Genomic DNA, 57,671 nt, shown 5'->3' with positions numbered 1-57,671 from the left:
TTCATCAGCATTCGCGACGTGCTCATGGACGTATTTGAGCGGGTCGAATTTCTCTTTAATCACAAGGGCGGCACCACCGGCATCCCGAGCGGCTTCATCGATCTCGACAAGATGACGTCCGGGTTCCAGCGCAACGACCTTATCATCGTTGCCGCCCGTCCTTCGGTCGGCAAGACCGCCTTCGCGCTCAACATCGCCCAGAACGTGGCGGTGCGCGCGCAGGAGACGGTCGCGATCTTCAGTCTTGAAATGTCGGCCGCGCAGCTCGTCCAGCGGATGATCTGCGCGGAATCGAACGTAGACGCAGGACGGATGCGGACCGGCTTCCTCGAGGGCGACGACTGGGAAAAGCTGTCGATGGCCATCGGTTCGTTGTCCGAGGCGCAAGTATATATCGACGATACGCCGGGCATTACTGTAGCGGAGCTGCGGGCCAAGTGCCGCCGACTCAAGAAAGAGAAGGGGCTTGGCATGATCCTGATCGACTATCTGCAGCTGATCCAGGGCCGCGGCAAAGCCGGGGAGAACCGGCAGCAGGAGGTCTCCGAGATCTCGCGTACGCTCAAGCAGATCGCGCGGGAGCTCGAGGTGCCGGTCATCGCGCTGTCGCAGCTGTCGCGGGGCGTCGAGCAGCGGCAGGACAAGCGTCCGATGATGTCCGACCTTCGGGAATCGGGATCGATCGAGCAGGATGCCGACATCGTCGCGTTCCTGTACCGGGATGACTACTACAATCACGATACCGAGAAAAAGAACATTATCGAGATCATCATCGCCAAGCAGCGTAACGGTCCCGTCGGCACCGTAGAGCTCGTCTTCCTGAAGAACTTCAACAAGTTCGTCAGTCTGGACCGGGCTCATGGGGAAGCGATGGTCGGCAGCGCTTCCTGATGGCGAAAATCCGAACATTTCCGAACGATCACGGATACCCTATCCGAATCGTTCGGTTTTTTTATTTGACTTGAACGCTTTAGCTTGCTAAACTAGACAATGCCGCGATAGCGGCCATTTGCCGTCCATCGGGGGAGAGCACTCTTCCCGGTGCGTTGTCGCGTGCGCTTGAAGTCGGAGCCCTCGGCATCCTCGCATCCGTGCGGGCGGCACTAATCATGCCGGCTGGCCAAGTGCCAAGAGGCCGGATGGAGGGATTGCATTGTCTACAGTAGTTGTTGTAGGAACGCAGTGGGGAGACGAAGGCAAAGGCAAGATTACGGACTTCCTGGCGGAAAAGGCAGACGTCGTCGCCCGCTATCAGGGGGGCAACAATGCCGGGCATACGATCCTCATTCAAAACAAAAAGTATAAGCTGACCATGATTCCTTCCGGCATTTTTAACGAAAACAAAGTATGCGTCATCGGCAACGGCATGGTTATCAACCCGGCTGCGCTGGTGGAAGAACTCCAATATATCCGCGATAACGGGTTCAGCACGGATAATCTGCGCATCAGCGATCGTGCGCATGTCATCATGCCGTACCATCTCGTGCTTGACGGACTCGAGGAAGACCGCAAGGCCGACAACAAGATCGGCACGACGCGCAAGGGCATCGGCCCTTGCTACATGGACAAAGCCGCGCGCAACGGCATTCGCATCGCCGACCTGATGGATGCCGAAGAGTTTACGCTCAAGACGCGCCGTCTCGTGGAAGAGAAGAACCAGGTCATCGAGCAAATGTACGGCGGCGAGAAGCTGGACGCCGAGCAGATCATCGCCGAGTACCTCAAGCTGGCCGAAGAGCTGCGCCCGCTCGTTACCGACACGTCCGTCGTCCTGAACGACGCGATCGACGCCGGTCAGAAGGTGCTGTTTGAAGGTGCCCAGGGCGTCATGCTCGACATCGACCAAGGCACGTATCCGTTCGTGACGAGCTCCAATCCGTCCGCTGGCGGCGTGTGCATCGGTTCCGGCGTCGGTCCGTCCAAGATTCAGCAAGTTATCGGCGTGGCCAAGGCTTATACGACGCGCGTCGGCGACGGTCCGTTCCCGACCGAGCTGCATAACGATCTAGGCAACTGGATCCGCGACAAAGGCCACGAATACGGCACCGTCACGGGCCGTCCGCGCCGCGTCGGCTGGTTCGACAGCGTCGTCGTCCGTCATGCCCGCCGCGTGAGCGGCATCACGGGCCTGTCGCTCAACTCGCTCGACGTGCTGAGCGGCCTTGAGACGGTTAAGATCTGCACCGCCTATAACTACCGCGGCCAGCTCATCGAGCATTATCCGGCCAACCTCAAGATGCTCGCCGAGTGCGAAGCCATCTACGAGGAGCTCCCGGGCTGGAGCGAAGACATCACCGGCGCCAAGACGCTGGCGGATCTGCCGGAGAACACCCGCCGCTACGTGGAGCGCGTCTCCGAGCTGACCGGCATCCCGATCGCGATCTTCTCCGTCGGCCGCAACCGCGAGCAGACGAACCAGGTTGCGGAGATTTACGCTTAATCGGAAGCTGCGCATCCCATAGATCCTCATATTCTCAAGCTCTCTCGCCATCCCTCGGGGATCGGCGGGGGAGCTTTTTTATGGCTAAAAAAGAGGTTTGCAAGTACCATTCCACAAATGTATAATGTGTACTAGTTAAAGTGGTACACATTAAAATCATACACGTAACAAGATGCATGTAACAATGATACACGTAAAGGAGCTGACTCGGTTGCCCTATGATACGCATCGATGAGAGAAGTCCGACGCCGATCTACGAGCAGATCGTGCAGAACTTCAAAGCGCTGATCGCGAAGGGTGCGTTAGCGGAAGGCGACCGGATCCCCTCGGTACGGGAGCTGTCGGCGACGCTGCTCGTCAACCACAACACGGTGGCCAAGTCTTATCAAGAGCTCGAACGGCAAGGTGTCATCGTATCGCTGAGAGGCAAAGGCGCATTCGTGGCGAAGGCTGCGGAGGAGCCGGGCATGGAGCGGGAACGGCTGCTGCGATTGCGCGCAGAGCTGCGGCGCATCGCGGTCGAGGCGCATCATCTGGGCGTCGGAAGCGATCGCCTGCAGGCATGGCTGCAGGAAGAAATCAAGGAATACGGCAAGGGGAGGGAATCCGATGCTGACGGTGCGTCATCTGAGCAAAAGGATTGACGGCAAGCCCGTGTTGACGGAGGTTGACTTTGAGCTGGAAGCGGGTAAGGTGGCCGGGTTGATCGGACGGAACGGCGCCGGCAAGACGACGCTCCTTAAGATCATGTCGGGCATCCTCGACCCGGACGGCGGCGAAGTGCTGTTCGACGGCCGCTCCATCCACCGCGAGCCTGAGACCAAGCGGGAGCTGGTGTTCCTACCGGACACGCCGGAGGCTTGGTACGGCTATACGGGCTGGGGAGCCGCCTATATGTTCGGTCAGATCTATCCGCGCTTCGACCCCGCCTATTTCAAAGATACGATGCACCGGTTTGGCCTGCCGCTCGACCGCAACATACGTCATTTCTCCAAAGGCATGCGGATGATGTTCAGCACGGCGCTAGGCTTGGCTACGCGCGCTAGGCTCGTGCTTCTGGACGAACCGACCAACGGAATCGATCCGATCGCCAAAAAGCAGGTGCTGACTTTACTCATGGAAGCCGCTGCGGACGGCATGTCGCTTGTCGTTTCCTCGCACCTGCTGGAGGAGCTGGAGCGGATGACCGACGCGATATGGATCCTGCGCTCGGGCACCGTCGAGACGCATGCCTCGGAGGGCGCTGCCGAAGGCATCGTATCGAAGCTGCAGGTCGTATTCCAAGGCGAAGCGCCCGAAGCTTGGCTGCGCTCTCCCGACGTCCGGGTGCTGGATCATATCGGCCGCGTGTACACGCTGCTGCTGAACGTGGCTTCCGGAAGCGCGGCCGCCGCCGAGCTGGAGGCGATGAGTCCGTTGCTGGTCGAGCCGCTGCCCGTGCGGCTTGAGGATCTGTACGTTTGGAAGCTTGGAGGCGAGACGTATGCGAACTAAATCATGGTGGAGCGGCATGCGGCCGCTGCTCGGCAGAGAGTATGCGCAAGCGCGTCTTTTCATTTTCGCAGTGCCGATCGTGCACTTTCTGGCGCTGGGGCTGCCGCGCATGAATCAGTGGCTCTGGAGCGGTCAAAACATGGATCACTTCGATCGCTTTCAGATGAATTTTGTGCACGGCGATTTGTACCGATACGTGTACGATAACGGCACGCATGAGGTAGCAGGTCGATTCTGGCTGCTGTTGGCGGCATTCGTGCTCGCGCTCGTACAGCTCGGCGTCGAGCGGCGCAACGGCTCGCAGGAGCTGCTATTTTCGCTACCCTACGCGCGCAACCGGATTTTTTTCGCCAAGTGGCTGCTCGGCGCCGCATTGTTCGCGGGCTCGCTTTTTCTAAATACGCTCATTGACGCTGCTGTATTGGCGCTATCGCCAGCTTCGGAATTTTTGCGGGCAGACTATTATGCCGTCCAATTCGGTTACTCGCTGCTTGTCGTGCTGGCTGGCTATTCCTGCGCGCTCCTCATAGGAACGGTGACCGGCAGCGTCGCGTCCCAGACGATCCTCACCTGGGTGCTGGCCGCGTTACCGATCGTGTTCGTCGAGCTGCTGGATTCCTCGCTGCAGGCGCATGGCATCCAAATGTCGCGTCGCGGGGGATACGATTCCTACTCGCCGATCATGTGGGGAGACCGCGTCCGTTCGTGGTTCAACTTTTTTAATTATTCCTCCATGCAGTATCTGGACATCAAGTGGGGAAAAGCGTTATTCCTGCTCGTGCTGTCGCTCGCTAGCTTAGCCCTGGGCCAGTTCGCGTACAGCCGCAATCCGACGGAGAACAACGGCAAGCTGATGATATTCAAAAGTGCGGAGACTGTGCTGCGTTACGGCTTCGTTCTCTGCGCGTCCATGGTGGCGGGCATGCTGGGTACGGAGCTATTCAGGCTCAACGCAGGCGATCAACTGGGCTACGATATCGGCTTTGTGCTCGGATGCGCGCTTAGCGCATGGGGCATACGCAAGCTGCTGCGCATGAGATTCAAATATTAGGCTGGTGCATGTGGTGGCTATATAGCCTGTTTACGCCGTTTTAAGGATATCCCCTTCGGTCAGGGAACGGATCTCCGTTACTGATGGAGGGGCTATTTTCGTATCTGGCTTTTGGCGACCATTTTGTATTTACAGAGAGGAGTTGCATGGGTTCCTGTTCGAAGGGGATATCGTTAAAACGTGCAGCAGAGTCATGTTCCTGAACGAGGGGGATATGGTTAAAACGCTGCGCTAAAGCTCGTTCCTGATTGAGAGGGATACCGTTCAAACGCAGCGAATCGCCATCATTATTTGTCCCGGACGGAATGCCGCTCCTGCTGGTTGCCCATACTGATGCTATGAAACTTCATAGATTCGGAGGGCACGCATCATGTGGAAATGGATCCGCTGGGCGGGACAATTAATCGGAGCGACGCTGCTTGTCAGCTTCTTGAGTATCTGGACGACGGGTTATATCGTGACGAGCTACGTGCAGACAGCGTTGGCGGATTACGGCATTGCGCTCGATGAGCAGCCATTCGCGATGAGCGGCGTGTGGGGCAAGCTGTGGGGAGCGGATGGCGAAAAGAAAGCGGCGCAAGGGGAAGCGGAATCTCTGGAAGGAGACGACGGGAACCGCGAGGCAGCAGGTACTTCCGAGCCGAATGCGACTGCGACGCCCGATGCCGGTGCGGAATCGAGCCAAGGGGAACCGGATGCATCCAGCATGGGCACGCCTGATACGGATGCGGCTTCCGGGGACGACGCAGCTACGCCGGACGCCAACGCGGGTAGCGTGCCATCGCCGGAGCCGGGACCGGAACCAAGCGGTTCGGTGACGAATGGGGAAGCCGCAGCTTCGCCGGACACTACGGACGATGATGGCTTGCAAGGCGACGGAGCGGTACCTGTGTGGAACGGAGAAAACGGCTCGTCGGCGGTCTCCGGACTCACGGACGAGGAGAAGCAGCAGATCTACTCGGTCGTCGTCAGCAAGCTGACAAGCGATCAGTTGTCTCAGCTGACAGGGCTGATTCGCAACGGCTTGAGCGCAGAGGAGGTACCCCAGTTGGAGGCATTGCTGAAGCCCATATTGAGCGACAAAGAATACGCCACGATGCTGGAGGCGCTGAAGGTTCCAGAGGCGCAGTAGACTTTTAGATGAGAGAATTCTAAGCCCCGTTTCATTGATAGCCCGATAGACGCTATGCTACAGTGTTGAAGATGTCGCTTTTTGCGGCGGCAATCTATCTTACATAGCGATCGAGGAGTTATCCATGAATAACGGCAGCAGAAGCAAGCGAATTGCGGGAGCCGTCAAGGGGGCGGCCGTCTGGATCAAACGCCGGGCGGGACGCAAGACGGCGATCGCCTTATGCGCGGCAGTCGTCGCGGCAGGCGGAGGCACGGTACTCGTCAAGCAACATATAGAGGCTCATACGTTGTCTTATTCGGAAGTGTGGATCGGCGGCGAGCATGTCGGAGACGTCGGCGACCGAAGCGTCATCGATCGGAGCGTCGCCGTGAAGGCAGCCCAGTTGGCTCAAGCGGGCGGCGAGGTCTTGTATGAGCTGGATGATGGGCAGGTCACTTACAAGGATGCCGCAGCCTATGGCAAAAAGCTGGACGACGCGGCTGTTGCGGCCCTGGTTGGCGGCGTGCTTAAGACGCATCCGACCGGCGTCAAGCTGATGGTCGACGGCAAAGCCATTGCGGTCGTACGGGACAAAGAGACCGCGGAGCGAGTGTTGGAGCAGATCAAGGCGCATTACGCGCCGGCACCTGCAGAGGCGGCCGCAAAGAATGCGAAGAAGCCGGCCGCCAAGGAAGTACAGTCGCTGTCCTTCAGCGCGCAAGCTTCGAAGACCGGCGACGAGCTACCGGCTGCCGGCGACGGACAAGCCGCGGCGTCGGGCAAGGAAGCGGCACAGGCGCCTGAGGCCGACGACAGCGCGACCTTCGAGGAGACGGTGGCGATCGCGGAGCCGACCGAGGTAGATGCCAGCAAGATCGAGGACGACGCGGCGCTCGTCAAGCGGCTGATCGCGGGACATACCGTGCAGCGCGCCTATACGGTGAAGGCCGGCGATTGCATCGGCTGCATCGCGGACGAGCAACGAGTGTCAGAGGACCTCATTTATCAGAACAATCCTTGGATCGAAGAAGACAAGATCAAGATCGGCGACCAGTTGAACCTGACCGTTCAGGAGCCCCTGCTTAACGTCCGGTCCGAGGAGACGGTGACGCAAACGGAGACGATCGAATCGCAGCTCGAGATTCGCAAGACGGATGAGCTCAAAGCGGGCATATCCAAGATCGTCAGGCCTGGTTCGGACGGCAAGCGCATCGTTACCTACAAGCTGCTAAGGCGCAACGGACTCGTCATCGAAGAAGAGCAGGTATCGACACAAGTCGTAACGCCGGCGCTCTCCACCGTCATGCTGAAGGGCACGAAGGTGACGCCGAGCGAAGGCTCGGGCAACTTCATTTGGCCTGTATCCGGGCACAAGATTACCAGCTATTACGGCAAGCGGTGGGGCCGACTCCACAAGGGTCTCGACCTGGTCGGCAGCAGCAGCGTCACGGCCGCCGACAACGGCGTCGTCGAGCTCGCGGACGACAGCATGAGCGGCTACGGCAACGCCATTATTATCAATCATAACAACGGATACAAAACCCTGTACGGTCACCTGAGCAAGATAAACGTCAAGGTCGGCCAAGTCGTGGAGCAAGGCGAAGCCATCGGCGTGATGGGCAACACGGGCCACTCCTTCGGCACGCATCTGCACTTCGAAATCTACTTGAACGGCAAGCTTAAGAACCCCGCGGATTATTTGTAAACATTTACCCATACAAACGCCCTTCGAAACGCGCTTTCGGAGGGCGTTCTCTGTTGGGCAGAAACCTAGGGTATGTTAAAATAAGGCTAATCATAGCCGCCGGACGATTGAGATCCGAGGAAGCGGGACAGGGATACGGAGGCCAGCGCATGCCGGGCAAAATTCTGGTCGTGGACGACGAGCGGCCGATCGCCGATATATTGAAGTTTAACCTGGAAAAAGAGGGCTACGAGGTCATCTGCGCCTTTGACGGCGGAGAGGCCGTGCAGCTCGCGTTCGAGCACGATCCGGACTTGATCCTCCTTGACTTGATGCTGCCGGTCAAGGACGGCATGGATGTCTGCCGCGAGGTTCGCAGCCGGCTGTCGACGCCGATCATTATGCTGACGGCCAAGGATACGGAGCTGGACAAGGTGCTGGGTCTCGAGCTCGGCGCGGACGACTATGTCACCAAGCCGTTCGGCACGCGGGAGCTGCTAGCTCGCGTCAAGGCGCATCTCCGCCGCCAGCGCAAGCTGGACGAGCCCCGCGAGGGAGCCGAGCAGGAGGCTGAGCCGGAGCGGCAGGGCCTCAAGCTGTTTAATCTTTTTATCGATACGGATATGTACGTCGTCTACAAGAATGGCCAGCCGCTGGATCTGACGCATCGCGAATTCGAGCTCGTACACTACCTCGCGCGCAACAGCGGCAAGGTCATGACGCGCGAGCATCTGCTGCAGGCCGTGTGGGGCTTCGAGTACTTCGGCGACGTACGGACGGTGGACGTGACGATCCGGCGGCTCAGAGAGAAGCTGGAGGACGATCCGAGCAAGCCTGAGCTGATTATGACCCGCAGAGGCCTCGGCTATCTGATGCGGAGTCCGAAGATGGCGGGCGGGTACGGGGGATGAAGCTGTTCGCGCCGCTGCGCACGATTCAGGCGAAGCTGATCATGATGGTGCTCCTGCTCATCCTCATCGCGGTGCAGCTGATCGGCGTCTACTTTATCAGCACGATGAAGAAGTCGCTTATCGACAACTTCACTTCGAATATCAATACGCAAGCGCAACTGCTCGCCGTCCTGCTTGGCTCGGGGGAATTCGCCAAGCAGGACGGCGAGGGCAACCGCTCCGACGAAGCCATCGAGTCGCTCAAGCAACTCGTCGGCAGCCTCTTTAGCCAGAACGGCACGGAGACCCAGGTGCTCGACGCCAGCGGGCGCGTGCTCTCCACCTCGCTCGAGTCTCATCAGAGCTACATCGGCCGCAAAAATACGTCGCTTCTCGTCAGCCGCGCGCTCCAGGGCATCAGCGACAATACGGGCGAGCTGATTGACGAGGACCGCAGCCGCAAGAAGGTCATTGCCAAGCCGATCCTAAGCGGCGACAGAGTGATCGGCGCGGTCTATGTCGTCGCCTCCATGTCCGAGCTCTACAATACGGTGGAACGAATCAATCGCATCTTCGTCTCCGGCATGCTGCTCGCGCTAGGATTAACGGCAGTGCTCGGCATCCTTTTGTCGGGAACGATCACCTCTCCGATCAAGGCGCTCACGCTGCAGGTCACGGCCGTTGCCGAAGGCCGCTTCGACGAGCGGGTGCCGATCCTCGGGAACGACGAGATCGGCCAGCTCAGCGCGGCCTTCAACGAGATGACCGAGCGGCTCAGCGAGGCGCTGTCCATTAACGAGGAGGAGAACGAGAAGCTCTCGTCCATCCTCTCCAACATGAACGACGGCGTGCTCGCCACGGACGAGATCGGGCGCGTCATCGTCGCCAATCGCCGCGCCCGGGCGATGCTCGGGCAGGAGACGATCGAAGGGATGACCCTGTCCGAATGCCTGGCCATCGACAAGGCCGCCATAGCCGGCACGCTCGAAGGCAAGGAATCGACGCGCCTGATCTCCCGCATGCAGCCCGTCAGCGAGGAAGAGCTTGTCTTCCGTGCGTCGCTCACGCCGATCCGCCGCAGAGACAAGGGCGTAGTCGGTGTCATCGCCGTGCTTCACGACGTGACGGAGGCCGAGAAGCTCGACAATTCGCGTCGCGAGTTCGTCGCGAACGTTTCGCACGAGCTGCGTACGCCGCTTACGACGATCAAGAGCTACACCGAGGCGCTCGACGACGGCGCGCTCGCCGAGCCGCCGCTTGCGGAGCGCTTCGTCGGCGTCATCCGCAGCGAGACGGAGCGCATGATCCGGCTCGTCAACGACTTGCTCCATCTGTCGCGCTTCGACTCCAAGCAGGCGCAGCTCCGGCGCCAGATGACCGACGTCGGCGAGATGATGGAGGACGTCGTCGACCGCTTTTCGCTGCAGCTGCGGCAGAAGGCGATCACGGTCAAGGTCGAGGTCGATCCGAACCTGTCCAAGGTATGGATCGATCGCGACGGCATCGATCAGGTGCTCGACAACATCGTGTCCAATGCGATCAAGTACACCCTCGACGGCGGTTCGGTTCGCCTGACCGCGGGACCGACCGAGTCTGGACAGCTCTCGGTGTCCGTGCGCGATACGGGCATCGGGATTCCGAAGAAGGATCTGGCGCATATTTTCGACCGCTTCTATCGCGTGGACAAGGCGCGCTCGCGCAATATGGGCGGCACGGGGCTCGGCCTGTCGATTGCCCGGGAAATCGTCCGCGTCAACGGCGGCAGCATACTCCTCGATTCCGAGCAGGGAGTCGGTACGACCGTGACGGTCATGCTTCCGATGGTGCAGGAAGGAAGTGAGTACGCTTGATCGATAAAGCCAAATCCGTCGCGCTCGCGCTGCTCGTCGTCCTTAGTCTCGTGCAGAGCTATTTCCTGGCCTACAGCATGCCGAACCTGGAGACCCAGGTGAAGACCGAGCAGGATTACGTCAAAACCGAAGAACTGGGGCCGGAAGAGAAGGTTGAAAATCTGCTTTTCCCGGAATCGCTCGTCATTCACATGGGGCAGGACAAGCATACCGTTTTCTACCCGCAAGACACTTTTTACAGAATGGTACTGGATAAGCTGTCGAGCCGGGAGTTCAAAGGCTTCCAGCGAGCCGAAGCGAGAGCGATCGATTGGGAGCAGGTGCGTCGGCAGGACGAGGGCATCGAGATCCGCTTCGGGCGCAATATCCCCTTTTCGATGCTGCAGCGCGCATTCAAAGGCATCGACGGCGAGGCGATCCTCGCCGAGGGATCGGTCGACCGAATCTGGATATTCGCCCGTCCCGACAGCGGAGAAGTGCGCAGCTTCTTCCTGAACGCCGACGGCACCGAGGTGTATGAGGCCGCTCAAGTCGACCTGACCGCGCAGGACGTCGAGCAGAGCGTCGGCTTCGGCCAGTATTGGAAGCCGTTCAGCTATTGGGCCAACGGCGTCTACGTGCCGGATCAATCGCTTGCGCTGAGCCGCGTCGAGGTGGGCTTCACCAAGTATACGGCCGACCAGATGCAGCGCAACCTCTTCAACGACCCGACAACGACAAAAATGATCCAGGATAGTCAGGACGGCGCTCAGATCTATGCGGACACGAAGCGAGGACTCAAGGTGGAGCAAGGCGGTGGCTGGCTGTCCTTCAAAGACCCCGTCGCGCGGGCCGAGGGACGGGACGATCCCGCCGAGAACATCACCTCGGCCGTTCAGTTCGTTAATCTGCACGGCGGCTGGAACGGCAAGTTTCGCCTGGCACAGGCACCGGGCTCTGCCCAGGCAGACGATTCCGACTCGTCGATCCGGTTCCAGCAATACTACGGCGACGTGCCGCTTCTCTCCGCCGGCGAGTTCAGTTTCGGCTACATGCAGCTCACCGTGCAGCAGGGCGTAGTCAGCTCCTATGAGCGGTCGCTGCTCGTACTGGGAGACAAGGTCGGAACTGCGCAACCGTACAACCTGATTTCAGGCAATCAACTGCTGGTGAAAATTCGCCAGACGGCAGGCGGCCAGCAGGTCGCATCGCTTTTCCCGGCCTACCGCACGACATTGGCGCAGGATAAGCTGGTGCTGGAGCCGGTATGGGCGATACGCACGTCAAGCGGCGAAGTTCGCTTCGCCGGATGAGCCGGCCGAAAATAGGCGTTTTCTTCGGAAGGGGGGAGCAAGGTGGACTGGGGAAGAGCGAAGACGGTGCTCATCGTCGCTTTTTTAGCGCTAAATATCGTGCTCGGATATCAGCTATGGCTGGAGTGGCGGGAGCGAATCGACTCGACGGTCGACTGGACCTCCTTGCCCGCCGAGGCTAGGCAGATCATGCAGGAGAAGAATATTCGGATCGAAGCCAAGATCCCGACCGATACGCCAAGCCTGCGCGATATTACGTACAAGCAGCAGGTGCCGGCCGGAGCGGCAGGCAGCAAACGAATTGCAATCGAGCCGTCCCGAGAGACGCGTATCGTATTTAATAATAAAGAGCTGTTGCAGGCGCTGGGCGACGTCATTCCCGAGCTGTCGAGATATCAATTCGATTATTACGGCAGCGCGAGCGAAGGCGAATATGCGTTCAATCGCAAGGTTGAGGGCTTGCCTCTCTTCGACGCCAAACTGATTCTCTATTACAGCGAGCAGAAAATTCAGGAATACAGCCAGGATTTGATCGAGACGCTGCCGTCCGAGGGCGGTCCGGACCAGAAGGTGCTGCCCGCAACCCAGGCGCTTACGAGCCTGATCCTGAAAAAATACTTGCCGACAGGGGCGGCCGTCAAGGAAGTGCAGCTCGGCTACCACGGCCAGGGCATTTTTAACTCCGATACGCAGGTGGCCGCGCCCTCCTGGCGCGTTCTGCTTGAAGACGGAGGCGTGTTCTACGTCAATGCGGCCAGCGGCGAGGTTTCCACGGACAAGGAGACCTCTCTCGAGCCGTTATCGGAACCTTAAGGCTCGCAGCGCGCCCGAAGTAATTAACGCTGAGGGGCTCTAATCTGATAGAATAAAATAGAGTGCGCGACTATAAAGATCCTTAGAGAGACATATAGCCTTGCCGGAGAGAAGAGAGAAGGGAAACAAAGCTTATGGGACTTCGCTTCACGGTGCTGTCCAGCGGATCGACGGGCAATGCGACCGTCGTGTCCTCGAGCGCGGCGACAGTGCTCATCGATGCCGGTCTAAGCGGCAAAAAAATCGAATCGCTGATGCAAGAACGAGAGGTGTCGGGCAGCGAGCTGGACGCCATCTTCGTGACGCACGAGCATTCTGACCATATTAAAGGTTTGGGCGCTTTTGCCCGCAAATACAGCCTCCCCGTCTACGCCAATGAGAAGACGTGGGGCGCCATGAACAAGCATGTCGGCGAGCTGCCGGACGAACAGCGCAAGGTGCTGCCGACCGGTGGCGTCATGGAGCTGTTCGACCTGCGGATCGAGTCGTATGCAATCTCGCACGACGCGGAGGAGCCGGTAGGCTATTGCTTCAGGTCGGACGGCACGAAGCTGACGCTGGCGACCGATCTTGGGTACGTCAGCGACAAAGTCATGAGTCAACTGCTGGAGTCGGACGTACTCGTGCTGGAGGCTAACCACGATATCAACATGCTCCGGATGGGCCGATATCCTTGGAACATCAAGCGCCGCATTCTTGGCGATATGGGCCATCTATCGAACGAAGCGGCTGGCGATACGCTATGCCGGCTCGTATCCGAAGGCCGCACCAAGCGCGTGTACCTCGCCCACTTGAGCCAGGAGCACAATTTGATGGATTTAGCGAAGCTCACGGTGAATACCGTATTAGAAGATAACGGCGTTTTCTATCAAAAGCACGAGTTTGCGCTTTGCGATACGTACGCGGACCGGCCGACGCCTTGGGATCTGGTGAAGGCGTAGTGTGTCAGAACAGATGGCGCTCCAGCTCTTCTTCCATCTCTTCCGACTTTAGCCTTAGCTCTTCTGCGGTGACGATGCCTTTGTCGACCAGCACTTCGATCAGCGTGGTGAGCGCCAGCAGTTGACGATAGCGGTCGTCCTTCAGGTCGGCGAGCTGCGCCGCGAAGTCTACGAACGACCAATGGGGAGACGTGGGTTTCAAGCGCTTGTCCTCCTTGCATTACCATTTTGATTTGTCGTCGGTTTGCTTGCTATGGATCTGTGAATCTATTACTATTTTAGTCAAATCGCTCACCATACATTCCAATTTTCTTTGCTTTTAATCGGTCAGCGAGGGAGGCGTCTCATGGGCTTTTTCAAAGACGATTTTTACTCTACCAAAGTTAAGCGAAGCAGTCGGGAGACATCCGGCTCCTGGAATCGGCCGAGCCGTTGGGGCCGCCAGAATTCCGCTTTGAAAATAGCGCTCGTCTCTTCGCTGGCCAGCTCCGTGCTGGTTGCGTCCCTTTTCTATCTGACCGTCGACCGCCCCAAAAGCGGATCCGCTGCGCCGGCTATATCGTCAAGCGTCTCGGGCGGGTACGATACGAACGAGGCGATCATCTCCGCTGCCGCCAAGGTGGGTCCCGTCGTCGTGAGCGTCATCAATCAGACGCAAGGCGGATCCTCGAACAACGAGGCGGCGATCCAAGAAGGCACCAGTCTGGGCTCCGGCGTAATCTTCCTTAAGCAAAAAGGGAAGGCTTATATGATTACGAACGCTCACGTTATTGCGGATAGCGTAAAGCTCCAGGTCGTCCTGTCGAACGGGACCAAGAAGACCGCGACTGTCGTGGGCAAGGATACGATTACTGACCTGGCCGTTCTTGAGACGGACGACAAGGGGATCAATCAAATCGCCGACATCGGAGACTCGGGCAAGCTGCGCAAAGGCGAGACGGTGATTGCGGTCGGCAATCCGCTTGGATTCAGCGACTCGCTGTCTAACGGCATCGTCTCCAACTTGAAGACGACGGTGCCGATCTCGCTCAACCAAGACGGTGTCTACGATTGGGAGGAAGAGGTCATCCAGATCTCGGCACCGATCAATCCGGGCAACAGCGGCGGCGCGCTCGTCAACCTGAATGGTCAAGTCGTCGGGATTAACAGCATGAAGGTCGCGGATACGAGCGTAGAGGGCATCGGATTTTCGATTCCGATCGACGACGCCATGCCGATTGTGGACCAATTGATGGAGCACGGCAAAATAAAGCGTCCGTATCTGGGCGTCTACTCGATGGATCTGTCCATCTACCTGGACAATAAGGCAGGATCGGAAGACGAAGCGCCGTCCGACGACGGAGACGCCGAGGCTACGCCGGATTCGAACGGCGACGACGACGATGTTCCGGCGGGCGATGAGCTCGTCATACCGGACGGCGTTACCGATGGCGTGGTCGTTCTCGAAGCCGTCGGCCCGGCTAAAGCGGCAGGTCTTGCCTTTAACGACATTATCGTATCGCTCGACGGCCATCCGATCAGCAGCACCCTCGATTTGCGCAAGTATTTGTATACGAAGACCAAAATCGGGGATACGCTAGATATTACCTACTATCGGGACGGCAAGAAGGGCGAGCTCAGCGTGAAGCTCGTCGAAAAGACCGAGAACGACGGCTAACCACATGAGCCGATCTCCGGCAAGAGGAAGGATATCTCATCATGTATTGCGTATGTAAAGAACACGTAGAGCTCGCGATCGACACCTTCGTCGACGAATACGAGGACGCGCCCGATCTCGTCAATTTGAAGGAGACCAAGTTCTCCGCCTGGGATCCGCCGCAGCACTGCGAATATTGCAAGGAGTCGGTTCATTTTCTAATTGTCTGAACCGCCGGGGCTCCACCGTCTAGAGAACGCAAGACGCCCTGTAGAGGGCGTTTCGGCGTTCTCTTTTTTATGTGACAGAGCCGTGCCCGTCGCCGCATTTTAACGATATCCCCTTCAATCAGGGGCAGTCGTATAGCTAGCGCGATACGTTTTAACAATATCCCCTTTGCTCAGGAGAGGGGGGACACGTACGGATTTGCGAAGCTTTTTCCCCCGCCAAAAGCACAAAAAATCAGTAGACACTCAATCCTCATTTTGCTAAAATAAGAACAAATGTTCTCTGTGGAGTGAGCTGCGATGAGCGGAAGCCGATATTCGATCGGAGACGGGATACCGACTTATAGCGAGGAAGATTGCGAGGGCGCCCTCTTTATAGCGAAGTGGCCTGAAGGCTACAGGTGCCCTCGCTGTTCGTATCCACATTATTATCGCGTTTCCTCAAGGGGGCGCGGGCTGTTTGAGTGCGTCTCCTGCAGGCATCAGACCTCGCTGACGGCAGGGACGATACTCGAAGGCACACGCACGCCGTTGTGCAAGTGGTTTCAGGCGATGTATCTGATGCAGATCGGCATCAGCGCCAAGCTGCTGTCCGAGCTCATTCAGGTGACCTATAAGACCGCATGGCTAATGAACCACAAGCTTCGCTACGCTATCGAGCAGCGGGATGCCGGGCTCCCTTTAGAAGGGAGTCTACAGTTACTTGGCGAGTTTTACGGATATGAATTCCACCGTCATTATAGCGGCAATGGCGCGGCGCAAGTGGATAAGTCGCAGTCTGTAGTCGTTGGCGCTTCGGTCAATGAACAGACGGATATGGTCAAGCAATTGAAGATCAAGCGCGTGGAATGCACGAGAGCCGGCCAGGACGCTGGGGGCGTTATCGGGCGGTTTTTGCAGCATCATGCCAATGATTCCAGCGAAGTAAAGATCTTTGATCGCCGCAATCGCAAAGAGCGTTCGGGACTCCATGTATTATGGACGGAAGCCGTCAGGTGGCTGGCCCGGACATTCGGAGGGATCGGACCAAAGCATCTGCAGGCGTATTTGGATGAGTTTTGTTTTCGTCGCATGCTTCGCAGCGGGTCGATGGTTGAATTGATGGGCTTGTGCGGCACGACGGCTACGATCATCTATCGAGATCTGGTTGGAAAAGGGTTCGGGGTGCATCCGATTGAGTGGCGTTCTAAACGCGCAGAATCCCGTCGAGTGGTTGCATCATAAGTTCAAGAACGCCTAAGTGTGCAAGTGTACAGGTGTGCGTGATCTGCTATTACTCTGCCTGCAAGCCCAGGTAAGATCACAGAAGAGGCTTCCGCTTTTTGCAGCCCATTTCCTGAGCGAAGGGGATATCGTTAAAACGGGTGAAAAGGGGCCTATAGCCCCCCGGCACATGCCCTCTTCTTGCCGATGCAACAGCGGACGTTGACGCATGCATCCGCTCGCGCAGGCGGCATTAGCGAGGATCAGCTTCTGAACCGCTTGAGCAGTTCACGGCCCCATTTCCACAGAATATTGCCCGACAGAAGGAATGCGACGAGCAGACCGCTGCAGGTGACGACCAGCGCGAGCCACTCGAAAGGCGAGTAGCTGGACATTTTGCTCCACTTGATCGGATTTTTGAGATCCTCGATGACCTGGTTCATGCCGTAAATGCCGCTGATGACGGTATAGATGGTGAGGATGTTCAGCAAATAACTGGAGCGGCGCGAGTTGGCGTTCTCCTGGTACTTGAACAAGTCGTTGAGCGTCTGTTTGACGTCTTCGAATAGCTCGTCGTTGCCGTACATCCTGCGCAGCTGGAGAAAAATCTCCCGCCCCTGGGACTGCGAGACGACTTCAAGAAAGTTGTATTTGGCGGAGAAGGTGGTAATGTCGCGGATGAGCAACTCCGTCTTCTCCGAGTCGCGCTCCATCTGGACGCGGGAATACGCATTCGACAGCTTGAGCAGAACGATGCGGTGAAAAAGGTTCAGCAGCAGTCCGTAATAGTATTCGCCGTACATTTTGTTGACGATGGCGTCCGCTTTGCGCTCGGGCAGGCTGCTCAGGCAGCAGAAGCAGCTCTCGTCGGTCTGATAGTAGGCGTACGGCGCCCATCGCTCGAGGCCGGTGTCCCGGCAATAATCCTCGATGTAAGGCATGTAGTAAGCGCTGATATACGGGTCCCCATTGTCGTCGAGGCCGTCGAGCCTCGAAGCGCGGTAGCGGTCTAGTAGTGAGATGTCCGTATGCTCGGGAAAAGCATAGCTCGCCATGACGTACATGCGCTCGTCGATCAGATAAGGCAGCTCCTCGAAGTAAGCGCCGTCCATCGGCGTGCGGTCGAGGTGCTCGACCATGTGCGGCACGATGGCCTGAAATATAAAATCTTGAACCTCTTTGTAGCACGCTCCCTCGTACACGACGTTCGCGGCGCGGTCCTCGCTATGGGCGTCTTGCAGCGCGCGAAGACGATCGGCGAATTCGATGGCTTCGGTCAAGGTGATATTCTCCTTGGCCAGTTGGACACGAAGCGTGATGAAGCCGGTGTCGAACGGACAGAGCACGACGTCAACGGCGTGCAGGACAAAAGGCGCATCGAAATACCGCGTCTGCAGCACGGCTGTCGTCCCCATCGCCTTGCTCATGCGCTGGAAGCTCACCTCGTTGTCCTCCGACGGGAACAGCACATGGTTCGTGAACGGCAGGTAATAACGCTCCATATCCCGATGCGACACGCGATGCTTCGGGCCGTAGAACGCATTTTCCAGCTCCAGCGCGCTTAGCCGGAAGGCGGTGAAGCCTTCCCGCTCCAGCGTGTTTTTAACGTCCTTGTGGCAATCTGTCGTCAGGGAGAAAGGAAATAGAAATTGAAAATTCGCCTCTCGGATCGGCTGATCCGTCGCGTCCCCGTGATGAAACGGTTGTACAGCGCCCGTGCGCTCGTTTTTCATAAAGGGGAGACCGCCTGCCTTTCGTCACGTTCCATAGCCTTCTTCGCTTCAAGCTCTTTGCCGAAGGTGCGCTTTATCTGTCTCATGCTTCCGTATACGTACAACACGTCTCCCGCCTCCAGCGGCGTCTCCATGCGACTGTCGCGGATCGCGACGGTGCCGCGCTTGATCAGGAGAATATTCACGTCCGGCAACCGGTCGCACAGCTCCTTGATCGTACGGCCGATGGCCGGCGACGCCTCGCCGATCGGAATATCGATGAAGGCATCTTCTTTCTCCAAGTATAGCACCTCTTGAATCGCCAGCTCGTGGATCGCGAAGGTTTGGCGGAAGGCGCCGCTCATACGCTTCTCCAGCAGCTTGCCGACCGCAGGCATGCGCAGCAAGACATAAGCGATGAACAGCACGCCGGAAGCGATGGACAGCGGAAAAAGGTGAAAGTCGGGAGCCAGGATAGCGCTCACGCAGGAGATCATGACCGCTAGCGAGAAGGCGCCGAACAGAATCAAAAAGATGCCGATCCGTCTGCGTACGGGATGTCCGAGGATCAGCTCGGACTCCTTGGTCGTGAAGCCGGTGCCGGTCAGGAGCGAGACGACCTGAAAGCGCGCGATAGGATGCTCTAATCCCGTCGCTCGCATGAGGATGGCGGAGATTTCGACGACGAGAAATACGATCAGTATGTAGACGAGTATAAACCCCATAAGGGCGCCGCCTTTCGCTCAGATCCGCAAAGGAGCTGCGGTAACTATACTTCTGTTATACCCTTAGCACCGGCTGCTTCAAGCGTAGGGACAGGCGGTATCCGTGATTTTCCAAGCAACCCATTGACAGTTTCCGTGGACCGATGGTAAAGTGTCAAATGTCAAATACATTTCACAATTGAAGGGAGGATTGCGTTCGATGCGTACATTCATGATTGTTCCAGCCGCTGTCGTTGCTGCCTTTGTAAGCGAACGTAATCCGTTAAAGCCCGTTTAATCCAACGATGGATACCAAGGGCGCGCGGTTACGTATCCGTAATCGCGCGCCCTTTCTTATTCGCCCCGGAACGAACGAACGTTCGAAAACCGGGAACGAATGCATAGAATAGGCGTATCGCTTACGGGCGGTGCGCCTTTTTTGCATGCTTGGATGCAAGCGGGAACAGAAGAGAGGGAAAAAAATGCTTAGCGTACTTATCAAGTTAAAGTGGTTTTTCAGAGCGCATTGGAAGCGGTATACGATCGCGGTCGTCCTGCTCGCGATCGCGGGCATCATCGACATCTTGCCCCCCAAGCTGCTTGGCAACACGATCGACGGCATTCAGCAAGGGACAATGTCGCAGGCGGAGTTCTATCAGATCGTCGTGCTGTGGCTCGGGGTGACAATCGTCGGCTACGGCATCAACTACGTCTGGATGTACCAGCTGTTCGGGGGCTCGATGATGCTCGAGCGGCTGCTCCGTACGAAGCTGATCCGTCATTTGCTGCGGATGACGCCGACGTTCTACGAGCGCAACCGGACGGGCGACCTGATGGCGCGCGCGACGAACGATCTGTGGGCCATCTCGAATACGGCCGGCTTCGGCATTTTAACGCTGATCGATTCGTCCATCTTCATGGTGACGCTGTTAATCATCATGGCGGGACTCATCAGCTGGAAGCTGACGCTCGCGGCCATGCTGCCCCTGCCGCTTATCGCGCTGGCGATGAAGCATTTCGGCGGCAAGATCCACGACCGCTTCATGAAGGCGCAGGATTCGTTCGGAGAGCTGAACGACCAGGTGCTCGAATCGGTGACGGGCGTTCGCGTCATTCGCGCCTACGTACAGGAAAAGGCGGACGAGGAGCGGTTTCACGCGAAGACGAACGAAGTGCTGGAACGCAATATCGCGGTCGCTCGCATCGACGCGCTGTTCGAGCCGACGAATAAGGTTCTGATCGGACTGAGCTATATTATCGGCGTTTGCTACGGCGGCTATCTGGTTTTCCGGAGCGAGATCACGCTCGGAGAGCTCGTCTCCTTCAACATCTTCCTCGGCATGCTGATCTGGCCGATGTTCGCCATCGGCGAGTTGATCAACATCATGCAGCGCGGCAACGCATCGCTCGACCGTGTCAACGAGACGCTCGGCTACGTGCCGGACGTCCAGGACCCGCAGCGGCTCACCGAAGTGAAGGCACCCGACACGCTCGCGTTCAAGGCTTTGACCTTCCGCTATCCGTCGTCGGCGGTAGACAATCTGATCGACGTCGGCTTCGAGCTGAAACGCGGCCAGACGCTCGGCATCGTCGGACGCACCGGCAGCGGCAAGACGACCCTGCTCAAGCAGCTGCTGCGGGAATATCCCGCAGGCAGCGGTGAAGTGTCGATCTCAGGCGTGCCGATCCAGGACATCGGCATCGACCGTCTGCTCTCATGGGTCGGTTATGTACCGCAGAACCCGATATTGTTCTCCCGCACGATCCGCGAGAACATCTTGTTCGGTCAGGAGGAGGCCACGCCGGAGACGCTGCAGCATGCGCTCGTCCGGGCCTCGTTCGCCAAGGACATCGTATTCCTGCCCGACGGGCTCGAGACGCTGGTCGGCGAGAAGGGCGTGGCGCTCTCCGGCGGGCAGAAGCAGCGGGTGAGCATCGCCCGCGCGATGATCGCGGATCCGGAGATCCTCATGCTGGATGACGCGCTGTCCGCCGTCGACGCGAGGACAGAGGCCGAGATCATCGAGGGCATCCGTACGGAGCGAGCCGGCAAGACGACGCTTATCGCGACGCATCGGCTGTCCGCGGTTCAACACGCGGACCTCATCCTCGTGCTGGACGAAGGTTACGTCGTCGAGCGGGGCACGCACGAGGAGCTGCTGGCGCACGGCGGCTGGTATAAAGAGCAGTACGATCGGCAGCAGCTCGAGGCGATCGTCGAAGGTTAAGCGACGTAACTCGCGGACGCGACTCGACGCAGGACACTAAGGACGCCCTACAAAGCGAAGAGAAGAGAAAGAAATGAAGGTGACCAATCATGACAGGCAAGCGTTTATTCCGCTACGCACTGCTATATAAGAAAACGATCGTCTGGGCGTTGGTGATGCTGGCGCTGGCGGTGTGCGCCGAGCTGCTCGGACCGCTGCTGGCCAAGCGGATGATCGACCAGAACATTCTGGGCATCGAAAAAACCTGGTACCAGGTCCAGGCCAAGCAGAGCGACGCGATCTCCTACCAGGGCAACTGGTATGTGAGAAGCGACCATCTGCCGGCCGGCGCGGACCGCAGCCCTGAATCGGCCAGACGCGTACTCCAGGAGAAGCGCAGCTACTACTGGATCGACAGCGACTTGGCATTCGACGGCGCCCGGTCGGTCTCGGACGGCACGATGACCGTGACCGCCAAGGACGGGCGCAGCGCACAATATGCGGCCACAAAGCTGACGAAGGGCGAATTGTATGCGTTCTACAAGCCGGAGGTGCCGATGCTGCTGCAGCTGGCCGCCGCCTATTTCGGACTGCTGCTGCTAGCCGCGGCTTTCACTTACGGGCAGAAGCTGCTGCTGCAGACGTCGGCAAACCGAATCGTGCAGCGCATGCGCGAGGACGTATTCGCGCACACGCATCGCCTGCCGGTGCAGTACTTCGACAACCTGCCCGCAGGCAAGGTCGTCTCGCGCATTACCAACGACACCGAAGCCGTACGCGAGTTGTTCGTGGCGGTACTGGCCAACTTCTTCTCCGGCATCGTCTATATGACCGCGATTCTGGGGGCGCTGTTCCTGCTCGATACGAGCCTTGCGCTTATCGCCCTGCCGCTCATTCCGATGCTCGCGATCTGGATCGTCCTGTACCGCAAGTACGCAGGCAAGCTTAACAATGTAATTCGCGCGAAGCTGAGCGATATCAACGGCATGATCAACGAGTCCATCCAAGGGATGACGATCATTCAAGCGTTCGGCAGGCAGAAAAAGATGGCCAAGGAGTTTGACGAGCTCAACGAGGATTACTTCAATCACCAGACGAAGCTGGTCAGCCTGAACTCGATTACTTCCCACAATCTCGTAAACGTCGTGCGCAATCTGATCTTCCTGGCCGTTCTCTGGATGTTCTGGGGCGGATCTTTAAGCAGCGCCGTCACGGTCGGCGTGTTGTATGCGTTCATCGATTACATGAACCGCATGTTCCAGCCGATCGTCGGCATCGTCAATCAGCTGTCCAATCTGGAGACCGCGCGGGTATCCGCGTCCCGCGTATTCGAGCTGCTGGATCAGCCGGGCATTCCGGTCGAGCCGGGCGCCGCGCCTCGCAGCGGCGGAGACGTGCGCTTCGAGCACGTGACCTTCGCTTACAAAAAGGGCGAGAACGTATTGAAGGACGTCAATTTCCACGCCCGCCAGGGCGAGACGGTCGCGCTCGTCGGTCACACGGGCTCCGGTAAAAGTTCGATTCTAAACCTGCTGTTCCGCTTCTACGATATTGAAGAGGGCAGCATCAAGGTAGACGGCGTAGACGTTCGCGATATTCCGAAGCAGCAGCTGCGTACGCACATGGGCATCGTGCTGCAGGATCCGTTCCTGTTCACGGGGACGATCGCATCGAACGTAAGTCTTGGCAACCCGGCGATCACGCGGGAGCGCGTCGAGCAGGCGCTTCGCGACGTCGGCGCCTACGACATGTTCATGAGTCTGCCGGGCGGACTCGACGAGCCCGTCATCGAGAAGGGCGCGACGCTGTCCGCGGGACAGCGGCAGCTGATCTCCTTCGCCCGGGCGCTGGCCTACGACCCGGCGATTCTCATCCTGGACGAGGCGACGGCCAGCATCGACACCGAGACCGAGGCTATCATCCAAGCGGCGCTGGACGTGCTTAAGAAAGGGCGGACGACGTTCGTCATCGCCCACCGGCTGTCCACAATCCGTCAGGCCGATCAGATTCTCGTGCTGGACCACGGCGTCATCGTCGAGCGCGGCGATCATGAGCGTCTGATGCGGCTGCAGGGTAAATACTATGCGATGTACCAGCTGCAGGGCGGCGCCGCGATGGAACTTACCGGCGCCGAGGAAACGGAAGCGGCGGCGAAATGAAGCAAGGAGAGAGACAAGATGACGACAATTCGCAAGGAAACGAATGAAGATATCGAAGCGGTCAGGCAGGTTCATCTGGCCGCCTTCGGCGGACGGGAGGACGAGAGCCGGCTCGCGGACCGCATCCGCGAGTCCGCCGGCTTCGTGCCGGAGCTGTCGCTCGTAGCGGAGACTTCCGGCCGAGTCGAAGGGCATATGCTGATCAGTAAAGCGGAGCTCGTGGACGGTCAAGAACTAGAGGACACGCTCGTGCTGGCGCCGATCGGCGTGCTGCCCGACGCGCAGGGCCGCGGAATCGGGAGCGAGCTGATCAAGGAGGGCATCCGCAGGGCGGGGCAGCTGGGCTACAAGCTGATTTTTCTCATCGGCCATCCGTCCTACTATCCGCGATTCGGCTTCAAGCCTGCCGTGGATAGCGGGCTCGTCCTGATGCAGTTCGACGTGCCGGACGACGTGTTCATGGTGCTCGAGCTGGCGGAGGGAGAGCTGGCCCGCCTCAGGGAGACGCGCAAGGAGAAGTACGGGGAGCTGAAGTATCCCCAGACGTTTTTCGCCTAGTGCTTGCCTAGAAAAAGACGCTTATCTCGCGCCGACGCGCTCGAATCCTTCCCCGAAGGGTACTATAGTAGCGGAAGCCTGGGCCCCAGTCCATTAGACAAGGACCCTGCGTTCCCTATAAACTAGACCATAGGAAATCGGAATCGGGAAAGGGAGTAGAGCGTACATATGTCATTCCTGGAAATTCTAAAAGGCATCATCATCGGCATCGTCGAAGGCGTCACGGAGTTTGCGCCCGTCTCTTCTACGGGTCACATGATCATCGTGGACGACCTGTGGCTCAAGACCGAGAACTTCCTCGGCTCGGATGCGGCAGTCGCATTCAAGGTTGTTATCCAGCTCGGCTCGATCCTGGCGGTCGTCGTATTGTTCTGGCGGCGGTTCATGGACCTGCTCGGTCTTAGAAAACTCAAAGGCAAAGACGCCCGCATCGAAGCGGAACACGAAGGCACGGGAGAATGGAGCGGTTCCGGCACAGGACGGCTCAAGCTGATGCAAGTCATCGTGGGACTCATCCCGGCCGGTATTCTTGGCTTCCTGTTTGACGATATGATCGAGAAACACCTTTTTTCCACGGAGACGGTGCTTGTCGGCCTCGTGTTGGGCGCCATCCTCATGATCGGTGCAGACCGTCTGGGGCCGAAGCAGCCGAAGGTGAACACGGTGGACCAGATTACCTACAAGCAGGCGTTTACGATCGGCTTGATCCAGTGCTTCTCGCTGTGGCCAGGCTTCTCGCGGTCCGGCTCGACGATCTCGGGCGGCGTCTTGCTCGGTCTCAGCCACCGTGCGGCGGCGGACTTCACCTTTATCATGGCCGTGCCTATTATGGCAGGCGCGAGTCTCATCACGCTGCTCAAGAACTATCAGTACATAACGACCGACATGCTGCCTTTTTACATCGCAGGCTTTATCGCCGCGTTCTTGGTCGCGCTGGTGGCCATCCGGTTCTTCCTGAACCTGATCAACCGGATCAAGCTCGTGCCGTTCGCTATCTATCGCATCGTGCTGGCTGTCGTGCTGGCGCTGGTGCTCTGGCTGTAACTACTGGAATACGGCTGCCCGGGCAACGTCCGGCGCAGTCGTTTTTTAATGCCCGGACGTTTGAACGGTATCCCCTTAAGTCAGGAGCCATAGTCATGCGGGAAGTTTGAACAATATCCCCTTAAGTCAGGGAAAAAGATGCGTCCTGATCGAAGGGGATACCGCTCAAACGGGTAAAATAAGGACAGGGCGCCACTAAAATTAAGGCTTAGCCGAAATGCGGAAAAGGGCACGTAATGTGGTAGGATAGGAGTACGAATGCGCGGCAGCGGTCCGCGAATATAAATGAGGTGCTATTGTGGCAGAGTTTGGACCATTGGGTGTGGCGGCACGCGCATCCGAATTATTGTATAGCTTGGGCATCAAGCAGCCGACGCCGGTACAGGCGCAGACGATCCCGGTTGCTCTGACGGGCAAGGACGTCATCAGCCAGGCGCAGACGGGTACGGGCAAAACGCTTGCGTTCGTGCTGCCGATGCTCGAGCGGATCAAGCCGGAGGTGCCGTATTTGCAAGGCTTGATCGTGACGCCGACGCGCGAGCTCGCGATCCAGATTACGGCGGAGATCAAGAAGCTGCTGCCCGCCTACGAAGGCGTGCGCGTGCTGGCGGTCTACGGCGGGCAGGACGTCGAGGCGCAGCTGCACAAGCTGGAAGGCAACATGCATATGATCGTGGCGACGCCGGGCCGGCTGCTCGATCATATGCGGCGCGAGACGGTCAGGCTGTCCAACGTGCGCATGATGGTGCTCGACGAAGCCGACCAGATGCTGCACATGGGCTTCCTCGGCGAGGTCGAGGAGATCATGTCCAAGACGCCCAAGGACAGGCAGACGATGCTCTTCTCGGCGACGATGCCGGATAAGATCCGGAACCTGGCCGGTCGTTATCTGCGGGACCCGCAGGAAGTGACGGTCAAGGCGAAGCAAGTGACGGTCAAGGATACTGCGCAGCTTGTCATCGAGACGACCGACCGGGCCAAGCAAGAGGCGCTGGTGGCGATGATTAAGGAGACGCAGCCGTATCTGGGCATGGTCTTCTGCCGCACCAAGCGGCGCGCGAGCACGCTGAACGAGGCGCTGCAGGCGCTGGGGTACAGCAGCGACGAGCTGCACGGCGACTTGTCGCAGGCGAAGCGGGAGCAGGTTATGCGAAAGTTTCGGGATGCGAAGCTGCAGCTGCTGGTCGCGACGGATATCGCAGCGCGCGGGCTTGATGTGGAAGGCGTGACGCACGTGTACAACTACGACGTGCCGCAGGATGCGGAGAGCTACATTCACCGCATCGGACGGACAGGCCGTGCGGGCGAGTCGGGCATGGCGATTACGTTCGTCGCGCCCAAGGACCGCGGCGACCTCGGCGTAATCGAGGACGGCATCGGGATGTTCATCGAGCGGCGCAAAATCGGCGCGGCCGGCGGCAGCGTGGCGGCCGAAGGCGCCGCGACGGTGAAGGCGCGGACGCCAGGCGCATTTGGCAAGCGCGCGGGTGCTGCGGGCACCGGAGCGCGCAGCGGCGCGACGCGCGGTGCCGGAGGCGGGCGGCGCGGCGAGAGCCGCGGAGACGATCGCGGCGCGCGGGGTGAAGGCCGCGCCGCGGTACGCGGCGGCGTCGTGCGCGGCGCACGCGGAGATGGCGCAGCAGCGCCCGGCGGGCGCGGCGCGGAGCGGGGCTTGCGCGGCGGCGCGGCGAATGCGGGCGCGGGCCGCGGCAAGGGCGTGCCTGCGCGCGGCGGACGCGAGGCAGGTGCCGGTGGCGGCGCAGGCGAGGAGCGCGCAGCCAAGTGGTGGGAGCAGGGCGAATACTTCGCCCCGCCTCCCGAAGAGCGCGCGGCGGAGCCGCAGGGTCAGCGCCGCAGGCCGGGCGCGGGCGGCCCGGGCAACGGCCGCCGCGAAGCCGGCGCCGGCAGGCCGCAGGCGGGAGCGGGGCGCGGGCCCCGCAGCGGCGGCAGCGCGGGCGAGGGCCGCTACGCCGGCGCATCTGCGCTGGGCGGCAGGGCCGAGCGCGGCGCCAAGTCGTACGGCGCGCCGGCCGAGCGGCCTAAGCGCGGCGGCGACCGCGCATCGGCGGGCCGCCGCGGCGAGCGGAGCTTTGGCGCCGGCACGGGCGGCGGAGCCGGCGGCTTCGCTCGCGGCAGCGAGCGGCCATCCGGCGGGCGCAGCGGCGGCAGGCCGCAGGCCGGCGGTTCCCGCGACGGCGGACGCAAGCCTTCTTCCGGCGGACGGGGCGGCTTCGGCGGCGCTCCGGGCGGCGGCGCGGGCAGAGGCAAAGCGCCTTCGCGCTCGCCGAAAGGCCGCAAATAAAGCTTGAACAACAGCAATACGCCTTGCGCCCAAGAGTGCGTGAGGCGTTTTTTCTTTGCCAATCTTCAGTTGAATCCTGCCGTTCCTATCGAACGGTTGAAATACTCACAAATATACCAGGCAATCGCCGATATAAGCCATAGGACGCTTTTTGTCCGCGCCGCGGGCGCTGTGCATATATTTTTCTATTTTTCGCAAAAGGGGATAACAAGATGAAAACGGAAATTTTGCAGCAGGTGACGATCGTAGATATGAACGAGGAATTGTTGACGCGCGTCGACTTCTCCCATGCGGTGGATGTGCCGGGATCGCTCGCGATCGGCTGGTCGGTCGTCACGTACCCGCTCGGCCTGAGAGAATTCGAGGTTGTATACGACCGCCGGGAAGAACGCACGGTCAGCAGCAAAGTCGTCGATATCGAAGTCGATACGACGGGCGAGAAGAATGCGCTGCGCGCGTATTTGGAACCGATTACGCTGATTATCGGACAGCATGACGTAGGTGCGGCAGAGTAGCGCTTTAGACGCCGCCGCGGTGCATTTATTACTTTGAAGTAACTAGATGACTTCAAGGTGCGTACTGTTCACCTCCCCTCCTCTGCTTCACAATGGGGTCATAAGAAGCGAGGAGGAAGATGAGCATGAGTCAAACGATTAAGGAAGTCCGCAAAACGGCGCTGGTAATCGGAGCGAACGGCGTGATCGGACGGAACCTGATTGAATATCTGGCGACGCTGCCCGAATGGGACATCGTTGGCGTATCGAGGCGCGGAGGCGAAAATACCGGGCGCATCCGATACGTAGCCGCAGACTTGTTGGACGAAGCGGATACCCGCGACAAACTGGGCGCGTTGACCGGGATCACGCATATTTTCTACGCGGCTTATCAGGATCGCCCAACCTGGGCCGAGCTCGTCCAGCCGAATCTGGCGATGCTCGTCCATACGGTCGACGCGGTCGAGCCGATCGCGCCGGGTCTTGCGCATATCAGCCTGATGCAGGGCTATAAGGTCTACGGCGCCCACCTCGGTCCGTTCAAGACGCCCGCCCGCGAGAACGATGCCGGTCATATGCCGCCGGAGTTTAATGTCGATCAGCAGCAGTTCCTTGAGCGGAGGCAACCTGGATCTACGTGGACGTGGTCCGCGCTGCGACCGTCCGTCGTGGCCGGCTATGCGACCGGCAACCCGATGAACCTCGCGATGGTCATCGCGGTCTATGCCACGATATCCAAGGAACTGGGGCTGCCGCTGCGCTTCCCGGGCAAGCCGGGCGCCTATGACAGCCTGCTGGAGATGACCGACGCCGGTCTGCTGGCCCGGGCGACGGTATGGGCGGCGACCGATCCGCGCTGCGCGAACCAGGCCTTCAACATCACGAACGGCGACCTTTTCCGCTGGAACGAGCTATGGCCGAAGATCGCGGCGAACTTCGGGCTTGAGACCGCGCCTCCGCTTCAGATGTCTCTCGAGACCGTAATGGCAGACAAGGCGCCGCTCTGGGACGCAATGGTCGAGAAATACGGTCTTGCGCCGAATAGCTACGACGATGTCTCTTCCTGGGGATTCGGAGATTTTGTTTTTTCGTGGAATTACGATTTCTTTGCGGACGGCACCAAGGCGCGCCGCTTCGGATTCCATGAGTTCATAGACACCGAAGAGATGTTCATGGGGATCTTCGAGGACCTGCGCCTGCGCAAGGTCATCCCCTGATCGAGGCGCAAGACAAAGCCGGCTCCGCCGTTATTGGCAGGGCCGGCTTCGTTCGTTCAATCGGCGTCCTGCGGCGGCTCGAACAGCACGCGTCCGCGGTCGCCGTAGGATCGCTCGATATGCGCGTCGCCCCATTTGCACATGAGATGAAGCAAATCTCTCAAGCTCCGGCCGTAAGGCGTCAACTCGTATTCGACCTTCGGCGGCACCTGGTTGTAGACGATGCGCGAGACGATGCCGTCATCGACCAATTCGGATAGCTGCTGCGAAAGCACCTTTTGCGTAATCGAAGGAATAAGCCGCATTAATTCGCCGTTGCGCCGCTTGCCGAAGGTGAGATAGAAGAGAATGACCGGCTTCCACTTGCCGCCGATGACTTCAAGCGTCGCTTCGACGGCGGTGTTATACACTTTTATGGGCTGCTCTTGCACCGCGATATCGCCTCCAGTGTCTCTACACGTATCGTATCGCTTGAACGCCGCGGCCGCAAGATAAGGCATTGCATCGCATGAATCAAGGTCAGGGAGTCACCGCAGCGACCCCAATCCAGACGACGTGATAGATCGCGACGATGGCGTACAGAGCTGTGGCGAGTGCGGTTCCGAGGCGAACGATCTGGCGATCGGGGGCATGACGGAGCAGGAACAGCAGGAGAAGCGGCAGAAGGGTCTTGTAGCCGTAGAAAAGGACGACGTTGGATTCGTACAACGCCTTGGCGACTGGATTCGCTTCCTGAATCAACTGCAGCCGAATGCCGCAATCCGTCGCCAGCGCATCGAATACGGACAGAATCAACAGCAGATACCGGTTTCGCTCGCTGTCGCGGGCAGTCAGCATCATACAGAGCGCCCTCCTTTAGATACATATTGTATCATTTTGAGCGCGTGCAAGCTACTGCATGTCCGCGAAGATGCACCGGACGCTCAGGCTTGGTATGATGGAAGCGCCGCACAAGGCGCAGGTAGGCAACAGTGGATTCGCGTGTACAGGAAGGAATGAGCGTATATGGCAGGCAGCGGGCGGAACCGCAGCGACGTCAAGCCCGGGCTGACGGTAGATATCGTGTTGAAGCAAGATCAGCGTACGGGCAAGCTGACTCGGGGTATCGTGAAGGATCTGTTGACGAACTCGGCCACGCACCCGCACGGTATCAAGGTGAGGCTGCAGGATGGCCAGGTCGGCAGAGTGCAGACGATTCTGAGCGAAGGCGAGTAAGGGTAGAGGACTGCTTCGCGCGTTTGAAGGGTATCCCCTTTGCTCAGGGACGCTGATTAGGCGCATTTGAAGGATATCCCCTTCGTTCAGGAGGCTGATTCCTGATTGAAGGGGATACCGTTAAAATGTGCTGAAGACGGTTTTACAGGTGATGCAAAAAAAGGACTGCGTCGGCGAATGATGCCATGCGGTCCTTTGACGTATCAGGCCGATGCCTCGATCGGCGCCGCTGCTGCGCGCCAGACTGCGCCGACCTGTTCGGTGTCGAGCACGGTGCCGAAGACATTCGCGATGTTGGCGAGGGTGCCGGCATGCGCTTCGGGGCTTGAGCCTGCGCAGGCATCGGACACGAGCGTGACGTTGTAATCGAGCATGAAGCCGTCCCGCGCCGTGGATTCTACGCACACGTTGGTGAGCACGCCGGTGAGGACGATCGACTTGCAGCCCATTGATCGAAGGATGAGATCCAGGTTGGTGCCGATAAAGCCGCTGTAACGGTGCTTCTCGACGACGGCGTCGCCCGGCTGCGGGTACAGCTTGTAGTAGTCGGCACCCCAGCTGTCTTTGGCCACGATCGAGATCTCGGTCCCGTGCTTGTTGGTCCAGGCCTCCGACTTGGTCGTGTCGTCCAGCGTCATGTAGACGAACACGACAGGGACGCCGGCTGCCCGTGCATGAGTGATCAAACCGTCGATCTTGGGCACGCAGGCCTGGAAGGCGGGGATGTCGGCGAGCCCGCGCTTGGCTGAGGCGCCGACATCGTGACAGAAGTCGTTTTGCATATCGATAATGACAAGGGCGGTATCTTGCGGATTAAGATAAGCAGTCATTGTATATTCCTCCGATATGTTAGGTTTTTATCGTTGTATTGATTATGGTATCAATTGAGGCTACTATCAGTTAAATGTATGTTATAGAATATTACATAATAAGTTGCAGCCGGGAGGCGGGCATGTTGGACATGGACGGGTTGCACTCTTTTATCGCTGTTGCCAAAGACAAGAGCATCTCCAAAGCCGCACAGGCTCTGCACGTGACGCAGCCGACGCTCAGCGCCCGTCTCCGCAAGCTGGAAGAGAGTCTCGGCGTGAAGCTGCTCGAGCGCGGATGGGACGGCATTCGACTGACCAAGGAGGGCCGGTTCTTCCTGTCCTACTCCGTCGATCTGTTCCAGCAGATCGAGGAAGCTGGGGCCATTCTGAGCCAGGACGGCGGCGGAGGTATTCTCGAGCGCCCGCTGGAGGCGGTCGCTAACGAGAAGCGGCTGCGGATCGGCATCGAGTCGTTCTATTACCCGGCTTTCCTGCCTTCCGTAATCGAAGGGATCCGAGCCGTCGTCCCCGATGCGGAATGCCGGTTCGTAAACAAGACGTCCGATCTCTTGACTGGCATGGTGGACTGCGAGGGTCTGGACCTTTGCCTGAACTTCAACTACGTCGGCGACCTGCATCCTTGCTCGCGGCTCGTGCATTACGATAAAGCGGTGCTGTTGTATCCGAAGGAAGGTTACCCGGACATCCGGACCGATCTCTCGAATGCGCCGCTGATTGCGGACCGGCCGTTCATTCTCTTCGACAATTCGCCGCTGCGCCAATACAGCGAGGTGACGGAGCGGGTGTTCCACTACTTGCTCGGCCGGGTGCCGGAACGTTTTCACATCGTCAACGACGTAACCGTGATGGCCGATATGCTGCGCCGCGGATTCGGCTACACGTTCATGCCCCGCTCGAGCCTGCTCCATATGATGGATGCTTCGCTGCCCTTCCACGCGATCGAGATGGACGCGGAGTTCCTGATCTCTCCCGTCTTCATCACCTACTCGCAGAATCCTTCCTCGCGTCATCCGATCGAAGAGATCGCAAGGGCGGTCACCGGACGGTTGAAGGACGCCATCGACGCTGCGTTCCAAGGCAAGCAGGCATACGGCTACAGACGGAAAGGAGACTGAAGCGGTTATGGATATGGAAGGTCTGCATTCCTTCGTCGCCGTCGCGCGGGAGAAGAGCATCTCACGCGCCGCGCAGGCGCTGCACGTCACGCAGCCGACGCTAAGCGCCCGGCTCAAGAAGCTGGAGCGCGATCTCGGCGTCAGTCTGCTGGAACGGAGCTGGGACGGCATTCGGCTTACCAAGCACGGACGATTCTTCCTGACGTACTCCATCGGCATGTTCGAGGAGCTGGAGGAGGCCGCGACGCTGCTGCGCAGACGCGAGGCGCGCGAGCCGGAGGGACCGATCGACGCCATCACCAACGCGCTCCGGCTGCGCGTGGGGGTAGAGTCGTTCTTTTTTCCCGCGTTCGTCGGCCCGATCATTCAAGGCATTCAAGCCGCCGCGCCGGATACCGAGTGCAAGTTCGTCACCAAAACGTCGGACCTGCTGCTCAATCTGACGGATTGCGACAGTCTTGACCTGTGTCTTCACTACGAGACGGGCCCGCGGCCGAACCTTGGTTCCCGCCGGCTCGCGAACGACCGGCTCGTGCTGCTCTACCCGAAGACGGGCTATCCGGACATCCTGCCCGATATGAGCAATGCGCGCCTGCTTAAGGACGAGCGGTTCGTGCTGTTCGAGAGCGCGCCGCTGCTGTCGTTTCCCCGGGTGACGAGCCAGGCGTTCCTCAAGCTGTTCGGCGATATTCCCGACCGCTTCCATATCGTTCAGGATATCGAAGCGGCCCTGGATATCGTGGCTAGCGGGTTCGGGTATACGTTCGTGCCGGTCACGTCGATCTATCAGCTGCTTGGGGGACCGCTGCCCTTTCACGCGTTGCTCATGCCGGAGGAATACCTCAGCCTGCCTATTTTGCTCAGTTGTCCGGCGTCTCCGGCTTCGCCGCTGCCGGTTGCGCAGCTCGCGCCGATCATGCTGTCCGCGCTTCAGACATACTTGGAGCAGATCGATCCGGCCTACAAGCTTGAATAATCGGCGACAGCCTTAGTTTATGATGTCCGATAGCGCGATGCCTTGTAAGTCGGCGGCAGGATCGGTTCGATGCCCGTCAGATCCAGTCCCTTAAGGCTGTCGATCGCAGAGGCGAACCGGGCGAAGGCTTGCTTTGACTGTTCTGTCATTTCCGTGCCGCTCTCTACAGCGTTTGCGGCAACGGCCTCGTTTTTCTGATCCTCGTAATCTCCCATGGAACTCGCTCCTTTTATTCGGATAAATACCGTCGTGAAATGAATCGACTGTGAAATTAAATCGATGGATGGCGGGTATGCCAATCGGTGTTTTGCTCGTAAACGTTGCCGATACCGAGTATCGTCGCCTCCTCGAAGGGACGTCCGATCAGCTGCATATTGACCGGAAGACCTGCCGGAGAAAATCCGCAAGGCATCGACAGACTCGGCAGACCGGTCAGATTGGTCGGCATCGTGAGCCGCGCGAGCTGCAGCGATGCGTCGAAGTCGCCCGAGCGCGGCGCCGTGGTCGGCGTGGTCGGCGTGAGCAGCGCGTCGATGCCGGACAAGGCGTCCAGATAATCCTGCACGACGAGATGCCTGGCGCGCTGCGCCTGCAGGTAGGCCGAGGCGGGCAAGTCTTTGCCGCTCTCGAGCATGAGGCGGACGTCCGGGCCGTAGTCCTGCGGGCGCGTCGCGATCCATTCCTCGTGGATGGCGGACAGCTCGCCCAGGCAGATCGCCATGGCAATGCCCTGCGCCCGATGGATCATCGGCAGCTTGACCTCGACGATCTCCGCGCCGAGCTCCTTGAACTTCGCCATCGCCGCGTGCAGGGCGGCTTCGACGTCGGCGCTGATATTCTCGTAGTAGAAATCGGCCGGTATGCCGAGCTTCACGCCCTTCAGGCTGCCGTTATATTCACGCATGCCCGGAGCAGGCAGATCGACGGTCGATTCGTCCTTGGCGTCGAAGCCGGACATGATGTCGAGGCAGATCGAGGCGTCCTTCACGCTGCGGGTGAGGGGACCGGCGTGATCGAGCGACCACACCATCGGGAAAACGCCGTGCTTGCTGACCCGGCCATAGGTGGGCTTGATGCCGACGACGCCGCAGCAGGCGGCAGGGATGCGGATCGAGCCGCCGGTGTCGGAGCCGGTGCCCATATAGGCGATGCCGGCGGCTACCGCCGCGCCGGAGCCGCCGCTCGAGCCGCCCGGGACGTGATCCGTATTCCAAGGGTTGAGGCAAGGGCCGAAGTGCGGGCTGTTCGTCGACGCCCCGCAGGCGAATTCATGCGTCTGCACTTTGCCGAGAAGCACGGAGCCGGCCGCATGGAGCTTGGCGACGGTCGTGGCGTCGTGGTCGGGGACGAAGTCGGCCAGAATCTTCGAGCTGCAGGTCGTGCGGATGCCCTTGGTGTAATAGAGATCCTTGTGCACGATCGGGATGCCGTGCAGCGGTCCGCGATAAGCGCCACGCATGATCTCGTCCTCCGCTTGACGCGCCTCTGCGAGCGCCAGCTCGACGGTCATCGTGACGAAGGCGTTCAGCTTCGGATTCAAGCTGGCCGCGCGCTCGATCGACGCTTCGGCGAGCTCCACCGGCGAGATCTGGCGGGCTTCGATCTGCTGCGCCAGTTCATGGATAGGGGCGTAGGACAGCTGGGGGTTGATCGTTTTCAATGCGGTTGCCTCCTTGGTGGGATCGGATAATAAACCGGCGGCGACGGATGTCTGCAAGCGCTAAATCCGAACGTTCGAAGCACCGCCGGCTTATTTGTGAGGTAATATAACACAATAAATGCCCAAAAGACGGTTTTGGAGGGTATAGAATGTTTCAATAGCCTGATTAGCGGAATTGTGTGTTAGTATTGGTGACACAAAGGCTTCCCCCAATCCGAACGAGGAGGTTGACAACATGACAGAACTGCTGCAGATCGATCGTCTGGTGACGGAGTTCAAGATCGGAGGCAAGATGGTACCGGCCGTAAGAGAGGTATCGTTGCAGGTGCGCAAGGGACGGACGCTGGTCGTACTGGGCGAGTCCGGGTCCGGCAAGAGCGTCATGCTTCGCTCTATATTGAACCTCAAGCCGGCAGGCGCGAAGCTCGGCGGCGCGATCCGGCTCGAAGGCGAGAACCTGCTCCCGCTATCCGATAAGGAGATGGCGAAGGTTCGCGGCAACAAGATCTCAATGATATTCCAGGACGCGCTGTCGGCGCTCGACCCGCTCTACCGGGTGGGCGACCAGATCGTCGAGACGATCCGGGCGCACCGCAAGGTAAGCAAGGAGGAGGCGCGGAAGCGGACGATCGAGCTGCTCGGCAAAGTCGGCATTCCGGCGCCGGAGGAGCGGATGCGCGCTTTCCCGCACGAGATGAGCGGCGGCATGCGGCAGCGGGCGGTCATCGCGATGGCGCTGGCCTGCGATCCGGATCTGCTGCTGGCCGACGAGCCGACCACGGCGCTGGACGTGACGATCCAGGCGCAGATCCTCCGGCTCTTCAAGGATCTCCAGCGGGACCTCGGCATGTCGATCGTGCTCGTCACGCACGACATCGGCGTCGCGGCGGAGATGGCGGACGACATCGCGGTCATGTACGCGGGCAAGATCGTCGAGTACGGCCGGGCGCGCCAGATTCTGTCCGCACCGTCGCATCCTTATACGGTAGGACTGATCGAGGCGACGCCGAAGCGGGGCCAGCGCGGCAAGCTCCCGGCGATCCCGGGCCAGCCGCCGCTGATCACGGCGATGCCGGCCGGATGCGCGTTCGCCGACCGCTGCCGTCACGCGCAGGAATCTTGCCGCGAGTCGCAGCCGTCGTTCACGACGTACGGCGAATCGCACGGCGCCGCTTGTCACCTGCTGCAGGGCGCACAGCCGATGGCGCAGTAAGTTGAACTTTACGAGGGACCGACGGTAGCTTATAAGGCAAGCGGCATAACGCTATGCAAGTCTCATTTTCCAGATTAAAAAGACAGAATAATCAGATAAAAAGAGGCGCAACGTCGCCAACCGGAGGGGTACGATGAGAACCATGCACAAGCCGAACGTCCTGACCCGCAAGCTGTGGAAGCCGCTGTTCGCCGCCATGACCGCCGCCATTCTTCTCCTGCTCGCCGCCTGTGGAGGCAACAACAATGCCGCATCCGGAGGGGCCGCCTCGAGCGGCAGCGGGGGCTCCGCCAAGGAGCAGACGCTTATCATCGGGATGTCGGCCGCGAACCTGCCGGTGCCGGATACCTACCCGACCGAAGGCTACGAGGGCTTCCGCTTCGTCGGCTTCCAGATCTACGACGCGCTGGTCAACTGGGATCTGTCCAAGGGCGACGCGCCTGCGGCGCTGAAGCCGGGGCTCGCCGAATCGTGGGAGACGTCGGACAGCGACGACACGATGTGGACGTTCCGCCTGCGCCAAGGCGTCACCTTCACCGACGGCACGCCATTTAACGCCGACGCCGTCATCTTCGCCCTGGACCGAATCCACAACAAGGACAGCGAATTCTACGATGCCCAGCTCGCGGGCAACAGCGCCAGCGGCTTGCGCTACGTCGCCTCGTACGCCAAGGTCGACGACAATACGATTACGATCAAGACGACCGTTCCTTACAGCTTCCTTCCGTACGACCTGACGAACATCCTAATCGGCAGTCCGGACGCGATCAAGACCAGCGGCAAGAGCTTCTCCACCCAGCCGGTCGGCACGGGTCCGTTCAAGTTCGTGAGCATGAAGCAGGGCCAGGAGATGGTGCTCGCCAAAAACGAGAGCTACTGGGGCGGCGCGCCGAAGCTCGACAAGATCGTTCTGCGCCCGATCAGCGATCCGTCCGCGCGTCTTGCGGCGATCCAGTCCGGCGAAGTGGACTGGGCCGAGGTGCCGCCGACCGAGTCGATCGAGCTGCTGAAATCGGCCGGCTATCAGATTCTCACCAATCCTTATCCGCATATCTGGCCTTATGTGCTGAACGTGCAGGACGGTCCGTGGAAAGATGTCCGCGTGCGCCAGGCCGCCAACTACGCAATCGACCGCGAAGGCATGAGCACGGCGCTGCTCGGCGGCGCGGCCAAGCCTGCGACCCAGCCGATGTATGAGGGCCATGCCTGGTACAACGACGCGGCGGAGCCGTACAGCTACGATCCTGAGAAAGCGAAGCAGCTGCTCGCCGAAGCGGGCTACCCGAACGGTTTCCAGACGACGTTTATCGTCCCGACGAGCGGCTCGGGCAACATGTGGCCGATCCAAATGAACGAATACGTGCAGAAAAATCTTAAAGCCGTCGGCATCGACGTAAAAATCGAATCGATCGAATGGCAGTCGCTGTTGACCTCGTACATTCAAGGCTTCCCGAAGGACAAGGAAGTGGGCGCCTACAACATCTCGCTGCCGACGATCTCGCCTTCTTTCTACGCCACCTTCTTCGCCACTTCTGCCATTTTCCCGAACGGCATTAACATCGGCGGCTATTCGAATCCGGACTACGACGCGCTGCTCGACAAGGCAATGGCCGAGTTCGACAAGTCCAAGCAAGACGAATATCTCAAGCAAGCTTCGAAAATTCTGGCCGACGACGCGCCGTGGCTCTACGTCGTACACGACCTCAACCTCCGCGCTTTGGCGCCTAAGGTAAAAGGCTTCGTGCAGCCGCAGTCCTGGTTCGCGGACCTGACGACGATCTCGATCGAATAAGGCGAAGGACGCCAAGTAATTAACGGAAGGAGCTGCATCTATGGCCTCATTCGTCTGGAAACGAATCCTGCTCATGATTCCGACGCTGCTCGGCGTATCGATCATTGTGTTCCTGATGCTGAAGATCGTGCCGGGCGATCCGGTCAACGCGATCGTGCCGCCGGACGCCTCCGAGTCGGAGCGCGCCCTCGTGCGGGCGCAGCTGGGCCTCGACAAGCCGATGGCCGTCCAGTACGTGTATTGGCTTGGCAATGTCATGCAGGGCGACCTCGGCGACTCGGTCGCGCGCCGGCTGCCCGTCACCGACATGCTGCTGCCTGCATTTAAAAACACGCTGCTGTTAACGGCTGCCGCCGCGCTGGCCTCCTTCATCATCGCGCTGATCGTCGGCGTCTACAGCGCGTACCGTCCGAAGTCAAGGCTCGCCTCGCTGTTCAACGGTCTCAGCCTCGCGAGCATCGGCCTTCCAAACTTCTGGGCTGCGCTCATCCTGATCGGCGTCTTCTCCGTTACGCTCGGCTGGCTGCCGTCCTCGGGCATGTCCAAGGTCGGCGGCGGAGGGTTCGGCGATACGATTAACCACCTGATCCTCCCGGCCGCCGCCACGGCGCTCGCCAGCGTCGGCGTGCTGACGCGCATGGTCCGCTCGACCGTATCCGGCGTGCTGCAGCAGGATTACATCTTCGCCCTCAAGGCCAAGGGCGTCCGGCCGTTCACCATTCTGCGTCACGTGCTGCGCGGCGGCATGCCGACGATCCTGAACGTGACCGGTCTCCAGTTCGGCGCACTGCTCGCGAGCTCCGTACTTGTGGAGACGGTGTTCTCCTGGCCAGGTGTCGGGCAGGTCATTTACCAGGCAATCGGGCAGCGTGACTTCCCCGTCGTACAGGCCGGCGTCCTGTTCATTGCCGTCGCCTTCGTGCTGCTGAATCTGATCGTCGACGCCGTGCATGCGGCGATGGATCCGCGGGTGCGGCAGGCTTAACGATCGGCCTGGATCCCGGGCACGCCCTCGGGCAACCAAGCCGTCCGTTACCTGCCGCAGCCTTTCCTGGCCGATGCCCTAACATCATCTCCCCAAAGGAGGAGCGCCCATGTCGCTTCAAGCCACCGCGGCCGCGGACCCCACAGCCCTCGCAGCATCCGCAGCGAGCCGCGAGCCCTCCCGGGCCGCCATCGTCTTCGCAGCCTTCGCGAGACGCAAGATCGCGCTGGCCGCGCTGATCGTCCTGCTCGTCATCGTCTTCGCCTGCCTGCTCGCGCCTTGGGTTGCGCCCTACGACCCTAGCGCCGGCGAGGTCACCGACCGCCTGCAGAAGCTCGGCGCGCCGGGCCATCTCCTCGGCACGGACGAACAGGGCCGCGACATTCTGTCCCGCGTCCTGTACGGCGGACGCCTGAGCCTGCTGTCCGGCGTGCTGCCCGTGCTGCTCGCCAGCGTCCTCGGCGGCGGCCTGGGCGTCGCCGCTGGCTACTTCGGCGGCTGGACCAACACGATCATCATGCGTGCGCTGGACATCGTGTTCTCATTTCCGGCCATCCTGCTCGCGATCGGCATCTCGGCCGCCCTCGGGCCGGGCATCACGAACATCATCATCTCGGCGACCGTCGTCTTCATCCCGCCGATCGCCCGCATCGCGGAGAGCGCGGTCAAGGAAGTGCGCAAGGAAGAGTTCATTGAAGCGGCCCGCTCCAGCGGCGCAAGCGCTGGGCTGATCATCCGGGCGCACATCCTGCGCAACATTTTCGCCAAAGTGTTCGTCTTCGCCACCTCGCTCATCGGCGTGTGCCTTATGGTCGCCTCGGGCCTCAGCTTCCTCGGCCTCGGCGTATCCCCGCCGACGCCCGAATGGGGCTTCATGCTCAACAACCTCAAGCAGCTCATCTTCATCAATCCGGCCGTCACCATCGTACCCGGCGCGTTCATCTTCCTGACCTCGCTGTCGCTGAACCTGGTGTCCGACGCCTTGAGCGACGCGCTCGAACTCAAACGATAGGAGGCATCCGGCATGGCGATCCAACAAGCGAACGCCGTCACGGCGCTTCGGACGACACTTCAGAGCGCCTTCGGCCAGGCAGACATCCTGCAGGTGAACGGCATCGGCAAAACCTTTCCCATCCGCGACATGCTGGGCCGGCGCAAGGGCGGCGTGTCCGCCGTCGACGGCGTCTCGTTTACGCTGCCTAAGCAGGGGACGCTCGGCATCGTGGGCGAATCCGGCTGCGGCAAGTCCACGCTGGCGCGGCTGCTCATGCGGCTTATCGAGCCGGACCGCGGCGAGGTCAACTATGAAGGCACGAACGTGCTCTCGCTAAAAGGCAAAGCGATGAAGCAGGCCCGCACCAAGATGCAAATGGTGTTCCAAAATCCGTATTCGTCGCTCGATCCGCAGATGTCCGTGCTGGATAACGTGGCCTTCCCGCTGCTGGCCAACGGCGCGACCAAGGCGAAGGCGCGGGAGCGCGCGCATCATTATCTCGAGGCGGTCGGACTGTCCCGCACGCATGCGGACCGTCTGCCCGGCAGCCTCAGCGGCGGCCAGCGGCAGCGGGTCGCGATCGCCCGGGCGCTCATCCTCGAGCCTGAGATCGTCATCGCCGACGAGGCCGTCTCGGCGCTCGACAAGTCCGTGCAGGCGCAGGTGCTCAACCTGTTCCAGGACCTGAAGCGCGAGCTGACGCTGTCGCTCATCTTCATCTCCCACGACCTGCACGTGGTGGAGTACATGAGCGACGAAGTAATGGTTATGTACCTGGGCCGGGTGGTGGAAAAGGGGCCGACCGCGCGCATCTTCGGCGCGGCGGCGCATCCGTACACGAAGGCGCTGCTCGCCTCCGCGCCGTCGGTCGACATCGCGGAACGGGCGACGGCTGACGGCCAAGCCGAGGCGATGCTCAAGGGCGATCTGCCAAGCCCGCTCAATCCGCCGTCGGGCTGCCGCTTCCGCACGCGGTGCCCGCATGCGATGGCGCGCTGCGCCGAGGAGGCGCCGGCGCTGCGGGAGCTGGCGCCGGGGCATACGGCGGCGTGCTTCCTGCTCGATGGGGATACGACGGTCGCGCCGGTTTTAACCGTTTAATTTTAAAAAAGAGAGGGAGAGATCTGAAATGGCATACGAAAACATCGTGACGGTAGCGACTGTGAACTTCAACGCGGAGTGGGGCAACAAGACGGGCAACCTGGCCCGCATCAAGGAATACATCAAGGCGGCCTCGGAGCGCGGGGCGAAGATCATTTTGTTCCCCGAGATGGCGCTGACCGGCTACAACGTAGACAACGACGGCATCGCGATGCAGCAGCGGGACGCCGAGACCGTGCCTGGCCCGTCCTCCGAGTCGCTCGCCGAGATCGCCAAGCTGTACGGCGTCTACGCGATCGTCGGCCTGCCAGAGTGCGACGCCAAGTCGTCCATCCTCTACAACTCGGCGCTCGTCGTCGGTCCCGAGGGCATCGTCGGCTGCTACCGCAAGATCCATCCGGCCGGCAAGGAGTCGCTCTGGGCCAAGAAGGGCAGCGAGCCGCTCATGTTCGATACGCCTTGGGGGCCGGTCGGCGTGGGCATCTGCTACGACACGTACAGCTTCCCTGAGCTGTTCCGTTACTACGCGGCGCTGGGCTCCCGCTTATACCTTAACCCGACGGCCGTGCACAACATCGACGGCTGGCAGGACTTTTACTACACGCTGCTTAAGGCGCGGGCGATCGAGAACGGGCAGTTCCTCGTCAGCTCCAACCTGGCGGGACCGGACAAAGACATGCTGTTCCCTGGCGGCAGCCTGGTGGCTGGACCGAAGGTGGCGGGCATCGGGTCGACGTACTATGCGGAGCCGGTAGAGAATGACGAAGCGCTGCTGCTGGCTACGATCGACCTGTCGATCTCGGACAAAGCGCGCAAGCTGCTGACGCTGTACAACGACAACCCGATCACGGGCGTGCCGGATTGGAGGCCGGACATCTATGCCAACCTGCTGAAGCGGCTCGAGAGCAGCGAGAAGTGGGGCGGCAAGAAGATGCCGGAGATCGCGGCGGTAGGATGAACTAGGCGAAATAAGGAGCGGTCTCGGGGGATATATGCCCCGCGGCCGCTCTTTTTTTACTTGATCAGCAAGTATGAAGTTGGCGGCGATCTGTTACAAGCAGGCGTATTCTCGGCATGCAGGAGCTTTCGACTGGCTACGGTTCGAAAAAACTGCGCTTGTACATGTATTTTCTGTCTATCGACGGCCTTTGATAAAATACATGCGAATATGCAGGCAAATTCAAAATAAAATCCGAAAAGGGAACAGATGAAGGAAAATACCTGCACATTGGCAGCTATCCTGCTTAAAAGGGCCGGCATCGGCGGAAAAAGATGTATATTTGCAGGCATTACAATGAAAGCAGAACATGGTTCGTCCATGCAGCAATGGCAGAACACTCCGCCGTTCGGTCGCTGCCACCCACCCTTCCCTCGTCACCAATCAGCCTCTTCGCCGCCAACCAGCCCTTGGCCTCTCCGAGCAGTATACATTGCAACTTTATCCAATTTATCGCGTCCTTATAGTCAAGAGCGAGTGGTAGAGACGTGATAGAGGCGCGGATATATTTTGCCGGTTCCGGCACGCATTAGAGGTTTAAAAGTGCGCGAGTGCATAGGAGATTACCGTATGAGGAGGAGCGATCATGACCATTTTCGAAAAAGGAAGTTGGCTGGCGTTAACGGCTGCATTCGCTGCATTAACGGCGAGTGCGATCCCGACGGCAGCGGCAACGGATGCGAACGCGCAGGCTGCGAGTGAAGACACGCCGGTCCTGATCGTCGACCCTGCACCGGATGTCGCCAGACTCGACCTGGTACGGCACGAGATGAAGATTCGTCTGGACGGCTCGGGCGCGGCGCTCGACGGCAAGGCGGTCGCGACAGCCAAGCCGATCCTGAAGGATGGCCGCGTCTACGTGGCGCTGCGCACGCTCAGCCAGTCCGGCGCGGTCTCGGCGATCTCCTGGGATCCCAAGAAGAAGCAGGTGCATGTGACGGCGAACGCCAAGATTAATCCGGGCCTGACGGAGCTAAACTTTCGCATGGGTTCGGACCGCTTGTACGACGGCGAAGGGAATATGCTGCCCGATTACTACACTGCACCCAAGCCGTTTATTGCCAACGGCGTCGCCTATGTGCCCGTCAAGGCGCTGACCTGGCTCGGCCTATCGGCAGCGACGGCGGACGGCCAGGTTGTGTGGAACTGGAGCGAGAAGCTTGCGCAGGTAATGCGGGAATCATGGGATACGAACGAAGCAGAGACGACGTTCACCGTGCTGTATCGCAAGGAGCTATACGCTCCGCAGCTGATGGCATCGACTGGCGCAGGGTCCTGGTCGGGCGGAACGGACGGCAGCCAGGTCATTGCCAAGGATATCGAGATCGACGGCAATCTGTACAACCGCATCCGCTTCACCGTGCAGCTGCATCCGGGCATCAACATTTTGCAAGCTGCTCCTGCCGGTTCCAGCGGCGCGGAATTCAAGGTCGTCCGGCACGTCGACGATCCAAGCGCCGTACCGGTTAACCTCACGGAGGAAGCGCAGAGCTACCTGACGGTCGAGGCGCCGGCGTCGGGCTTCGTGGAGACGAAGGCGGGGACGCCGATCGCCGTAGCCGGTAAAGTCAGAGATCCGCACAATCTCGGCTTTGACAAGGTGACGTTCGTCATTCAGAAATATTCGCCGCAAGGCTCGGGATTTGCTCATCAGGTGTACGAAAAGGTGGGCAAGCAGGACATCGCTATCAAGGACGGCGCCTTTAACGGCACAATTACGCTCAAGGAAGCGGGGTCCTACTGGATTGCGATCAATAGCCCCGCCAAAATTCCTTTTCCAGGGAGCGGCGGGCTCGTCTCTATACAATGGGCCGACTTTTTCGTAGAAGCGAAGTAAAGGCCGACAATGGCGTCGCATGGACCCCATGCGGTGTTTTTATTATGCGTAAAATTGATAGCTCCGTTCTTCGGTAGACTATAATAGAGGCATAAATGTCATTCTGATGCGTAACGGAGGACCGGTCGTGGATCACGTCGTTGGCTCGGAGTGGGAGGAATCCCGCTTTCTTTTATATACAGTCGACACTATACATTCGTTGTACAGTACCTCGAATACGCCGGCTTACAAAATGAACGAACGCCTGCCCGTGCTGATCGCAACCGCCGGAGGCAGAGGCGTTCTACGGACGGTAGACGGCAGCTACGAGCTTGCCGAGGGCAGCGTCGTCCTGCTGCCTGCGAACGCGGCGGCCGAGCTTGATGCCGATCCTGCATATCCGCTGCATGCGTACAAGCTGGCGATCGGTACCCGCGAACCGGCGGGGGCGGCGCGCGCAGGCGCGGCGATGAGGAGGAGCGAAGCCGTCTCCGGGGCGACCGTTCAATATCTCCCGTACGAGCCCGACATCGTGGCGCTGGCGGAAGCGCTCTACGTCCATCGATCGCCGGGAAGCGAGATCCGGCATGTCCGCAACCAGATCCTGCTTCACGAGATCATCCTCCGGCTGCTGGAGCGTCAAGAAGCCGCGCACGCGGCTGGCGATCAGCCCTCCATGTCGCGCAGCATTGCTTATCTGGAGATGCATTATAGCGACAAAATAACGCGTGAATCTCTTGCCGAGATCGCGGGGGTGAGCGCCTCCCACTATTCGATGCTGTTCAAGCAGCGAACGGGATTCTCGCTCAGCGATTATCTATCGCGCCTGCGCGTGCACAGAGCCAAGGAGCTGTTGCTCGGGGGGACTGGCACGCTTAGGGAGATCGCGCTGAAGGTCGGCTACAAGGATGAATTTTACCTGAGCCGCCGCTTCAAGCAGCAGACTGGCGCGCCACCTTCGGATTATGGACGAGAATCATTCGGGCGCGTAGCCGTCTGGCTCACGCCGTATGCGGTACATTTGCAGACATTGGGACTGGACCCGGCCGTCCTCGTCTCGGACAGCGGCGAATACCTGAGCGCCTCCGATCCGCTGGAGCGCAGGACGATGACGATCGTCGACGCCGCCGCACCTGCCGAGGAGTTCAAAGCAGTATTGCTGGCTAACCGCGTCGAGCTGGTCATCGCGGCGAATTTGCATCTGCACCAGTGCGGGCTATCGCCCGATCATCTGCGCGTCGTAGCGCCGATCGCGGAGATTCCGTGGATGGAGTTCGGCTGGCAGGCGCACTTGCGCCTCATCTCCCGATTCGTCCAGCGGAACGAGCGGGCGGAGCAATGGCTGGCCGATTTCGAAAAGGAAGAGCAGGCGGCTCGCGCAATCGTAAGCCGGAGCGCGGCAGCGAATGAGGTCATCACGATCGTGGTCATCAAGCCTGAGCATCTGTTCGTCTACGGGGCGCGCAACGCGGGATACGTCATCTATCAATCGCTCGGACTTCGGCCGCCTGCCAGGATCGCACGCGAGATCGGGAGACTCGGCGATCAGTTCCACTCCGTTCCGATCCGGACATCGGAGCTTGCGGATTATGCAGGCGATCGAGTTCTCGCGATCGTATTCCCCGATGTACGGGGTTCCACCGCGCACTCTGAAGCGGTATTCCGGTCTGTAGAATGGCAAGGGCTAGCCGCAGTCCAAGCGGGTCGCGTCCATGAGCTCGATCACAGCGAGTGGATTCCCTATAATCCGGTGTCTATTCGCCTGCAGCTTCGGCGCGCGCTTGCATTGTTTGCGGACGACCAATAGTACAAGCTCATTTCCCAACAAAAAGGCATGGCTCGGCGCTGGAGCGCTCCCTATAATGAGGCTATGACGATGAGAATGATTTTCATAATCAAATCAGCTCAGACATAGAAAAGGGAGAGAGTCATTACATGAAAAAGCTTGCGGTTCCGTTCGTCCTCATCCTCGTGCTGCTTCTAAGCGCATGCGGAGGCAATTCCAACATCGATAGCGCAGCCGGAAGTCCCACAGCTTCCGCGTCTTCCTCTGCATCATCATCCTCGGACGCCGCGTCTCCGTCGCCTACTACGGCTTCGGACGCCGGCACCCTCACTTATCAATCCGAGAGCGGCCCCGTCGAAGTGCCGGCGAATCCGCAGCGCGTCGTCGTGCTCACCCGCTTTTTGACCGGCAATGTCATGGCGCTGGGCGTACCGCTCGTAGGCGTGGACGAGATGTCCAAGGAAAATCCGAACTTTAAAGACAAGCTGTCCGGCGCCGAGACGATCAGCGACGAGAATGTCGAGAAAATCATCGAGCTCAATCCCGACCTGATCATTGGCGAAGCTGACAACAAGAACATCGACAAGTTCAAGCAAATCGCGCCCACGGTCATCTTCACCTACGGCAAGCTTGATTTCTTCAAGCAGCAGGTCGAGATCGGCAAGCTTCTGAACAAGGAAAAAGAGGCCCAAGCGTGGGCGGACGACTTCGACGCCCGTACCAAGCAGGCGGGTGAAGAAATCAAGGCGAAGATCGGCGCGGATGCAACGGTATCGGTTATCGAAACCTTTAACAAGCAGCTCTATGTCTACGGCTACAACTTCGGTCGCGGAACGGAGCTCCTCTACAACCAATTCGGGCTCAAAATGCCCGAGAAGGTCCAGGAAGGGACGAAGGCGGACGGCTTCCTCGCGCTGTCCACTGAAGTGCTGGACGATTACTTCGGCGATTATGTGATCTTCAGCAAAAATGCCGACGAGGACAGCTCTTTCCAAAATACGGAGACTTACAAAAACACGAAGGCCGTGCAAAATCAGCATGTGTTCGAGGCCGATGCCAAGACATTCTACTTCAACGATCCGCTCAGCATGGAATACCAGCTGGAGTTTTTCAAGCAGCATTTTCTCGGCTAACTTGATAGCTGGCAGGTAGAAAAAACGCAACCGGTCGCCGGTTGCGTTTTTTATGTTGTTTTGGCCGATCTGGCTTGGCGGTAGTTGGGAGGCAGAGTGAGCCGGCTGTGGGGGTGTGAGACGTTTGAACGGTATCCCCTTCGCACAGGAAGCGGCGTTTCTGGCTTGTTTGAACGATATCCCCTTCGGACAGGAAGGTGGAGGAGAATGCTGCAACGTTGCTTTTCTCGCTTGCAACTGCCCGTCGTCGCAATGAGTACGCTGCAGCGGTGCTTTACGCGCTTAGAGAGGGCAGGCAGCGTTGTAGCGGTGTTTTTCGCTTGCAGCGGCCCGCCGTCGCAATGAGCACGCTGCAACGGTGCTTTCTGCGCTTAGAGAGGGCAGGCAGCATTGTAGCGGTGCTTTTCTCGCTTGCAACTGTCCGCCGCCGCAAAGACCGCGCTGCAACGGTGCTGTCCGCGCCTAGAGAGGGCAGGCAACGCTGTAGCGGTGCTTTTCTCGCTTGCAACAGCCAGCCGCCGCAAAGACCGCGCTGCAGCGGTGCTTTACGCGCTTAGAGAGGGCAGGCAGCGTTGTAGCGGTGTTTTTCTCGCTTGCAACTGCCCGCCGTCGCAATGAGCACGCTGCAGCCTTGCTTTTCCATGCTTAGAATCGGCATGCAGAGTTGTATCGTTGCTTTTCTCCCATGCGGCAACCATTTCACCGAGCCAGCAGCCAGCCGGGGCTTTCCCAGCCCGCGGACCATCTGGGTTCAAAACCGCGATTTGCAGGTAAGGGATTACAGATTACAGGTTAAGGGAATAGACGAACGATAGCTGTCGCGCGTCTTCGCAGCCTATTCGGCGCTCCAGGCCGAGACAAGGCGCGCATGCTCATCATAAACGCAAAGGAGCTGTTTCCATGTCGCAGCACGAGCAGATGGACCTGAATCTGGATTTGGAGGAACCCGGTCGCGCGGCTGACACGGAGGTGTCCTGGGGGGATGTCGTTCTCTACGAACTGCCGGCCTTCGAGGCCGTCGGGTTGAAGTGGGAGGGGACGTTCGCGGGTGCGGAGGCCGGTGAGATCCGGGATCTGCAGGACGCGTTGAAAGGACGGCTGGACGAGATCCCGAAGCTGGCGCAGCCCGATATTTTGTTTGGTCTTTCGTCCCATGTGCTTAAGGAAGGCTTCCTGCACTACGCCGCAGTGGAGGTGACGGAAGATGCCGCCGTGCCGGGCGACATGGTCCGCATCGAGGTGCCCGCGCTGACCTGCGCCAAATTCGAGCACAAGAAAGGCCAGTCGATCGGCATGTCCTACAGTCATGTCTATGCGTGGATCGAGAAGCAAGGCTATCAGGCAGCCAGCGGGCAATTCAAGCATATCGAGCTGTATCCGATGGATCAGGATTCGCACGATCCGCATCCGGCGTTCACGATTCTGATCCCGATATCTTGACGGCTAGCGAATAGCGAGCGGTCTACCTGCCGCCGGAGCGCGCGTATTGCGCATCCGGCGGTTTTTGGCATGCCCGCAGGTTTTTCAGCGCATATCCATTGCTTGGCGGTTCCGACTACTTTCCTTGTTTCTGGATATCCTATCCTGTTAGAAGACCGCGGACAAAAGCGGCGGCGGATCGAATCTTCGGCGGAGGTGAGCGCGATGGGGCTGCTGTCCCTGTTCGGCGGCAAAAGCAAGCGTAACCAAAAGCGGACAAGCGGAAACCCCAGGGGCCAAGCGCTTCCGGACGAGCCGTTCGCAACCGATCTGCGATTGAACCTGGACAAGCTGAGCGAGCTTTTCCCCGACACGATGGATCTGAACGTACGCCGGCTCAACATCCGGGCGACTGGCCAGGACGCTGCGTTGCTCTTTATAGACGGGCTGACCGACAAGGTCGATATTAACACCAGCATTATAAGGCCGCTTCTGATGCAGGCGGGAACGGGCGGAGAAATGCCGATCGAGATCGGGCGCATGGTTCGCATCTATGGCTGGAACGATCTGATCGTCGCGGTGCTCAAGGGAAGCAGCGTGCTCTTGGTCGAGGGCTCGGACGAGGCGATCGTCATGCGCACGGGCGGCTGGCCCCAGCGGGATCCGACCGACCCGAAGATGGAGACCTCGCTGCGGGGCGCGCAGATGGGCTTCGTCGAGACGATCGAACAGAATGTCGCGATGATACGACGCTATCTGCCGAGCCGGGAATTGAAGTTTAAAAACTTCATTGTCGGGCGTAGGGGAAGTACGCAAGTGTCGATCGCTTATCTGGAGGACGTCGCCAATCCGGATATTCTTAAGGAGCTCGAGGATCGGATCGGAAGGCTCGATATCGATCTTGTCATCAACACCGGAGAGCTGGCCGAACTGATCGAGGATAACCCGTATTCGCCTTTTCCCCAACTGATGGTCACCGAGCGGCCAGACGCGGCCGTCTCGCAGATCGCGCAGGGGCGGTTTGCGGTGCTCGTGGACCGTTCCCCGACCGTGCTGATCGGGCCGTCCTCTTTTGTCACGTTTTTTCAAAATATCGACGATTACAGCACGCGCTGGTCCATCGCGACCTTTATCCGCATGCTCCGCTTTCTTGCGTTTTTTATCTCGATCAGCTTGCCGGCGTTTTATATCGCGATTTCGTCTTTTAACTTCGAGTTAATTCCGATCAAGCTTTTGCTGACGATCGGCACATTTCGCGGCACGGTCCCGTTCGCCCCCTTTATCGAAGCCGCCTTCATGGAGCTGACGCTCGAGATGATCCGCGAAGCGGGCGTCCGGCTGCCGGCGCCGATCGGCCAGACCGTCGGCATCGTCGGCGGTATCGTCATCGGACAGGCGATCGTGCAGGCCGGGCTGATCAGCAATATTATGGTAATCGTCGTCGCGTTCACCGCGATCTCTTCGTTCATCCTGCCGAATCTGGACATGGTGGCAGCGGTTCGCATCATTCGCTTTTCTCTCATGCTGGCCGCTTCGATGTTCGGCATATTCGGACTGTTGGTCGGCTTGATGATTCTCGTCAGCCATATGATCTCCCTCGAGACCCTTGGCACGCCGTTCAGCACGCCGTTCGCGCCGATGCGGTTCTCCGACTGGCGGGATACCGTCGTGCGCAGCCCGCTCTGGAAGTTGACGCGCCGGCCGCTCGGCGCGCATCCGGTCCAGACGCGGAGGCAGGGGGACAATCGTCCGAAAGGAGACGGATGATGAAGAAGTACGCCTTCAACGAGATTACGACGATGCAGTTTATTTTTATCATAAGCGGCATCGCCATCAGCTACGGATTCATCGAGATTCCCCAAGTCCTGTACAAAGGCGCGGGCAACAGCGGATGGATCACCTTGATTCTGGGGTCTCTGGTGACCACGGCTGCGAATCTGGTTATCGTGCAGGTCATGAAGAAATGGCCCGACGGCACCATTCTCGACCTGATCGCCAAATACGCCGGCAAGTGGGCCGGCTGGGCGGCCGCAATTCTCTTGTCAGCCTATTACCTTTACTTCGCCTACACCGGAATCGTCTACTCGACGCGCGTCATCAAGGCTCGCATCCTGCAAGAAACGCCGGCCTATATGACGCTGCTCATGCTGCTCATCCCCACGTATATCGTCGCGCGCGGGGGCATCCGCATCGTCGGACGGTATGCCGAGGTGTCGATGGGGCTGTCCCTCTGGATACCGTTCGTTTTTATCCTGGTGTGGGGACATACGCACTGGCTTTATCTGCTGCCCGTACTGGCGGACGGATGGCGGCCGGTGCTCACTGCCTTGCCAAGCACGTTTTTCTACTTTCTCGGCTTCGGCGCGACCGCTTTTCTCTACCCTTTTCTGAAAAACAAAGAAAAAGCGGTGCTCGGCGTATGCTGCGCACAGCTCATCACGCTGTTCGCCTACTTGTTCATTACGCTGCTCAGCTTCGCTTTCTTCAGCCCGGGCGAGCTTCCGAAGATCAATCAGCTGTCCATTTATATGCTCAAAGCCGTCGAACTCCCTTTTCTGGAGCAGGTGGAGGGCTTGTTTATCGTGCTCTATCTGTTTATCTTTTCCCTGTCCTGGATTCCGCCCTTTCAGCTGTCCGCCTTCTGCCTGGGCTGGCTGGCCGGGCGCGCAGATCACCGGATGTTTCTGCGGATCTTGTTAGCGGGGACGGCGGTATTCTCCTTCTTTTATGTTCCCGGCTTTAATGTTTCCTATGAAATGGGAGACTGGCTCGGAAAAATAGGCATGGCGGTCGAGTATGCCGCGCCTGTGCTTCTCTTGGGGTATCTGCTGCTATACGGCGCGATTCGCGGCAAGCGGAGGCCGTCGTGAGAACAATCGCGCGCCTTCTGCTTTTAATACTGACATTAGGGCCGTTGACGGGCTGCTATGACCGGATCGACCTGGAGGATGCCTCGTTGTCGCTCGTCGCGGGCGTAGACATAACGGAAGACCACCGTATGCTTAACTATACTTCCATACCGGTTTTCAGCAAAACCGAGAGTAAAAAAAGCCAGGAGTTGAAGGTCGTCACCAATACGCTGCGTCAAGGGCGGGGTAAGCTGGACGCCTTCACGGTAGGCTCCTTCAACGGCAGGAAAATCAAGATCATCGCCCTATCGAAACGCTTCGTACAGGAGGTTCCCGACTGGTTCCGTTACATGGACATTTATTTTAGGGACGGCAGAAATCCGATTACGCCAAGGGTAATCGTGTTCGACGGCCCGCTCGACCAGCTTTACTATTATCATTCGCCCAATCAGCCCATTCTTCCTCTGATGTTGATGGGCATGATTAATTCCTCTTCCAACCGTGCGGAATCGGTCGCAACGACGCTGCAGGAGCTGCACAGGCAGATGAACGAAGAGGGCCAGACGCCTTTTATGACACAGATGTCGGTCAAGCAGGATGCCATGATTGACGGGACGTCGCTGTTGGATCATAAGGGCAAGTACGTGGACATGTTGAGCATGCCGGAGACAACCTTGCTGCGCGTGCTGCAAAAGAACGCCGGACAGTCCGTCGGCTTCTCTCTGCGGCTCCCGCCCGGTCTGACCGGGTCGCCCGCGTCGGTGTCCGATTGGATCAGCATCGCGACGGAACGGGTCAAGGTGAAAATCCATTCCGCGTATGCGGGAGGACGTTTCAAGTTTTCCGTGCACGTACATGTCTCGGCAAGCGTCGTGGAGAAGCTGTCCTCGCTGGATCTGGACGATCATCAGCAGGAAGCCGAGCTCGCCTGCGCGAAGGAGCTGCGCGACAAATTCGAGGCGCTGATCGCCAAGCTGCAGCAAAAAAAGGTCGATCCCGTCGGCTTCGGAATCTACGCGAGAGCGCATCAATACAAGCAATTCAAGCAGGTCAAGGAGAACTGGGGCGAGGCATTCGGCCAGGCGGACGTGCAGGTCCGCGTCAGCGTCTCATTCGCCGATGAAGGCTCCGTCAAGTAAGGCTTAGGCGAAAGGATCGATGCTTAAAAAAAGTTAAAGCCGCCCTCCCGACGGCTGTCGGGGAGAGCGGCTTTCTCTATGTGCGAGCGCTGTTGTAAACGAAGATAAGTCAGCCTTCGGTCGCAGCAGATGCGGAGGACGAGGCGTCGGAATCTGAGCCTGATGCGTCGGCGTCGGTCCGGGCTTTGCCGCCCTTGCCGTGCCCGCCGTCGTGGCCGGTGAACGCACGGCTCACAATATGATCGGCTTGATCGGCGAGCTTGGCCTTTTGCGCGTCGTATTCCGTCTGCGTGATCTTGCCGTCCGCTAGGCGCTGGTCGAGCGCCGTCGTGAGCAGCGAGACGACTTTGGCCGTGACGGTGTCGACGGCAACGCCTTTATCCGCGGCCAGATCCGAGAGCGACTTGCCGGCCTGGAGCTGCGTGGACAGCTCGTCCGTAGTCAGCCCGAGCAGGGAGGCGATATCGGCGTTGTCCTTCAGGTCGATGCCGCCGAAGCCGCCGCGTCCGCCGCCATGTCCACCAGGGCCGCCTTTGCCGCCGCCCTTGCCGGGGAAGGCGTTGGCCAGCGCTTCGGTGGCCCGCTCTGCGAGCGTAGCCTTCTGCTCGTCATACTGCGCCTGCGTGATCTTGCCGTCCGCCAGTCGGCTGTCCAGCTGCTTGGTCATCGTCGACACGATCAGGTCCTGTACCTTCTGCGCGTCGACGCCCTGTGCGGCGGCGATGTCAGACAGCGTCTTGCCGGCCTGGAGCTGCGTCTTCAGCTCGTCTTCGGTCAGGTTCAGCATCGCGGCCACCTCGGCGTTGTTCCAGCTGGCCCGGAAGCCGCCGCCTCTGTGCTGGCCGTCTCCCTTGGTCGGCGCAGCGGTCGAGTCCGCCGCTTGGGTCTGCGATGTCGAGCCGGTCGTCTTGGTCGTGGCGGCGAACGCGCTGCCCACGGAGACGGCGCTGCCGAATACGGCGACGGCGAGGGCAAGCGAGGTGATGGCGAGCTTCTTATGCTTCTTCGGATTCATCATGGTAGATCCTCCTAAGATTGATGTTATTGTCGTTCTTATAAACATCATAGCCCGCTTGTCTGAATCTCCCGTGAACCCTCGCTGAACGCTTCCTGAGAATAAAAAATGAACCCTGCCGCTTCGCCGAAGCGATGCAGGGTCCATTTTGCCGTGTATTGCAGGTCGAGATTCCGATACGGTTATTAGAAAAACTGCTCCAGCTCGGCCTTGATCGCCGCGTTCGAGCCGCCGACTTGCTTCTGGTGCTGTGCCTTGCCGAAGAGCGCGCCGATCTGCTCCGGATACGTCTGCTCGATGCCGCGCAGGCGGATCGACTCGTCGAACTTGGCCGGATGCGCCGTCGACAGCGCGACCGTCGCCTCGCCGTCCTCGGTCAGGCGATCGCTCGCCGCGACGCCGCAGGCCGTATGCGGATCGAGGAGATAGTCGTACTTGGCGAAGTAGTCGCCGATCGTATCGAGGCACTCGTCGTTCTTGACCCCGTAGGCGGCGAAGTCGGCTTGCACTTGGCCGATCCGGTCGGATGGAATAATGATGCTGCCCTCGGTCGTGAACTGCCCCATGAGACGGGACACTTCGACGGAATCCTCTCCGTACAGATAGTACAGATAGCGCTCGAAGTTGCTCGCCACCTGGATGTCCATCGAAGGGCTGTGCGTCCCGCGGAACTCGCCGGGCTCGTACACGCCTTCGTTCACGAAGCGTTCGAGAATGTTGTTCTCGTTGGTCGCGAGGATGAGCTTGCCGATCGGCAGGCCCATGCGCTTGGCCAGGTAACCCGCGAAGATGTCGCCGAAGTTGCCCGTCGGCACGCTGAAGTTCATCCGCTCGGACTGCCCTTGCTGCGCGAGCTGGAGATAAGCGTAAAAGTAATAGACGGTCTGCGCCAGGATGCGCGCGATGTTGATCGAGTTGATAGCGCGCAGATGGTACTTGTGCTTGAACGCAACGTCTGCGAACAGCTCCTTGATGATCCGCTGGCAGTCGTCGAACGTGCCGTCCACGGCCAGGTTCAGCACGTTGGCGTCGTCCACGGTCGTCATCTGCAGCTCCTGCACCTTGCTCACCTTGCCCGACGGGTGCAAAATGCAGATGCGAATGCCTTCTTTGCCGCGCACGCCCTCGATCGCGGACGCGCCGGTGTCGCCGGAGGTCGCGCCGAGGATGTGGATGATCGAATTCGTCTGCTTCGATACATAGGCGTACAGATTGCCCAGGAATTGCAGGGCGATATCCTTGAAGGCGAAGGTCGGCCCGTGGAAAAGCTCGAGCACGTACAGCCCGTTGTTGATGCGCCGCAGCGGCGTCACGTCCGGGTCGCGGAACGTGCCGTAGCTGTCCTCGACCAGCTGCTGCAGCTCGCCGCGGGGAATCTCGTCGCCGATATACAGCGTGAAGATCTCGAGCGCCAGCTCCGCGTAGGAGAGCTTGCCCCATGCCTGCAGCGTCGCGGCGTCCACTTGCGGCACAGCCTTGGGCACCAGCAGACCGCCGTCGTCCGCCAGTCCCATCAGAATCGCGTCGATAAAGCCGAGGGGAGCCACCTGGCCCCGAGTGCTGATATATTCCATCTCGATCCCCTTATCCGTGTAAATGTTCTGTCTATTGTATCAAAAAAGAGGAGCCATGCCCACAAAGCGTCGAACTTCGTCGCAAGATCGATCGTATTTATGATACGATCAAATATATTCTATCTTGCGCACCGCGGTTGTCCTTGCTGGGCGGGCGAACACGAGCTAACGGAGACAATCACCTATGGGAACTCCCTATTCGGCTATCTTAACGTTAATTATTACGGCAGGCGTCATCAACTTGCTTATGGGCATTTACGCGCTGTCCGGCCGCTCGAAGGTATCGATGGTCAAGACGTTCGTGGCCTTCAGCATGCTGTCGGCCGTCTACACGTTCGGCTCCGCGCTGGAGCTGTCCGCCGGCTCGCTCGAAGAAATCGTGCTATGGATCAAGGTCCAGTATCTCGGGCTGCCGTTCCTGGCGCCGCTCAACCTGCTTATGGTCATGTATTTCCTGGGCATGGACAAGTTTTTGAAACGGCCGCTGCGCATCGGCTTCTTCATTATCCCCGTCATTACTCTGGCGCTCGTCATGACCAACGAGCTGCATCATTTGTATTACCGGGACATCGTGCTTCGTCCCGACACGCTCACGCCCAAGGCGGACCTCGTCGCGGGCCCCTGGTATCTCATCGCGGGCGCCTACACCTTCGGCTGCATGATCGGCGGCGTGGCGCTGCTGATCGTCCAGTGGCGCCGCAAGCGGACTTACCGATTCCAGCTCGTGACGCTGCTGATCGGCCTGCTGCTCCCGCTCATCGGCGACTTCTTCTATCTCGGCGGCCTTACGCCGGGCGGCATAGACCCGATCCCCGTCATCATGACGCTCACGTCCGCATTCTACATGTGGGCGCTCGCTTCCCGCGGTTTGTTCCACGTCGTGCCGATCGCCCGCGACAATCTGTTCGAGAGCATGCGCGACGGCGTCCTCGTGCTCGATATGGAGGACCGCCTGGTCGACTACAACGCGGCGGCGGCGGCCATCATGCCGGAGCTGACCGCCACGGAGATCGGGAACCGGCTGGACCGGCTCCTGGCGCTGCATACGAACGCCGGCTTGCTCGCCTCCGATGCGGGCAGGGAAGGGAAGGCGAGAGTGTCGGACGGGTCCGACATCCGGGAGATCCCGTGGACGGTCGAAGATCGCGCATACCACTATCAGGTGCGTACGTCGGTCGTGCGCAATCCGGGCGGACAGATCGCCGGCAAGCTGATCGTCCTGCTCGACATCACGCAGCGGGTCCAGCTGCAGGAGCAGCTGCGGCAGATGGCCTATTACGACAATCTGACCGGCGTCTACAACCGCGCGCGCTTCATGAGCCTCTGCACCGCGATGCTGGAGGAAGCGGACGAGGCTGGCGAGCCTTTGTCGATCGTGCTGTTCGACATCGACCATTTCAAGCGCATCAACGATACGTACGGGCACGACGTCGGCGACCAGGCGCTGCTCCATATCGCGGACATCTGCCGCCGCGCGCTGCGGACGGACGATCTGTTCGCCCGCTATGGCGGGGAGGAGTTCGCGATCGCGATGCCCGGCCTGACCGCGGCGAGAGCCGAGTCCGCGGCGCACCGCATCCGGCGGGAGCTGTCGGCGCAAGCCCTGGAGGTGCCGGGCGGCCAGCTGCGGATGACGGCGAGCTTCGGCATCGCGTCGACGGCTGGGGGCGCGGACCGGGCGTGGGCGGAGGTTGCGGCCGCGGAGGCGGAGGCAGCGGCGGCCGAGGAAGCGGATGGAGGCTCGCCGGCCGATTCGCCGGCGGACTTGAAGCTGAAGCGGCTGCTGAAGCAGGCGGACCTTGCCTTGTACGCGGCCAAGAATGGCGGCCGGGACGCGGTGCGGGTCGCCGCGGGCGTCGAAGCGGGCACATGATGTTCCACGTGGAAATAACATGGAATTTAATGGTAGTAAGAGGCGAGCCATGCTATAATCTTCGCAAATAGAAGCGGAGGGATCGCACTTGATGCGGAGCGGCAATCCAACTTTGAACGACAAGGCTTTTGAAAGGCAGGGTCACGGTTACGGTCGGGATACGATGACGATCGACGGCACGGTGAACAAGGCGTTCATCATGCTCGTCCTGCTGATGGCGGGCGCGTTCGTCGCCTGGAACAACTACTTCGCCGGCGGCGACATCATTCCGTTCGCGGCGGGCGGGGCGATCCTCGGATTCGTACTGGCGCTGATCATCAGCTTCACGCCGAAGACGGCGCCGTATCTCGCGCCTGTATACGCGATTGCGGAAGGCGTCTTCCTGGGCGCAATATCGGCGCGCTACGAATCGTATTACGACGGGATCACGCTCCAGGCCGCGCTGCTCACGATGGGGATCTTCATCGCGCTGCTGCTCGCTTACAAGACGAGGCTGATCAAGGCGACCGAGAACTTCAAGCTCGGGATATTCGCGGCAACGGCGGGCATCATGCTCGTCTACGTGCTTAGCTGGGTGCTCGGCATGTTCGGCGTGACGGTGCCTTACCTGCACGAGAGCACGCCGATCGGCATCGGCATCTCTGTCTTCATCGTCATCATTGCGGCGCTGAACCTTGTGCTGGACTTCGACTTCATCGAGAACGGGGCCCAACAGGGCGCGCCCAAGTACATGGAGTGGTACGGCGCGTTCGGTCTGCTGGTGACGCTGGTATGGCTGTACCTCGAGATCGTCCGGCTGCTGGCGAAGATTCGGAGCCGGGACTAGGAGCGCTGCAGCTTGCGTTTGAGGCTATGAGAAGAAAGTGAGTATGCAAGGTGTAAGATAGGATGGAGGCCCGCGCCGATGGCGCGGGCCTTTTGATATTGGGGAAATCCGCGATGGGGGGAGAGGTGCTGTCATGTCGGGGTGTGCCGGGCGGTAAAGGGGAGCGAGATGCTGTCGTGTCTGAGCGTGCTGGGCGGCAGAGGGGAGCGAGGTGCTGTCGTGTCTGGGCGTGCTGGGCGGCAGAGGAGAGCGAGATGCTGTCGTGTCTGGGCGTGCTGGGCGGCAGAGGGGAGCGAGGTGCTGTCGTGTCTGGGCGTGAGATGGTGCC

At 59.7% G+C, this 57,671-nt stretch carries 50 protein-coding genes and 1 pseudogene (1 of these 51 only partly in view); 41 read left to right on the top strand and 10 right to left on the bottom strand.

Features of this window, described 5'->3' with window-relative positions:
* The 12 genes from dnaB to ACFOTD_RS20125 all read left to right on the top strand — a co-directional run.
* Window positions 1–891, top strand: the 3' portion of a protein-coding gene (dnaB, locus tag ACFOTD_RS20180; RefSeq protein ID WP_090116839.1) for a replicative DNA helicase. It extends 486 nt beyond the left edge of the window; 891 of the gene's 1,377 nt are visible here — the last part of the coding sequence; its start codon lies beyond the left edge, outside the window; the stop codon is at window positions 889–891.
* A gap of 262 nt (window positions 892–1,153) precedes the next feature.
* Window positions 1,154–2,440, top strand: coding sequence for an adenylosuccinate synthase (locus ACFOTD_RS20175; protein ID WP_378121741.1), 1,287 nt, complete (start codon window positions 1,154–1,156; stop codon window positions 2,438–2,440).
* Window positions 2,441–2,658: 218 nt separating this feature from the next.
* Window positions 2,659–3,084 (top strand): GntR family transcriptional regulator, encoded by a 426-nt coding sequence (locus ACFOTD_RS20170; protein ID WP_378121740.1) that lies wholly within the window; start codon window positions 2,659–2,661, stop codon window positions 3,082–3,084.
* Window positions 3,050–3,934, top strand: a complete 885-nt coding sequence (locus ACFOTD_RS20165; protein ID WP_378121739.1) for an ABC transporter ATP-binding protein — start codon at window positions 3,050–3,052, stop codon at window positions 3,932–3,934. The genes ACFOTD_RS20170 and ACFOTD_RS20165 overlap by 35 nt, the downstream gene beginning before the upstream one ends.
* Window positions 3,924–4,985 (top strand): ABC transporter permease subunit, encoded by a 1,062-nt coding sequence (locus ACFOTD_RS20160; RefSeq protein ID WP_378121738.1) that lies wholly within the window; start codon window positions 3,924–3,926, stop codon window positions 4,983–4,985. The genes ACFOTD_RS20165 and ACFOTD_RS20160 overlap by 11 nt, the downstream gene beginning before the upstream one ends.
* A 370-nt stretch (window positions 4,986–5,355) precedes the next feature.
* A complete protein-coding gene (locus ACFOTD_RS20155; RefSeq protein ID WP_378121737.1) occupies window positions 5,356–6,117 on the top strand; it encodes a hypothetical protein in 762 nt (253 codons plus the stop codon).
* Between the two features lie 124 nt (window positions 6,118–6,241).
* Complete coding sequence (locus ACFOTD_RS20150; RefSeq protein WP_378121736.1) at window positions 6,242–7,804, top strand: peptidoglycan DD-metalloendopeptidase family protein; 1,563 nt, start codon at window positions 6,242–6,244, stop codon at window positions 7,802–7,804.
* A gap of 149 nt (window positions 7,805–7,953) precedes the next feature.
* Window positions 7,954–8,694 carry a response regulator YycF gene (yycF, locus tag ACFOTD_RS20145; RefSeq protein WP_378121735.1) on the top strand — a complete coding sequence of 247 codons (741 nt, stop codon included), beginning with the start codon at window positions 7,954–7,956 and terminating at the stop codon, window positions 8,692–8,694.
* Window positions 8,691–10,523, top strand: coding sequence for a cell wall metabolism sensor histidine kinase WalK (gene walK / locus ACFOTD_RS20140; RefSeq protein WP_378121734.1), 1,833 nt, complete (start codon window positions 8,691–8,693; stop codon window positions 10,521–10,523). The genes yycF and walK overlap by 4 nt, the downstream gene beginning before the upstream one ends.
* Window positions 10,520–11,815: a YycH family regulatory protein gene (locus ACFOTD_RS20135; protein ID WP_378121733.1), complete on the top strand. Its 1,296-nt coding sequence runs from the start codon at window positions 10,520–10,522 to the stop codon at window positions 11,813–11,815. The genes walK and ACFOTD_RS20135 overlap by 4 nt, the downstream gene beginning before the upstream one ends.
* A 42-nt stretch (window positions 11,816–11,857) precedes the next feature.
* Window positions 11,858–12,628 (top strand): two-component system regulatory protein YycI, encoded by a 771-nt coding sequence (yycI, locus tag ACFOTD_RS20130; RefSeq protein ID WP_378121732.1) that lies wholly within the window; start codon window positions 11,858–11,860, stop codon window positions 12,626–12,628.
* Window positions 12,629–12,762: 134 nt separating this feature from the next.
* Window positions 12,763–13,569 carry an MBL fold metallo-hydrolase gene (locus ACFOTD_RS20125; RefSeq protein WP_378121731.1) on the top strand — a complete coding sequence of 269 codons (807 nt, stop codon included), beginning with the start codon at window positions 12,763–12,765 and terminating at the stop codon, window positions 13,567–13,569.
* A gap of 4 nt (window positions 13,570–13,573) precedes the next feature.
* Here ACFOTD_RS20125 and ACFOTD_RS20120 read toward each other — a convergent pair whose 3' ends face one another.
* Window positions 13,574–13,771: a hypothetical protein gene (locus ACFOTD_RS20120; protein WP_378121730.1), complete on the bottom strand. Its 198-nt coding sequence runs from the start codon at window positions 13,769–13,771 to the stop codon at window positions 13,574–13,576.
* A 144-nt stretch (window positions 13,772–13,915) separates the two neighbouring features.
* Between ACFOTD_RS20120 and ACFOTD_RS20115 the strand changes: the two genes are divergently transcribed.
* The 4 genes and pseudogenes from ACFOTD_RS20115 to ACFOTD_RS20100 all read left to right on the top strand — a co-directional run bounded on the left by ACFOTD_RS20115 (window position 13,916) and on the right by ACFOTD_RS20100 (window position 16,656).
* Window positions 13,916–15,226, top strand: coding sequence for a S1C family serine protease (locus tag ACFOTD_RS20115; protein ID WP_378121729.1), 1,311 nt, complete (start codon window positions 13,916–13,918; stop codon window positions 15,224–15,226).
* 41 nt (window positions 15,227–15,267) lie between these two features.
* Entirely contained in the window at window positions 15,268–15,435 is a 168-nt protein-coding gene (locus ACFOTD_RS20110; protein ID WP_378121728.1) for a CxxH/CxxC protein, read from the top strand.
* Between the two features lie 297 nt (window positions 15,436–15,732).
* A pseudogene (locus ACFOTD_RS20105) lies at window positions 15,733–15,906 on the top strand (transposase); the annotation flags it as partial.
* A 78-nt stretch (window positions 15,907–15,984) separates the two neighbouring features.
* Entirely contained in the window at window positions 15,985–16,656 is a 672-nt protein-coding gene (locus tag ACFOTD_RS20100; protein ID WP_378121781.1) for a hypothetical protein, read from the top strand.
* 242 nt (window positions 16,657–16,898) lie between these two features.
* Here the strand turns inward: ACFOTD_RS20100 and ACFOTD_RS20095 are convergent, their stop codons facing one another.
* Window positions 16,899–18,368, bottom strand: a complete 1,470-nt coding sequence (locus ACFOTD_RS20095) for a magnesium transporter CorA family protein (RefSeq protein ID WP_378121727.1) — start codon at window positions 18,366–18,368, stop codon at window positions 16,899–16,901.
* The gene (locus ACFOTD_RS20090; protein ID WP_378121726.1) at window positions 18,365–19,072 is read right to left on the bottom strand and encodes a TrkA C-terminal domain-containing protein; all 708 of its coding nucleotides are present in this window, start codon (window positions 19,070–19,072) and stop codon (window positions 18,365–18,367) included. The genes ACFOTD_RS20095 and ACFOTD_RS20090 overlap by 4 nt, the downstream gene beginning before the upstream one ends.
* 461 nt (window positions 19,073–19,533) lie before the next feature.
* On the opposite strand from ACFOTD_RS20090, the gene ACFOTD_RS20085 reads away from it, so the two are divergent.
* The 7 genes from ACFOTD_RS20085 to ACFOTD_RS20055 all read left to right on the top strand — a co-directional run bounded on the left by ACFOTD_RS20085 (window position 19,534) and on the right by ACFOTD_RS20055 (window position 29,032).
* Window positions 19,534–21,279, top strand: a complete 1,746-nt coding sequence (locus tag ACFOTD_RS20085; protein ID WP_378121725.1) for an ABC transporter ATP-binding protein — start codon at window positions 19,534–19,536, stop codon at window positions 21,277–21,279.
* A gap of 89 nt (window positions 21,280–21,368) precedes the next feature.
* The gene (locus ACFOTD_RS20080) at window positions 21,369–23,417 is read left to right on the top strand and encodes an ABC transporter ATP-binding protein (protein WP_378121724.1); all 2,049 of its coding nucleotides are present in this window, start codon (window positions 21,369–21,371) and stop codon (window positions 23,415–23,417) included.
* An 18-nt stretch (window positions 23,418–23,435) separates the two neighbouring features.
* On the top strand, window positions 23,436–23,975 hold the full coding sequence (locus ACFOTD_RS20075) for a GNAT family N-acetyltransferase (protein WP_378121723.1): 540 nt from the start codon (window positions 23,436–23,438) through the stop codon (window positions 23,973–23,975).
* 168 nt (window positions 23,976–24,143) lie between these two features.
* Window positions 24,144–25,019, top strand: a complete 876-nt coding sequence (locus ACFOTD_RS20070; RefSeq protein WP_378121722.1) for an undecaprenyl-diphosphate phosphatase — start codon at window positions 24,144–24,146, stop codon at window positions 25,017–25,019.
* A 298-nt stretch (window positions 25,020–25,317) separates the two neighbouring features.
* The gene (locus ACFOTD_RS20065) at window positions 25,318–27,321 is read left to right on the top strand and encodes a DEAD/DEAH box helicase (protein WP_378121721.1); all 2,004 of its coding nucleotides are present in this window, start codon (window positions 25,318–25,320) and stop codon (window positions 27,319–27,321) included.
* A 212-nt stretch (window positions 27,322–27,533) separates the two neighbouring features.
* Window positions 27,534–27,836, top strand: coding sequence for a hypothetical protein (locus ACFOTD_RS20060; protein ID WP_282912135.1), 303 nt, complete (start codon window positions 27,534–27,536; stop codon window positions 27,834–27,836).
* Between the two features lie 125 nt (window positions 27,837–27,961).
* Window positions 27,962–29,032: an SDR family oxidoreductase gene (locus tag ACFOTD_RS20055; RefSeq protein ID WP_378121720.1), complete on the top strand. Its 1,071-nt coding sequence runs from the start codon at window positions 27,962–27,964 to the stop codon at window positions 29,030–29,032.
* Between the two features lie 56 nt (window positions 29,033–29,088).
* Here the strand turns inward: ACFOTD_RS20055 and ACFOTD_RS20050 are convergent, their stop codons facing one another.
* Both ACFOTD_RS20050 and ACFOTD_RS20045 read right to left on the bottom strand, forming a co-directional pair.
* A complete protein-coding gene (locus ACFOTD_RS20050) occupies window positions 29,089–29,463 on the bottom strand; it encodes a winged helix-turn-helix transcriptional regulator (RefSeq protein WP_378121719.1) in 375 nt (124 codons plus the stop codon).
* 88 nt (window positions 29,464–29,551) lie between these two features.
* Window positions 29,552–29,872 carry a DUF5658 family protein gene (locus tag ACFOTD_RS20045; protein WP_378121718.1) on the bottom strand — a complete coding sequence of 107 codons (321 nt, stop codon included), beginning with the start codon at window positions 29,870–29,872 and terminating at the stop codon, window positions 29,552–29,554.
* 165 nt (window positions 29,873–30,037) lie between these two features.
* On the opposite strand from ACFOTD_RS20045, the gene ACFOTD_RS20040 reads away from it, so the two are divergent.
* Window positions 30,038–30,247 carry a YwbE family protein gene (locus ACFOTD_RS20040; RefSeq protein WP_282912139.1) on the top strand — a complete coding sequence of 70 codons (210 nt, stop codon included), beginning with the start codon at window positions 30,038–30,040 and terminating at the stop codon, window positions 30,245–30,247.
* A gap of 203 nt (window positions 30,248–30,450) precedes the next feature.
* Here the strand turns inward: ACFOTD_RS20040 and ACFOTD_RS20035 are convergent, their stop codons facing one another.
* Window positions 30,451–31,077: a cysteine hydrolase family protein gene (locus ACFOTD_RS20035; RefSeq protein ID WP_378121717.1), complete on the bottom strand. Its 627-nt coding sequence runs from the start codon at window positions 31,075–31,077 to the stop codon at window positions 30,451–30,453.
* A gap of 122 nt (window positions 31,078–31,199) precedes the next feature.
* Between ACFOTD_RS20035 and ACFOTD_RS20030 the strand changes: the two genes are divergently transcribed.
* Together ACFOTD_RS20030 and ACFOTD_RS20025 are read left to right on the top strand one after the other, a co-directional pair.
* Window positions 31,200–32,195 carry a LysR family transcriptional regulator gene (locus tag ACFOTD_RS20030; protein WP_378121716.1) on the top strand — a complete coding sequence of 332 codons (996 nt, stop codon included), beginning with the start codon at window positions 31,200–31,202 and terminating at the stop codon, window positions 32,193–32,195.
* 7 nt (window positions 32,196–32,202) lie between these two features.
* Window positions 32,203–33,171 carry a LysR family transcriptional regulator gene (locus tag ACFOTD_RS20025; RefSeq protein WP_378121715.1) on the top strand — a complete coding sequence of 323 codons (969 nt, stop codon included), beginning with the start codon at window positions 32,203–32,205 and terminating at the stop codon, window positions 33,169–33,171.
* Between the two features lie 17 nt (window positions 33,172–33,188).
* Here ACFOTD_RS20025 and ACFOTD_RS20020 read toward each other — a convergent pair whose 3' ends face one another.
* Both ACFOTD_RS20020 and ACFOTD_RS20015 read right to left on the bottom strand, forming a co-directional pair.
* Complete coding sequence (locus ACFOTD_RS20020) at window positions 33,189–33,386, bottom strand: hypothetical protein (protein ID WP_378121714.1); 198 nt, start codon at window positions 33,384–33,386, stop codon at window positions 33,189–33,191.
* Between the two features lie 56 nt (window positions 33,387–33,442).
* Window positions 33,443–34,831 carry an amidase gene (locus tag ACFOTD_RS20015; RefSeq protein ID WP_378121713.1) on the bottom strand — a complete coding sequence of 463 codons (1,389 nt, stop codon included), beginning with the start codon at window positions 34,829–34,831 and terminating at the stop codon, window positions 33,443–33,445.
* Window positions 34,832–35,066: 235 nt separating this feature from the next.
* On the opposite strand from ACFOTD_RS20015, the gene ACFOTD_RS20010 reads away from it, so the two are divergent.
* From ACFOTD_RS20010 to ACFOTD_RS19950, 13 genes are all read left to right on the top strand, one after another.
* On the top strand, window positions 35,067–36,044 hold the full coding sequence (locus ACFOTD_RS20010; protein ID WP_378121712.1) for an ABC transporter ATP-binding protein: 978 nt from the start codon (window positions 35,067–35,069) through the stop codon (window positions 36,042–36,044).
* Between the two features lie 133 nt (window positions 36,045–36,177).
* A complete protein-coding gene (locus ACFOTD_RS20005; protein ID WP_378121711.1) occupies window positions 36,178–37,836 on the top strand; it encodes an ABC transporter substrate-binding protein in 1,659 nt (552 codons plus the stop codon).
* 40 nt (window positions 37,837–37,876) lie between these two features.
* Complete coding sequence (locus tag ACFOTD_RS20000) at window positions 37,877–38,821, top strand: ABC transporter permease (protein ID WP_378121710.1); 945 nt, start codon at window positions 37,877–37,879, stop codon at window positions 38,819–38,821.
* A 109-nt stretch (window positions 38,822–38,930) separates the two neighbouring features.
* Window positions 38,931–39,833, top strand: a complete 903-nt coding sequence (locus ACFOTD_RS19995) for an ABC transporter permease (protein WP_378121709.1) — start codon at window positions 38,931–38,933, stop codon at window positions 39,831–39,833.
* A gap of 12 nt (window positions 39,834–39,845) precedes the next feature.
* Entirely contained in the window at window positions 39,846–40,916 is a 1,071-nt protein-coding gene (locus tag ACFOTD_RS19990) for an ABC transporter ATP-binding protein (protein WP_378121708.1), read from the top strand.
* Window positions 40,917–40,944: 28 nt separating this feature from the next.
* Window positions 40,945–41,874, top strand: a complete 930-nt coding sequence (locus ACFOTD_RS19985; RefSeq protein WP_378121707.1) for a carbon-nitrogen hydrolase family protein — start codon at window positions 40,945–40,947, stop codon at window positions 41,872–41,874.
* 625 nt (window positions 41,875–42,499) lie between these two features.
* Window positions 42,500–43,750 (top strand): stalk domain-containing protein, encoded by a 1,251-nt coding sequence (locus tag ACFOTD_RS19980; RefSeq protein ID WP_378121706.1) that lies wholly within the window; start codon window positions 42,500–42,502, stop codon window positions 43,748–43,750.
* 127 nt (window positions 43,751–43,877) lie between these two features.
* Window positions 43,878–45,536, top strand: coding sequence for a helix-turn-helix domain-containing protein (locus ACFOTD_RS19975; RefSeq protein WP_378121705.1), 1,659 nt, complete (start codon window positions 43,878–43,880; stop codon window positions 45,534–45,536).
* A gap of 128 nt (window positions 45,537–45,664) precedes the next feature.
* Complete coding sequence (locus tag ACFOTD_RS19970; RefSeq protein WP_378121704.1) at window positions 45,665–46,648, top strand: iron-hydroxamate ABC transporter substrate-binding protein; 984 nt, start codon at window positions 45,665–45,667, stop codon at window positions 46,646–46,648.
* Between the two features lie 900 nt (window positions 46,649–47,548).
* Window positions 47,549–48,088: a GyrI-like domain-containing protein gene (locus ACFOTD_RS19965; RefSeq protein WP_378121703.1), complete on the top strand. Its 540-nt coding sequence runs from the start codon at window positions 47,549–47,551 to the stop codon at window positions 48,086–48,088.
* A gap of 204 nt (window positions 48,089–48,292) precedes the next feature.
* On the top strand, window positions 48,293–49,834 hold the full coding sequence (locus tag ACFOTD_RS19960; RefSeq protein WP_378121702.1) for a spore germination protein: 1,542 nt from the start codon (window positions 48,293–48,295) through the stop codon (window positions 49,832–49,834).
* The gene (locus tag ACFOTD_RS19955; protein ID WP_378121701.1) at window positions 49,834–50,937 is read left to right on the top strand and encodes a GerAB/ArcD/ProY family transporter; all 1,104 of its coding nucleotides are present in this window, start codon (window positions 49,834–49,836) and stop codon (window positions 50,935–50,937) included. The genes ACFOTD_RS19960 and ACFOTD_RS19955 overlap by 1 nt, the downstream gene beginning before the upstream one ends.
* Window positions 50,934–52,055, top strand: coding sequence for a Ger(x)C family spore germination protein (locus ACFOTD_RS19950; RefSeq protein WP_378121700.1), 1,122 nt, complete (start codon window positions 50,934–50,936; stop codon window positions 52,053–52,055). The genes ACFOTD_RS19955 and ACFOTD_RS19950 overlap by 4 nt, the downstream gene beginning before the upstream one ends.
* 109 nt (window positions 52,056–52,164) lie before the next feature.
* Here ACFOTD_RS19950 and ACFOTD_RS19945 read toward each other — a convergent pair whose 3' ends face one another.
* Window positions 52,165–53,073, bottom strand: a complete 909-nt coding sequence (locus ACFOTD_RS19945) for an SHOCT domain-containing protein (RefSeq protein ID WP_378121699.1) — start codon at window positions 53,071–53,073, stop codon at window positions 52,165–52,167.
* A 182-nt stretch (window positions 53,074–53,255) separates the two neighbouring features.
* Complete coding sequence (thrC, locus tag ACFOTD_RS19940) at window positions 53,256–54,644, bottom strand: threonine synthase (RefSeq protein ID WP_378121698.1); 1,389 nt, start codon at window positions 54,642–54,644, stop codon at window positions 53,256–53,258.
* A gap of 184 nt (window positions 54,645–54,828) precedes the next feature.
* Between thrC and ACFOTD_RS19935 the strand changes: the two genes are divergently transcribed.
* Together ACFOTD_RS19935 and ACFOTD_RS19930 are read left to right on the top strand one after the other, a co-directional pair.
* On the top strand, window positions 54,829–56,517 hold the full coding sequence (locus ACFOTD_RS19935; RefSeq protein WP_378121697.1) for a histidine kinase N-terminal 7TM domain-containing diguanylate cyclase: 1,689 nt from the start codon (window positions 54,829–54,831) through the stop codon (window positions 56,515–56,517).
* 91 nt (window positions 56,518–56,608) lie between these two features.
* Window positions 56,609–57,343: a Bax inhibitor-1/YccA family protein gene (locus tag ACFOTD_RS19930; RefSeq protein ID WP_378121696.1), complete on the top strand. Its 735-nt coding sequence runs from the start codon at window positions 56,609–56,611 to the stop codon at window positions 57,341–57,343.
* Window positions 57,344–57,671: the final 328 nt, after the last annotated feature.

Source organism: Cohnella sp. GCM10012308, assembly GCF_042649185.1.
Lineage (GTDB): Bacteria > Bacillota > Bacilli > Paenibacillales > Paenibacillaceae > Cohnella.
This window is presented reverse-complemented; position numbering and strand designations above follow the sequence as displayed.

What these genes read in the sequence shown, in the direction of transcription:
- ACFOTD_RS20040 (WP_282912139.1), top strand. Translation starts at nt 30,038, where the DNA reads ATGGCAGGCAGCGGGCGGAACCGCAGCGACGTCAAGCCCGGGCTGACG.
- ACFOTD_RS20005 (WP_378121711.1), top strand. Translation starts at nt 36,178, where the DNA reads ATGAGAACCATGCACAAGCCGAACGTCCTGACCCGCAAGCTGTGGAAG.
- ACFOTD_RS19930 (WP_378121696.1), top strand. Translation starts at nt 56,609, where the DNA reads ATGCGGAGCGGCAATCCAACTTTGAACGACAAGGCTTTTGAAAGGCAG.
- ACFOTD_RS20125 (WP_378121731.1), top strand. Translation starts at nt 12,763, where the DNA reads ATGGGACTTCGCTTCACGGTGCTGTCCAGCGGATCGACGGGCAATGCG.
- ACFOTD_RS19980 (WP_378121706.1), top strand. Translation starts at nt 42,500, where the DNA reads ATGACCATTTTCGAAAAAGGAAGTTGGCTGGCGTTAACGGCTGCATTC.
- ACFOTD_RS19985 (WP_378121707.1), top strand. Translation starts at nt 40,945, where the DNA reads ATGGCATACGAAAACATCGTGACGGTAGCGACTGTGAACTTCAACGCG.
- ACFOTD_RS20090 (WP_378121726.1), bottom strand. Translation starts at nt 19,072, where the DNA reads ATGGGGTTTATACTCGTCTACATACTGATCGTATTTCTCGTCGTCGAA.
- walK (WP_378121734.1), top strand. Translation starts at nt 8,691, where the DNA reads ATGAAGCTGTTCGCGCCGCTGCGCACGATTCAGGCGAAGCTGATCATG.
- ACFOTD_RS20100 (WP_378121781.1), top strand. Translation starts at nt 15,985, where the DNA reads ATGTATCTGATGCAGATCGGCATCAGCGCCAAGCTGCTGTCCGAGCTC.
- ACFOTD_RS20160 (WP_378121738.1), top strand. Translation starts at nt 3,924, where the DNA reads ATGCGAACTAAATCATGGTGGAGCGGCATGCGGCCGCTGCTCGGCAGA.
- ACFOTD_RS20010 (WP_378121712.1), top strand. Translation starts at nt 35,067, where the DNA reads ATGACAGAACTGCTGCAGATCGATCGTCTGGTGACGGAGTTCAAGATC.
- ACFOTD_RS19970 (WP_378121704.1), top strand. Translation starts at nt 45,665, where the DNA reads ATGAAAAAGCTTGCGGTTCCGTTCGTCCTCATCCTCGTGCTGCTTCTA.
- ACFOTD_RS20080 (WP_378121724.1), top strand. Translation starts at nt 21,369, where the DNA reads ATGACAGGCAAGCGTTTATTCCGCTACGCACTGCTATATAAGAAAACG.
- ACFOTD_RS20155 (WP_378121737.1), top strand. Translation starts at nt 5,356, where the DNA reads ATGTGGAAATGGATCCGCTGGGCGGGACAATTAATCGGAGCGACGCTG.
- ACFOTD_RS20020 (WP_378121714.1), bottom strand. Translation starts at nt 33,386, where the DNA reads ATGGGAGATTACGAGGATCAGAAAAACGAGGCCGTTGCCGCAAACGCT.
- thrC (WP_378121698.1), bottom strand. Translation starts at nt 54,644, where the DNA reads ATGGAATATATCAGCACTCGGGGCCAGGTGGCTCCCCTCGGCTTTATC.
- ACFOTD_RS19960 (WP_378121702.1), top strand. Translation starts at nt 48,293, where the DNA reads ATGGGGCTGCTGTCCCTGTTCGGCGGCAAAAGCAAGCGTAACCAAAAG.
- ACFOTD_RS20045 (WP_378121718.1), bottom strand. Translation starts at nt 29,872, where the DNA reads ATGATGCTGACTGCCCGCGACAGCGAGCGAAACCGGTATCTGCTGTTG.
- ACFOTD_RS20085 (WP_378121725.1), top strand. Translation starts at nt 19,534, where the DNA reads ATGCTTAGCGTACTTATCAAGTTAAAGTGGTTTTTCAGAGCGCATTGG.
- ACFOTD_RS20095 (WP_378121727.1), bottom strand. Translation starts at nt 18,368, where the DNA reads ATGAAAAACGAGCGCACGGGCGCTGTACAACCGTTTCATCACGGGGAC.
- ACFOTD_RS19990 (WP_378121708.1), top strand. Translation starts at nt 39,846, where the DNA reads ATGGCGATCCAACAAGCGAACGCCGTCACGGCGCTTCGGACGACACTT.
- ACFOTD_RS19945 (WP_378121699.1), bottom strand. Translation starts at nt 53,073, where the DNA reads ATGATGAATCCGAAGAAGCATAAGAAGCTCGCCATCACCTCGCTTGCC.
- ACFOTD_RS19965 (WP_378121703.1), top strand. Translation starts at nt 47,549, where the DNA reads ATGTCGCAGCACGAGCAGATGGACCTGAATCTGGATTTGGAGGAACCC.
- ACFOTD_RS19995 (WP_378121709.1), top strand. Translation starts at nt 38,931, where the DNA reads ATGTCGCTTCAAGCCACCGCGGCCGCGGACCCCACAGCCCTCGCAGCA.
- ACFOTD_RS20035 (WP_378121717.1), bottom strand. Translation starts at nt 31,077, where the DNA reads ATGACTGCTTATCTTAATCCGCAAGATACCGCCCTTGTCATTATCGAT.
- ACFOTD_RS20025 (WP_378121715.1), top strand. Translation starts at nt 32,203, where the DNA reads ATGGATATGGAAGGTCTGCATTCCTTCGTCGCCGTCGCGCGGGAGAAG.
- ACFOTD_RS20150 (WP_378121736.1), top strand. Translation starts at nt 6,242, where the DNA reads ATGAATAACGGCAGCAGAAGCAAGCGAATTGCGGGAGCCGTCAAGGGG.
- ACFOTD_RS20110 (WP_378121728.1), top strand. Translation starts at nt 15,268, where the DNA reads ATGTATTGCGTATGTAAAGAACACGTAGAGCTCGCGATCGACACCTTC.
- ACFOTD_RS20000 (WP_378121710.1), top strand. Translation starts at nt 37,877, where the DNA reads ATGGCCTCATTCGTCTGGAAACGAATCCTGCTCATGATTCCGACGCTG.
- yycF (WP_378121735.1), top strand. Translation starts at nt 7,954, where the DNA reads ATGCCGGGCAAAATTCTGGTCGTGGACGACGAGCGGCCGATCGCCGAT.
- ACFOTD_RS20170 (WP_378121740.1), top strand. Translation starts at nt 2,659, where the DNA reads ATGATACGCATCGATGAGAGAAGTCCGACGCCGATCTACGAGCAGATC.
- ACFOTD_RS20165 (WP_378121739.1), top strand. Translation starts at nt 3,050, where the DNA reads ATGCTGACGGTGCGTCATCTGAGCAAAAGGATTGACGGCAAGCCCGTG.
- ACFOTD_RS20075 (WP_378121723.1), top strand. Translation starts at nt 23,436, where the DNA reads ATGACGACAATTCGCAAGGAAACGAATGAAGATATCGAAGCGGTCAGG.
- ACFOTD_RS20070 (WP_378121722.1), top strand. Translation starts at nt 24,144, where the DNA reads ATGTCATTCCTGGAAATTCTAAAAGGCATCATCATCGGCATCGTCGAA.
- ACFOTD_RS20060 (WP_282912135.1), top strand. Translation starts at nt 27,534, where the DNA reads ATGAAAACGGAAATTTTGCAGCAGGTGACGATCGTAGATATGAACGAG.
- ACFOTD_RS20115 (WP_378121729.1), top strand. Translation starts at nt 13,916, where the DNA reads ATGGGCTTTTTCAAAGACGATTTTTACTCTACCAAAGTTAAGCGAAGC.
- ACFOTD_RS19935 (WP_378121697.1), top strand. Translation starts at nt 54,829, where the DNA reads ATGGGAACTCCCTATTCGGCTATCTTAACGTTAATTATTACGGCAGGC.
- ACFOTD_RS20055 (WP_378121720.1), top strand. Translation starts at nt 27,962, where the DNA reads ATGAGTCAAACGATTAAGGAAGTCCGCAAAACGGCGCTGGTAATCGGA.
- ACFOTD_RS19955 (WP_378121701.1), top strand. Translation starts at nt 49,834, where the DNA reads ATGAAGAAGTACGCCTTCAACGAGATTACGACGATGCAGTTTATTTTT.
- ACFOTD_RS20030 (WP_378121716.1), top strand. Translation starts at nt 31,200, where the DNA reads ATGTTGGACATGGACGGGTTGCACTCTTTTATCGCTGTTGCCAAAGAC.